This is a genomic window from Paenibacillus sp. J22P90, assembly GCF_059692195.1.
The window spans coordinates 1-57,671 of record NZ_JCAUAY010000010.1 but is presented as its reverse complement, the minus strand read 5'-3'; the positions used below and the strand labels follow the sequence as shown (position 1 = coordinate 57,671).

The following is a 57,671-nucleotide window of genomic DNA, read 5'->3' as shown; positions in this document are numbered from 1 at the left end:
CATAACTCCTACTGTACGCGATCTGATTTATATTTTAAATAGAGTTTTGTTTAACAGAGAGGTGGATATTTGTTCATTTCCTCCGTAAATGAAGCAAAAATCCAGCATCCTCGAGGGGTGCTGGATTTTGAATCATTGTGCTCTTTATTTGTTATGCAAACCATCCCTGTATTGCCCCGGTGTCTTTCCTTCGTACTTTTTGAAGATACGAATGAAGTAGGGCGGTTGATAGCCAATCTGCTCGGCAATATCATTAATTTTATCATCCGTTTGGTATAACAGCTCTTTGGCCTTATCCAGACGTACTTTCGTTAAATAATCAATAAAATTCATCCCTGTAATCTGCTTAAAGCCTAGACTGAGTTTCTTCGCATAGGTAGCGTTCTGCTCGGCGCATGATTCTAGCGAAATATCCGTCATATACGCATTGTGGATCCTAGCGACCACCTGCTCAACCAGTTGCTTCAGCTTCATATCCTGGTTATCGCCAATCCATTGCACATACGGTTCAATTACACTTGAACGGAACCAAACCAGCATATCACTAGGCTCATGTAGTTGTGTCAGCTCTACATGCAGCTGTTTACCGCCATAAATCGCATGTAAATTGTACCCAGACTGAATGATTAGATGATGTATGCTTCCGAGCAGCTGCAGCATGCCTTGCAGGACGTAGAACTCCTTGGCGGAATTGCGGGTCAGCTCAGTGATGAACGTTTCAGTTAGCCCGATGGCTTCCTCGGCTTCTCCCATGCGTACCGCTTGCAGCAACTCCTTCTCCACCGTGAGAGGATAGGTAAATGGTTCATAGTCATTTTCGGACCAGCTGCCCATATCCAATACTTGATTACCTTCTTCTAAATCACGGAAACGAAGTGCCTGACGCGCCTGAACAATCAAATCGGGTATCGCTTTTAACTGAGGGGATACTTTCCCGATACTGATGGTTACCTTTACTTTCAACATTGTATGAAGGTTATGTATGATTTCGTCGCCTAAGTTCATAAGCTGTTGTTTGATGCGTTCGATGTCCTCTTCTTCAGGAAACATCATAAAGAGACCAATGGATAAATCCTGAAAATTGATGACGCTTGCCCCTTGCATCCGGCTATTTACGAGTTCCTCGACGATATTCGCCGCAGCAAAGGTTACTAATTGCTCATCGCCTTTCTCAAACTTCCCTTCCACTTGAGAAATCCCAAGCAGTTCAATGACTGTAAATGAAAACTTCTTGTTCGTCACATCCCAACCGTACGTCTTCATTCGCGTGCTGATTTCATGCTCGGACATGTAATAATAATGCCCTTCCACAAATTTTAGCAAGAATCCGTCACGCAGCGCCGGCAAGCTCATCTCCAACCGCGTTTTAAACACTTCGCTCTCCTGAGTTACATGCAGCCAGCGATTCTCAATGAATGCTAACTCATCCTTGCTGTTGGTTAACCCATCATCGCTTCGCCCAGAACGAAAGATGCCTACTAGCCTGCCAACAGGCTGATAGAGCTTATTTGAAGCAAACCAAGACAGCACAATGGCAATTACTAAACCGAGAATACTCGCAACGATCATCAAATGCGACATAATGACAACCGGCTTGGTAAGAAGCGTTAATGGAATCGCCGTCACATACGTCAAGCCAATCTTAGGCATTTCAAGTTGTGCAACCGCGTATTTCTGACCTTCATAAACAAATTTAAACGAAGCATCCTTGTTACCGCCGACAATTTGCTCCCTTAATGCCGAAGTCAACGGACTGACTAGCTGTTTTTCCTTAACACCCGTTGTCACCCACGCCATATTTTTATCCAAAATAAAAGCGGCTCCTGTGCCATCAGGGTTCAGCCCGCGCAGCAAGTTGTTCATCTCATCTGGATTCAAATCAACAATGAATGCTCCATAGGGCTGACTGCTGATGACTGGCAGCTTATACACCAACGTCATCTTCGACAATTGCGTATCCTTGCCTGGAATTAATCCAAATTTCCAGAAAAAACCGCCGTCGGCTTTCAAGTTTTCCTTGTACTGTGCGATCTCGTCCTTTGAGGCGATCGGAACTACTCCCTTATCCGGTGAAATCAGCACATTTTTCTGTTCCATATACAGCTGAACCTGCTGAATCATACGATCGGCATGAGAATAAGTGGTCAACAACTCAAACATATTTTGTGCCAACCGAAAATTGTCTTCATAAGAATCAATCCGTAATTGATCGTTGAATACTTGATTTTGCGCCAATTGGTTGGTTATGATTTCTACCCGCTCAAATTGCGCGCTAAGCTGCTCTGCCGCTTGCTTCAGCCGCAATGAGTGCGTATGCTCTACCTCGCGCTCGATGTGTGCGGTGCTGATTACATAAGTGCTGACCGCGATCAGCGCTGTCGGTAAGCTAGAGATGAACAGTACAATAGCAAGGCTTTTGCGGAAAAAACGTCCTTTTTCTGTTCGCTTCCTTGCTAGGTTTCTGAAACGCCAAAGCCAAAGCTTCATGATGACTATCCCCCAAACTTCCGCTTGAAAGCGTATACGATTTTACTAAGTATACCAAGTTTGTTAGGCAGAAACCAGAGAAACGCCAAGCCGGATACATCGGGTGGCTTGGCGAAACTGAATGGGATACTATAACTGAGACTTCATAAATGCAATGGACTGCATAAACGTTTCATCGGTTTTCTCATACTGGAAGCATTCTAGAGAAAGCCAGCCTTCATATCCGATTTGCTGCAGAGCGGCAAATCCGCTTCGGAAATCAATATGTCCTTTCCCAGGAACATCCCGATTCGAATCAGCCAGATGCACGTATCCAAGCCATTTACGCGACTCGATCAACGCCTTATTCATGTCGGCCTCCTCCATATTCATATGGAAAAAGTCAGCGAGCATAACCATATGCTGTGAGTTGACTTGCTCGCATATCGCCACAGCTTGATCCACCCGCTTCAAATAATGCGTTTCATACCGGTTGATCGGCTCCAGAATAACTTTGGAACCAACGCTCCCAGCATACTCCGTTAATTCATGCAGCTGTTCGATCAATAGCTCATCTTCAGCTTGAAGCGCTGTTTTCCATGGTGATAAATCCGGCAGCTTCGTATCGCCGAACACAGGAACCAGAATTAACCCTGAAGCGCCTACTTCAGAGGCCAAGCCAAGTAAATTTTTGATTTCCTTCTTGGATTCCTCGCGAACAGCCTTCTCTGCATACAACAGTCGCGAGTTATAGCCTTCGCATACCCCAGCAGCTTGAACCCCATACTCCTTAAGCGCTGATTTGACTTCACTAGTTTGCTGAATTAATGTGCTTCCATGCAATTCCATACCTGTGTATCCGTAGCGTGCTGCATTTTGCACCTTTTCTCTAAATGAGTTTCCCGGGGTAATCGCTTCTTGAATCGAAAATTTCATCCGTCATTTCTCCTTTGTATGGGTATCTGCTTATTCAGCTTCAAATAGCTGTTTTATCCTCTGTAAGCTTGCTGCAATTTCCTCTGTATGGGCCTTATAGAAGCGATCACGCACTTCAGCAATCACTAAGCCTTCATAACCTTTAAATTGGCTTATAATTGTCTCATAGGGAATGCTGCCCCAGCCAATTGGCAAATGCAGGTCGCCTCGACCAAGAGCGGTCCAGTTTTTATTCCCGAACGCGTTATACGACGAACGATCTGTCAAACGAGTTTCCTCGAATTGTCCGAAGTTATCGTTAATATGGACATGAGCAGCCAATCGGGCGCAGCGCGCTGCCGCAGCCTCATAATCGTAGCCGTAATAACTTGCGGCCAAATGATCGTGTCCGATATCATACGTCATTCGGATGCCTGGATGGTTTAACCGCTCCACTAGCTCAGCGACCTTCAAGGAGCTTTCAATTTCGATGTTTTCCACCGCTAAAATGACACCCTCCGCCTGTTCCGCCGCAATTAACAGCATTTCGGCGAACTGCAGCTCCAAGTTTTCGTCATCGGATTGCTTCTCGAAGTGAACCACAAGAATGTCGCTGCCGATAAGTCGGCAAAAGGCCATACTGCTAAGCATGACTTCCAGTGTCTTCTCCGGCATGCTTCTTGTACGCAGATTCATGGCTCTTGACTGGTGGACGCTATATCGAAACGGATATTGTTTCAACATGTCGACTACCCACCGAGTTCGACCTAAGTGTAAGCTGCCATTGAAAATCAAATCCAAGCTCTCGGCATTCAGCTCTACCGCCTCGACGCCCATTCTCGCTGCCATATCCAGTGCTCTTGGTAAATCTTCCGCATCACAGTTTAAGGAGATGCCCATTTGAACCATGTTCATTCAGCTCCTTTCCTGTTTCATCTGCAACCATTTGCAGCTTTGCTATAACAGGATAATGGTCCGACGGATACTTCCCATCGATCATACGACGGTCAATCTCTACAGAGAGTACTTGCAAGCCCGAAGTCACGAAAATATAATCGATAGGCTCGCCCTCGGTCTCACCCGCGTATTTGGCATTCGCCGATAAACCGATCGGCCCTTCCAAGACGGAGTAAGCGTCCGACATGTCCACGAATCCCTCGCGAATCGCTACTTCCCCGCGCATGATACGAATGGTTGACTCCTCTGGATTCGCATTGAAGTCCCCCATCAACACAGCTGGGGCATTCTTTTGTTTGCGAATTTGCTGAATCCGTTCCCAGATCAGCTCGACGCCTTTCTCCCTTGCCTGCATCCCAAGATGATCCAGATGGGTGTTGAATACCAACAACTCTTCTCCGCTGTTCTTGTACTTCAAATGTGCCCAAGTACAAATGCGGGGCAACGAACTGTCCCAGCTTTTACTACCCTTCTTCTCAGGCTGCTCAGATAACCAGAATGTATCATGCTCCAGGAGCTCAAGCTCCTCCGTTTTATAAAAGATGGCACAATGCTCATCCTCTCGGCCACCGAGGCGCCCCTCGCCAACATAGCTGTATTCGTTCAGCTTCAAATCTTCCAACATATGAAAACGCATTTCCTGCGTACCAAATACGTCTGGATTATGCTCTCTAATCATCTGTGCCGCCTTATCACAGCGGTAGACCCAAGCATGATCACCGTCATTGCCTGTACTCGTTCTAAGGTTGAAAGTCAGAACTGTGATGCCCATAATTCCACCATTCCCTTCCTTCATATCAGTTGTCTTACCTCACACGAGCGATAGGCTTGCGTTCCAGTAGCATAAACGCACCAATCACCAACGTGAGCAATAGCAGCACACCTACGATGGATGAAACGCCGAAGGTTTGCATCCACAGTGGTGCACCATTCAACTGCTTATACACATAACCGCCTAAGATAGGCCCTAGAAATCCGGCAAGCCCCGTCATCGCATTAAACACAGCCAGGAACATCGCTCGTTCACTTCTAGGCGTTTCTCCAATGGTAAAATTAAAGATGAGCAGATTAAAACCGCCTAGCCCGATTCCAAGCAGCACATGGACGAGCAGTAGAACTGGAATCACAGGAAGTACCGTAATCAATCCCCAAACAAGGCAGCATAGGGATAAAAATGGCAATGTCCAGAATAGCAGTGTTCGGGTGGGATAACGCAAGGTCAATTTTCCCCATATGTAATAGCTCGCCATCATGACCAAATTCTGCACGATCACGACGTACGAAATCGTTTCGTAACGAATATGCATAATGTTCTGCATGACATAGTTAAAAAGTGGAATGGCGATGTTCATTACAAACAACCATGATGCAATAAAAAACATCGATCTCCGGAACATCCGATTCCGGAACGGGGCAAGCAGCATATCCCGCTTAAGGGCTTCTCCTGACTTCTCTAACGGTGGATTCGCATAACCAAACAGACATAGCAAGTTAGCTACCGTACATACACCGCAAATTATAAACAGGATTTCAAACCCATACCCGCCGGGATACTTCTCGAGCACATGTCCGCCCAACCATACGCATATACTGCCAACGCCCCATAGAATCATGTTGCGTATCCCGAAGTATCTTCCTCTGATAGGTGCTGGTACAATATCTCCTACAAGGGATGACCACGCAGGAGTGGAAAAATATTTGCTCAAAAACGAAATCGCGCAAAACACCAAATACATATTCGCTTGGTGAGACCCCGAAAACCAAAACGGAATAAACCCACAAGCCACCCAGAATGCTCGGTGCATAAAACCGAACAGGGTATGAACAAGCAGCCGATTTGACACCCCTTGAATGAATAGCGCACCCAATACCTGTGTCACATTCGCCAGAACGGGAATGGCGAGTGCAATGCCAATCTGCAATGGTGTGGCGCCTAAATAAAGCAAATAGCTCGTTTGGAAAGGTCCCCCCAAAATGAAAACGACGGAAACCGCAGGAATTCCTTCGAGTGTGATGATGTACAAATTTTTACGATGCGTACTAATCTTTCTTTTAAACAGCCTTCCTTTTCCGAACCGCTGCAGTGCAAGATTCATCGTGTGACTCCTTCCTCAGCAGCATCCTGGAACCGAGCGTTAGGGCAATAAGCAGCAGCAAGACGCCAATGGTCATGAAGATGCCGTACGTTTGCACCCAAAGGGACGCATGGGTCAGCTGTTTGTAAGCATATCCACCCAAGAACGCACCGAGAAACCCGGATATTCCAATTATTGCGTTGAATATACACACAAACATCGCTCTTTCGCTTTGCGGCGTATCGCCAATCGAAAAGTTGAAAACCAACAAATTAAATCCGCTTATCCCCATACCAAGCAGCACATGGACAATTAACAGCACGATCACCGCAGGCAGTATGGTCAGCGCCCCCCAAGCCATACAGCATAAGGAAAGAAGTGGCAGTGTCCAGAACAACAAGGTACGTGTTGTATACCGTGAGGTCCATCGGCCCCAAAGGTAAAAGCCAGCCATCATAGCCACATTTTGCACAATCGTAATGTACGAAATGATTTCAAAGCGGACATGCATTATGTTCTGCATGACATAGTTGAACATCGGAATCGAGACATTCATGACGAGCATGCATAGCGCAATAAACCACATCGATTTCCGAAAGGAAGCATGCCGAAATGGCGCCATCAGCATATCTTTTTTATAGGAATGATGGGACTTCTCAAACGGCGGATTGGTATAGCCAAAAAGGCTGATCAAGTGCGCCACTGTACAAATTGCACAGAGGATGAACAACAATCGGAAGCCTTCCCATCCTGGGTATGCATCCAATAGGCGACCGCCGATCCATAGGCACAGACTCGCGACACCCCAGAGAATCATATTGCGGATGCCAAAATACTTCCCTCGGATTTTGGACGGGATCAGATCTCCCACCATCGATGACCACGCAGGTGCCCCCACATATTTAGACATAAACGAGAGCATGCAGATCGCGATATACATGTTTGCCTGTACGGACTGCGCAAACAACAATGGAATGACTCCGCACGCAACCCATATACTGCGATGTCCGACCGTGAAAAACATGTAAAAATACTTGCGATTTGTAATCCGCTGTATGTACAGTGCGCCTATGATTTGCATAAAATTGGCCAAATGCGGAATGGAGAGCGCAATGCCAATCTGCAGGGGGCTAGCGCTTAAATAAAGTAAAAATGCGGTTTGTACCGGTCCGCTCAATAAAAAATTAACAGCATACGAAGGTATCGCTTCAATCGTCATGACATACAAGCTTTTGCGGTGTGTGCTAAATTTCTTTCTGAACCTAAGCTCCATCGATGGATAGCCCATCATAAGCCACCACTACTTTATGTCCAGACTGGTCAAACGCCATTTGCATCTCGTCGTGCAGCAAATGATGTGCGGTATTAATATGCGTCGCCCAAACTTGCGTATGTTCCTGAACGAGGCCAATTTCTTTCATGCGTTCCAGCATGAGCAAATAATTAGGTATATCAAGATGGGAGTCTACGTGCAGAGGACGCCCCTCCTTATTGCCAAAAGTACATTCCATAATTAGAAGATCTACTGACTTACCTGCTAGGAAATCCCAAACCTCTTGGGAATACCAGCCTGTATCCGACGCGTAGAGCATCTTTCTACCATCCGGTAATTGGATGAGATAATTGATCGCTTTTTCGTTCTGGCCGAACGCCTTATGATTCCCGCACAATGTCGTGATCTTTAATCGACCGACATCATAGCTTTCGAAATAACGAAGGGGATGCATGATGAATTTAGCTCCCAGTTTCTCTATGTTCGTAGCGCCGCTTGCGTTGTAGACAGCAAGCATCTTCTCGCACCATTCGGCTGCCGGTTCGCTCAAGTAAATATGGATCGCCTTGCCGTTATGCTCGAGTTGGCACATCTTGCTGAGCAATTCCCCAATATCAAAGTGATCGGTGTGAGTGTGTGTGATCAGCAGATGCTCCAAATCGTAAGCATCTAGCCCGAGCGTGACCATTTGGTAAAAAATGTCTGGACCAAAATCAATTTGATGCTGGGCATCAATTCGAAATGATGTACGGCTGCGAATATTTTTACCCCCTGCTGCTCGAATTCTTTGGCACAATTCGCAACGGCAAAAATAAGATGGTGAGCCTTCTGCAGCCCCTGTGCCTAGAAATGTCATGTTCATATACGATGTCCTCCTTCTAGGATCATGCTGTTATAAACGACCCGCTGCTGGATAGCAGCGGGTCGATTTTCTTACTTAGCAAATCGTTCTTTATATGCCGCATTCATCTCTGTGATAATCGCTTGGTACGTTTTATCGGCCTTCAATTCCACGATATATTTATCCCATGCGTCGATTGGTTGTTTACCCATAATCACTTGAATTTTCAAATCCTGAAGCTTTTTCATATACTCAGCGCCTAATTTATTGAACGTTTCGCTTTGTAGTCCGACAGCAGGATCACCGATGCTGATCGGTTCACGATCATCAATCAGCTTTTTAAACTTTTCAAATTGTTCGCAGGTGACTAGCGTACTCGCACCAGGCACACGTGCGTATTTGTTGTATGAACTGAAAATTTGACCGATATCGCCGAAGTTATCTTTATCTTTTTGCGGCAAGTTCTCATATCCACACGCTGTCTTCTTGTAGTGGACATTCTCGAAGCCGTAATTTTTCAGCATGTCGCCTTCTGGAGACGCGCCGTAGTCAAGCATAGCAAGAATCTTTTTCAGCTTAGCCTCATTAACGGATTTCTTCGGAATAACCAGTCCGCCAAAGAGACCTGTACCGCGGATGGACATTTTTTTGCCATTAGGGCTTGTCAAATAAAGCGGTGACATGAGAACGGACTTAGGTTCGACTTTAATCAAGTCTTTACCGATATTATTAATATTGTTTAATGTGTTGTTAAAGCTGCCGGCTTTATTCGCTTTCAATTGTTCTTCATGCTGCGTTGTTTTCAACAGGGCAAAATCTTTCGGAATGATGCCTTCGTTGAATGCTTTGTTCAAATAAACGAGCGAGTCACGCGTACCTTGAAGCAGATCAGTGTCGAGCAGCTTGCCGTCCTCCAGCTTCCATTTACCGTTTGCATTATTAAATAAATTTTGGAAAATAATAAAGTTACCCATTTTCTGCGATTCGACGCTTCCCGTGAATCCAAACGTATCCTTTTGCCCATTGCCGTCCGGATCTTTCTCTGCAAATGCCTTCATCATGGCGTACAAATCATCCAGCGTCTCTGGTACTTTCAAGCCGAGTTTATCCAGCCAATCCTGACGAATAATCGGGAAACTGTCGCCATCTAGTGGACGAACACGCGGAATCATATAATTTTTCCCTTTGACCTTCGTATTGTTCCAAATATCAGCTGGATATTTCGCTAGATTCGGGTAATCCTTGAGATATGGCGAGATATCCCAAAACGCTCCCTGCCCCATCATCGTCTGCACATTAGAGGCAAACGGGTCGGAGACGACCATTAGATCTGGAATATCACCGGAAGCCAGTGTAACATTCGCCTTGTCGTTGTAATTATTATTCGAAATTAATGTGATATTCATCTTCATGTTTGTTCGTTTTTCAATTTCTTTCTTAATCACATTGTCATCTGTAAACGGTTCACTTTGAAAGTATGGCGACATCACAGAAATTTCGGTCACGGTCTTATCATCTTTCCCTTGTGCCGCATCACCTGCGGCATTTTTAACCGCACCACCTCCACAACCTGTAGCTAACAACGTAAGTGCAAGTGGTGATAACAACCATTTTTTCCCCTTAAGTTTCATATAAATCCTCCTCTTGGATTAGCTATATCGTTAGCACAACATCTATTGATAAAAGGCATAACTAACACCTCTTATTCCTTCACAGAGCCCACCATAACACCTTTGGCAAAGTGTTTTTGAAGAAATGGATAAATGAGTAGAATCGGTATCGTTGCTACGATAACTGCCGCCATCTTCAACATCTCAGACGGCATTCGCTTCTGCAAGGCCATCTCAGACGCCGCTTCTACCCCCATAGCAGTAGACGAGTCAATCAGCATGTTCTGCAATAGTACCTGCAGAGGATACTTATTCGCGTCATTGATATACAGAATAGCATTGAAGAATGTGTTCCAGTAAGCTACCGCGTAAAATAAGCCAATTGCCGCCATGGATGGGAGAGAAAGTGGCAGGATGATTTTAAACCACACGCCGATATCGGAGCTGCCATCGATTTTCGCAGCATCTTCCAAGCTGGCTGGCACGCTGTCAAAAAAGCCTTTCATCAGGAAGATATACCAACCGCTTGTAAGCGACGGAATAATGAGTGACCACAAGCTGTTAATTAACCCCAAATCGCGGACGAGCAAATACTGCGGGATGATGCCTGGACTAAACAATGTGGTTAGCAGCACCATTAATAGCAGCGCTTTTCTGCCCAACATTTGCTTCCGAGAAAGCGTATAGGCAAACGAAGACGTTACAATTAGGCTGAGTATCGTCCCGACCGTGGTTAGAAACACGCTTACTCCGGACGCTTTCACAAAGGCACTGGTGGAAAGCAAGTACTGATAGGAGGCCAATGTCCATTTCTCTGGAAACAGGATGATGCCGCCTCGGAAATATTGCTCTGGTGTTACAAATGAAACAACGAATACATAGTAGATCGGGAACAAGGTAATTGCGGCCATTATCGTCAGCCCAATGAGATTGGCAATATTGAACACTTTGCTGCCTACGCTCTCTTTCATCCTAATACACCCCTTCCTCTCCGAAGCGTTTGGATAAGCGATTCGCAAGGATAACCAGAATCAGTCCGACAACAGATTTAAACATGCCGACTGCCGTCGTGAAGCTGAACTGTGCCTGCTGGATCCCAAGTCGGTATACAAAAGTATCAAATACATCAGCAACACTGGCTACAGCTCCATTGGACATCAAGTATACTTGTTCGAAGCCGACATCCATCATATGGCCCATTCGCAGAATAAATAAAATGACGATGACATTACGGATAGCAGGCAGCGTAATATGCCAGGCTTGCCGCAGGCGACTTGCGCCATCGATTTTAGAAGCTTCATACAGCTGGGGATCGACACCCGCGATTGCTGCGAGGAAAATAATCGTTCCCCATCCTGCTTCTTTCCATATGGATTGTGCCGTAAGCACACCCCAAAACAGCTTCGTATTCGTTAGAAAGTCAATAGGCTGCATATGGACTGCGATCAGCAGCTTATTGATAATCCCCTCTGAGCCCAGAAGCAGGAAACAAAGTCCTGCAATGATAACCCAAGATAGAAAGTGCGGCAGGTATACGATCGATTGTACGATGCGTTTGAACACTGCGTTTCTAACTTCATTCAGCAGTAACGATACCACAATGGGTAAAGGGAAAAAGAACACCAGGTTCAGCAAATTAATCGCTAGCGTATTACGAAATAATAAGAGAAATTCTGAATCGGAGAAGAAACGTTGGAAATGAGCTAAGCCAACCCAGTCACTGTGCATAACCCCCATGAATGGCGAGTAGTCCATAAATGCGATAATTAATCCCCACATCGGCACGTATTTAAATAAGATCATAAAGATGACTCCCGGTAGGGCCAATGCATACAAGTAGCGATCACGGATGATTCGGCTCCTAATAGCTTGCCATTTCGTCCGCTTAAGTGTAACCGCTTTCTCGGCTGTGTTTACTTTTAATTCTGAATACGTGTTCACCCTGCATCCCCTCCTCAACCCTCAGTTCGTTTACGGCTTCATCGTATCTAACTGCCCCATTTCCAGCAATGAGATAAATTTTCCGTGCCCATTTCATCCTATGAGACTTTTTTTCTGCCCCGTAGCAGCGCCGATTGTGACGCTTTAACTAGCTTCTTAAACCGTTCCGAAGGTGAAGAATATTTGTCTCATTGTTGGAAATAAAAGCTAGCGTTACCATGATGACAAACAAGTAATTACATCTTATTCATTGAAAGGGAGCGTACACTGTGAATCTAAGCAGCATTCTGAAAACTCCTCTAACTGAGGAACAGTTATACGATCGAGTAAAGAAACGTAATGCCACTTACAAGATGCACTCTCTAGAAAATATGAATTGCATTCGTGACGCAGATCCTCTTTGGGAAGGTGCGATCATTGCCCAGGCTAATTTAGCAATGGAAGGCAAACTTGTTTTACCCGGTACTTCTGGTAAACCATTCTTTGTCGGTCTTCCTCCAAAGTGGAATGACAATACCGTTGGCGATAACGAGTACACATGGTCGCTCAATCGCATGTCCCATTGGGAACATTTAATTCAAGCCTATCTATTGACCAATAAGGATGTCTATGCGAAGAAAGTGATTGACGAGCTGAGCAACTGGATTGCACAATGCCCTCCGCTCGCTTTTACCTCTGTCACACAGGAAACAGTTGATTTTTATAACGGACCTCGCGCATGGCGCACGCTTGAAGCAGGTATCCGGATGTTTAAAACGTGGCCGCTCATTCTCAAATATCTCATCGATTCCGAATGGCTGACACCCGAGTTGCTTGGTGAGATTGCCGTCTCTACCTACCAACATTGCGAAGTTTTATCTTCTATCTGTCCTGTGCTTTGGCCGGAAGCGGACCATAACCATTACTTGCATGAATGCTTGGGACTACTTCAAGCGGTTTGCCTATTCCCCGAGTTTGACAAGTCTGACACTTGGAAGGCCTTCGCCATCCAAGAAATCGAGCGCTGCATGGCGAAGCAAATTACAGAAGACGGCGGACAAATTGAAGGTTGTCCACACTACCACAATGATTGCCTCGTATTTCTATGCAAAGCCATTATGTTAGCGAATGCGCATGACTTTAGCTTTTCACAATCATATGTATCCCAGTTGGAAAAAGCCGCGTTTTATTCCGTCTATTCATACAGACCGAGCGGATCTATTGTCCCTTGGGGAGATTCGGATGCGACTAATAATGCGCTGGATGCAACCTTCTATTATTATGCGGCTACCGGTAACACGCTGCCCTTGCAAGTCATTTTAAAGCTGACCAAGGATATGAGCGGATATCTCCCATTAATATGGAACATCCCTCACGGCAAGCAGCTTGCGGAAAACCTAGCTGTACTACATCAGGCGTCTCCTATTGATCTTCCAGAGGCTTCGTGGCAGCGTCAATTGAAGCAGGCGATGTATAGAACTGGCTGGGACAAGGATGCCATCAGTTTATTCTTTGCTTGCTTGACCCCTGTCTTCCACAGCGGTCACGGTCATATCGATCCGATGAGCTTTGACCTGACAGCTTTCGGTAAACCGCTTGTTGTCGATCCTGGCCGGTACTGCTATCGCGAAGATGAAGATCGGAAGCAGTTTAAATCAGCCTCCTATCATAACATGCTGACTGTCAATCACCGCGATCCTTTTGACTACGTATCCAACTGGCGATATACAGAACAGAAGATTGGTAATATGGTTCAGTGTTACCAAACCGACGATATGATTGCTTTTGAAGCCTATCATGAAAATTACGATCCAATCATTCACAAACGACTTATCGGCATCATCGATCAGCAGTTTGTACTCATTCTCGATCATGTCACCAACCTAGAGGCTACATCCACGATTCAATTGTATTATCACATTGACTCTGAACATGTCGCGTTGTCGGAGGACGGCGTTAGCGCGCTAACGGTTGATGAAGGAGCGAACGTATGGCTACGCGTAACACCTGCTTTAAAAGGAGAACTGCTGCCCGGCCGGGTATCCGATTTTATTGACGTAAGCCGCCAGTCAACCCGTGTGCGCTTCAATGATACGGAATTACGCCAGGGTACCCGCGTTTATGCTACGCTCCTTATCCCTTTTAAGGAAAGCGTCATTGCACCTGTCATTTCTTCTTTTGAGGTATATGAACGTAACGCCTGCACCATCTGCGATTTGCATTTAAATGGCACTACCCATACATTCACTTGGTCAGAAGGCTCATTTGAACGAAATATAGAAGAAATCAGCGCTAAGAAGGAGTGTCGAGCCAATGAACTTGCCAGCTATTAAAAAAGCGTTAGACTACGGCAGTCGCCATGCACAGGGTCTCTTTATGGAAGGAAAGCATCCAGACCGCTGGGAGGAGATGCAAGCTTCTCCCTTTTATCAGCCGATCCTGGAAGAAGTACGGGTAAAAGCGCAGCAGCTTCTGAACGAACCGCTGGAAGCACTGCCTTTTTCAAAATATCGCATTTTTGATGAGAGCGGTGCGCGAGCGTCTTACGAGAAAGCCTATTTCCGCCGCCGCCTGCATTTGAACACGTTCGCCATTATGGCTATGATCGACGATGATCCGGCCTATATGCAAGCGTTAGAGGATACAATTTGGACCCTCTGTGACGATTACACTTGGTGTTTGCCAGCCCATCTGTTTGGCAATTCGCTGAAGGTAATTGAACGGTTGAATCACGAGAACGCTTGCCTCGATAAGTCCAAGTCCCGATACCGCGAGCATCGTCACATGGTCGACTTGTTCGCTGCCGAAACCGGATTTGCCCTAGCCGAAATCCTCCATCTGCTTGGGGACCGCATGGCCGAATTGGTCGCGTACAGAGCGCGCAAGGAAGTTATGGAACGCGTCGTAGAATCGTTTACGGATCAGAACCACATGTTTGAATTCGAGACAGCCACCCACAACTGGTCAGCTGTCTGTGCCGGCTCTGTTGGCGCTGCAGCTATATATCTCATTGAGGACAGCTTGGTCTTAGCGCCTATTCTGCACCGCCTGCTTGGGGCTGTAAGTTCCTACCTCAGCGGATTTGCAGAAGACGGCGCTTGTACGGAAGGCCTTGGCTACTGGGGCTACGGTTTCGGCTTCTTCACTTATTTCGCCGCATTAGTGGAACAGCGTACAGCAGGGCAAATCAATTTATTTGATCATCCAAAAGTGGAGCAAATCGCTATGTTCCATCAAAAATGTTACTTATATGAAAATAACATTGTCAGCTTTTCCGATTCATCGCATAAGGCTGCTTCCAGTCTCGGACTCACGCATTTCTTAAAAACGAAGTTCAGCGGGCTAGCCGTTCCAGACACTCGTTATCGCGCTCCTTATGCTTCTGACCACTGCTTCCGATGGGCCAGCACAATCCGCAGCATTGTATGGGCTAATCCAGCTTACAGCAGCTTGCCGCAACAGGATCAAGCCAGCTATCTTCCGGATGCGCAATGGATGATCAGTCGTAAAATGACACCCGACGGTGCCGTCAGCTTTGCGGCCAAAGGCGGTCATAATCAAGAACCGCATAATCACAATGATGTAGGCAACTTCATCTACCATATCAACGGGGAAACACTCCTTACTGATACAGGGGCAGGAGAGTATTCCAAGCAGTATTTCGGCGATGAACGGTATTCCTTTATCGCCAATCGGTCGATGGGACATTCCGTCCCCATCATCGAAGGTTGCGAGCAGCAAGCTGGCCCGTCGTTCAAAGCGGAAATTATTTCCCACGCGATTAGCGACGATGTAGATAGACTTAGTCTAGATATCGCCAAAGCGTACCCTAACGAAAACTTGCGTTCACTCATCCGTACCTTCCGCTTAAGCAAGGCGTATCCGCCTGTGCTAGAGCTGGAAGATACTTACCAGTTCAATCAACAGCCTGCTGCTCCGGTTGTAGAACGATTCGTCTCCTTCCAGAAACCTCAGTTGCTGGAAGCAAATACGGTGAGAATCACAGGTGAGCAGCAATACGTTGATATTCGATTTAGCGCTGCTCAGCTGGATTACGCATGCGAACGCGTCGATTTCGTGAATCACCACGGCGTTACTGTCGATCTATTTCTGTTGGATTTCACATTGAAATCCCCTACTTCAGAGGAGGCAGTTGCCTTCCGCTTCGAGGGAGCTCCATTGGCATTATTGAGATAGGACACTGGGTAACAACTAGGCAAAAATGTTCACTTAATCAAAATTCTGTCCACTGTTTATGTGATGGTAACACGTTAAAATCTCGGGTTCCATTCTCATACGACGAACAATGCCAAGAACATCATCCCAAATGAAAAAGAGGGCATCCTAGCCAAATATTTGGCTTAAGGAATACCCTCGTAGAATAGGTCCGTACCTGGGAGTTAGTCGATAAAACCGACTAACTCCTGTATAAAATGTCCTGCAGCTTGGGAATTATTCGATAAGACCGACTAACTCCTGCAAAAAGTGGCTAGGAATCCATTTAGCCCCTGACGTAATCATAAATTCCTTTAAACGTACTCGTAAGCGTATCTTGACTGATGACAACTTGTGTCCTTAAACCTTGTGATGCCAACTCCTTCTGAAACGCAGGAGCAAACAAAACGCCACTCTTGGAAATTTGACCACCAAGCACAATCCTGTCGGGGTTAAACACAGCTAATGCTGGATATAAAATAAAAGCCATTCGCTGACCAAACAGCTCAAAAAGTGCTCTTTCCCTCGGCTCACCAGCGATAGCGGAATTCGCCAACCCCCGTACATCACGATCATGCACATCTATTTCTAACTCTGTAGCCAGTTGAAAAACACCTCTTTTGGAGATGTAGTCATCTGCGACTCCGTTGCGATAGGGCACCTCATACAACCAACCATTTTGTGGGACATCTTCCCTATGTTGAACCAAGCTCCCCTGTTCGAGGAAGCAGGAGCCAAGGCCAGTTCCGATAGTTAGGCACACTACTCGATCTGCCGCTTGACCTGCCCCATAGACAGCTTCGCCAAGGCCGAACAATGCAGCATCATTTTCAAAAGTGATTCGGAACTCTGGAGCAAGCCTGCTTAACACAGAAGTATCAGCGCGAAGAGCTTCCTCTAGCAACGTTCCGACGGGGAGCCCGAGTAACGATTCAAATTTGCCTAAGCCCTGAATGTGACTTATCCCGTTCTTATAATCGAAAGGTCCAGGAAACGCCATACCGAGTCCGCAAATCGTCAAATGATCTTGACTAAGCTTGGAAATTATATCCTTCACAATCCAAACGAAATGACCGATGATCTCCTCTGCACGACAGTCAGATCGGGAATCATACTGTGCGATGGTTGAACTTATTATCATCCCACCGCATACGGCAGCGGCCTTTATTTGCGTTCCTCCGACATCAAAGACAAGAATAGTAGGATTCATTGTAGCCCCCTAAGCTCTGACATAAGCTTTAATCGTACCTATGGTTTTTCCTTCGCTGCTTCCACTTGGCTTTATGACATACGATGAGATGGATGCCGGGATAATGAATGTTTCTGCGTAACGAACAACGAACGGCTCAAACGAACCATCTGTACTTTCAACAGTCGCCTCATCGCCTTCAATGAGATTCAACATATGAACACTTCCATTGGACTCGTGAATGACGGGAACTGAGAACCAGTGCCGACGTGTCTCAATGAATTCAAGCTCATGAAGCCCCGTTCGCTCCTCTTTCCAACCTTTGCCTTCGGCTACAGTTTCAATCTGTCCTACACATTGCTCTGTCGTCCATTCCGTCGTCCGATTCCACTGAATAACATTGGCGCCATGCTCCACATGAACAGGTCTAGGCCGTCCGTCAAGACCTACCCTATCCCAGTCCCATAGTTTAAATGTAAAAATATACGGCGTAGCGCTAATCTCCAAAACCATACAACCTGATCCAGAGCAATGTACTGTCCCCGCTGGAATAAGAAAATGATCGTGCTTAGCTGCAGGATAAACATTCACGTATTCTTTTGCTGGAAAGGAACATTCCCCCGTCTGTGCCTTGCGCAATTCTTCTATCATGGCGGTAGGTTCAATGCAATTTTTAAGTCCTAAATACACTTCCGCCCCGGGCGCAGCTTCCAAAATATAATAGCTCTCATCCTGCGTATAGGTCATGCCGAACTGCTCACGAATATAGTCTGTAGTTGGATGCACCTGCAAGCTCAGATTCTGTCCGCCAATCGTATCGAGGAAATCGAACCGGATGGGGAACTCCGCACCAAAGCGCGAATAAACCCTCTCCCCCAATAGCTTAATCGATTCGAAAAAGACTAGATTAATCGCAGGTATCTCCACGCGCAGCGCTCCGTATTGAAAATAGAGACTGTTTTCTTCCGGCACCCCGTCGAAGCCCCAAGCGTAAGGATGATTTTTAGGTGGCAAATCAATGTTAGCCTCTAACCACGTACCGCCCCATACCCCCGGATCAAAATAGGGCACTAGTCGGAACGGTTGGCTTGCCGTCTGAGATAGCCCAGTAAACAAAGCTTTTTTGGATAATAGCTTAGGTTCGTTTCTAACATTTGAATCCAAATAGTAATCTATTTTGTCGATCAGAGATCTCTTAAGTCGGTCCGCCATCCGCCATTCAAAAAAATAGCCGCGTTTGTAGAGACGCAGTATATCCTCTTCTCTGTGAACTGTCCGCCAGTTACCTATCTCCTTAGTTCGATAACGAAGTTGAATTTCCCAACGTGCCAAGTCCGCATAGATAAGGACATCCCCCATCGTAATATGCGAAGCTCCGAAACCGATCACGACAATAACGCCATCTTCTAGCGACGCAATTTGACTACGCAGCTCCTCGACTTTGTCCTGCTCATAAAATTCATCTATGGTGAAAGGTGTCATGTAACCGAATACGCGATCATCCGACATATAGCGCTCAACTTTGCGATCAACCTCGCTCGGTGCCATCGCCGCTTCTTCAGCTCTAACGATCATTGATGGATTTAAGGAAACTGCCAATCCTTCCAGAATTTCATCCTGTCTAACGCCAGGGTAACATTCCACAACGACGATCGACTTCTTCAACCTCTTTTTCGCAATTGCCGCCATTACCGTATTCCTAATAGTCTCATAGCCCGACCAAGCTTCATGCTCCCAGTTTTGAATCGTGATAGATGGCTCCTTGTTGTAGGAAGATTTCATCAGTCCACAGCTCCTTCATATCAATTTATCATAATATATCATAAATTAACACAAACGAACATATTAAATTGTTAATCTAAATGATATGCAATTCAACGCCGCTTTCTTCAATAAGCTTTTTATCCTCAGCTTGTATGCCTTGATCTGTGATGAAAACATCAATGTCTGCAAGGTGCGCCACGGTTGAAAAAAATCGTTTTCCAATCTTGGACGAATCGAGAAGCATGACGACCTTCTTAGCAGAACGAATCATCGCTTTCTTTACTTGCGTATCCAGTAAATTAGGATCTGTAAATCCATCTTCACTTACATACCCCAAGGCTGATAAAAACAACGTATCTGCATAATAGCGCTCGAAAAACTCTTCTGCGACAGGTCCGACAAAGGTTCCAGATACATCCCTTAATATTCCGCCGCAGCATATAATGGTATTTCTCTCTGATATGAGGGAGCGATAACGGCTCAACGTTTCCATGCCGTTCGTCAGAAGGGTCAACTGGTCGTACCCGCCAAGAAGCTCTGCCATCCGAGAAACCGTCGTCCCGTTCTCTAAGATAAGCACGTCCCCATCACGCACGAATCGTTCCGCAGCATACGCGGCCAAGCGATCTTTGACATCCTGATTATGTGCCTGCTTAGAGGCCAAATCCGGCTCTCCTTCCCCACTGTGCGCATCACGAAACATGACGCCCCCGTGTGAGCGCAGAACGTGCTTTTCCTTCTCCAGCACGCTCAGATCTCGACGAATTGTCATCTCCGATACGCCGAAGTGATCGCTCAACTCTTTCATCGTAGCCACGCCGTGTTCGGATATATAGTTTAACAACGCTTGTTTTCTTTGTAATGGCAGCAAGATCGTCGCACCCCCAAGTGTTTTCACTTATTTTAACATAAATGAACAAGATTATTCGCGTTATTATTCCACTGTCAAAAGGCATCGAATCTAAATGGTGAATTCATCGGGGTTGTGGGATGTATTTTTGCATCTTTACATTAAAAAAAGACAAACTGCCGAAGAGTTCTCGACAGTTTGCCTTCAGTCCGTTTATTTCACTTGCTAATTAGTAAGTTATTTCTCCATTGCCGACGCGAACCTCGTCTACCTCCATATTGGCGGTCGGCGTATTGCTTCCGCCCAGCATCAGCGCGCTAGCTCCTGTTCCTGCACTCACTGCACCGCTCCAAGCCAATACGCCGTCTACATAAAGATCGTACGTATTGTTGGAATGAACAACCGCACGGTACGTGTGGAATACGGTTGTATCCAGTGTATACATCTTGGTTGGACTCGTGCGGTCGTTTTGCACAGAGCCGGAGGTACCATGTGTAAAATACACAGGAATTAAATAATTGGCACTGCGAACGATTACATCATTCATCGTATTAGCCGCTTTGGATTTAGCTATAAACTCCAGCGTAAATGCTCCCGTTGGCGGCGTGAAGCCCGATTTGGTCAAGTAAAAGTAGCTGCCGGTGGAGCCAGTTCCTGTATCAACGACTGTAACCGTGCCCGTGTTTTGAGTAATCGAGCCTGTTGTTCCCGTAGTCGTCCACCCAGTCGTATTGTTCATCGACTCGTTGACCACATCCCACTGGGAGGTTGGCGTTATCTCTCCTGTTCCCATACGAAACGTATCTACAGTGAGATTGGCCGTATTCACATTATTGCCGCCGAGTTTGAGATTGGCCGAACCAACCGTATCACTGGCTGCACCAGACCAAACCAGAGCACCATCTACATACAGATCATATGTGTAGTTGGCATGAACCACCACACGATACGTGTGATATACGGTTGTATCCAACGTGTACGTTTTTGTCGGAGACGCTTCGCGGTCTTTCACGACACCGGCGGTACCATGTGTGATGAAAATCGGAATTTGATAATTAGCGCTTCGGACCGCAATTTCATTCACGGCGTTAGCCGCATTCGATTTCAATCTAGTTTCGAAAGTGAATGCCCCGGTCGGTGGTACGAAACTGCTTTTGGTCAAATAATAGTAGCTGCCGGATGCGGCTGTTCCTGTATCCGTTACTGTGACGGTATCCAAATTTTGTGTAACTGAACCCGTGGTGCCAGTAACACTCCAGCCGCTTGTATAATTACTCATATTGTCATCGATCACATTCCACTCGCTGCCTGTACCCCCGCCAGTACCCGATTTACTAATCACGGCATGGAAGGTTTTCCCCTTAGAGCCACTTACATTAATACTTAAAATCAAGGTTGGCGAGCTTTGGATCACGCTGACCCCAGAATCCACCGAGACTGTACTCCCTAGTGGCTTGTGTACTTCGATTTGTATGGTTCCCGTATTGCTGAACGTCGGATCGGAAACGGATAGCTCCAACTCATCGTCTGTTTCACTTACTAACACCGACGCTTTTTTATTACTTGTCAGATAAGCGGAACCGCCCATGTTCACCGTCTTGGACGCATCTTTCCAAAAATTCGCCGCCACTAACTGGAGGCCTTCTTCTTTTACGGCTTGGACGTCTCCCGAATTTTCTAGGATCGTCACATCCGGATTACCTGCATACGTTGACAGCTGGCTGTTGGACTTGCCAGGCAAAAGAACATACGAATAGCTTCCGTTCGTTGGATTGTTGCCATGATCTAACCAGAGGCTCACATAATTATTCGTAATCGGCGTTGTCGGCGTGCTGGGACGGTCATTAATGCTCTTCCAAGTACCGGTACGCGCTTCTCTTTTACCTTTAACAGTAGACGCCGTCGGGAAGTAGTAGCCGATATCTGACCCTGCCACACTACCGGCCAAATGAATCGTATTGACGCCGCTCATCGTTTCCGACCAAGTAAGCGCCGTGCTTTTAGCGGTTCCATTCACCGTAAGTGCATTGCTGCCGGAGCTGTTCAGCTTGCGATTCTCAACAATCGACTCCACGACCGCATTATCCGATGCTGTGATGCCTGCACCGAGTGCAACAATCTCATCATCAAACATAAACCATGATTTGTTCACAGTAAGCGTCTTGCCATCCGGCTTCAGCTCCATTCCGGTAGCTCCATAAATGCCTTGATGTTCAGCACCTCCAACCCAGCTCTTCGTGCTCACTTTATTGCTGGCGGCGGTCGAATTCGCATTCACCGTAGTTCCTGGCAAGCGATACGGGTCCACAGTCGGCCAAAAGCCGTCAGAGAACTGACTCAAATCATTGTTATACAAATAAGTCATGCCATCACCGGTATGCCAGGCTTTTTTATTCTCATCGTTAATCGATTCATAGTTGTAAATTCGGTTGGAGTACATGCTGATTCCAAAGCCAAATCCAGGCCTCAACTGAACCGCGCGGTCCATTAAAGGATATTGCTTGTATTTGACTAATTCGCCACGTGAAGGAATGCTGGAATCATTCATGATCCCTTTGGCGAGCGACACGATTTCTAGCGGTGCATCTAAATAAAAGCTGCGATACGAATCACTTTGAATCCAATATTTAACCATCTTTTTAAAGGCAAGCGCATCGTTCGAAGGAGCGAATAAGGAGAGACGAATAAATGGAATGATCGCATCATGACCTGAAGTATGATCCTCTGAATAATCTCTGGAAATGTTGCGTCCCCGCACCATATCCATCATGGCTCCTTTGTAAATCAAGGGCTCAAAGGCATCATAAGCCCATTTATAAATATTTACTTTATCCGGATCGGTCACTTCCCAAGAGGACCCCGCAAGCAAATACATCATATTGGCAACATCTTTAAACATGTTCTTTCCATAGCCACCCGTATACGGGTGTTTGGTATGCTGGATGAAAGAGCCGTCTGCATAAAACCCGTCGCTTGAGGTAACATAGTCCAACTCTGAGCTGACGCCATCTCTTCCCAGCCCGATCTTCGTACCATTCTTAACAATGACCCCTCTAACCCCAACAACAGTTGCGGACCATACAAGATTAGCACCTGTTCCTTTGGTGGTTGGAGCAAATTGATTGACAGCGTTCATGTAGTTAGTAATTTGTGTGGAGGTCAGGTCCGCATACATAAGCACCACGGTATCATTTAAACGAAGCGGTGCGCCAATTTCCCAATCCCACCAATTGTCCTCCCCCACCGCATTGTAGGCATCGCGGTTGTAACGATTAGCATACATCCAATCGAGTCCGTTAATAATATCATCGCGAAGCTGGACATTCCCATTCAGACTTGAGCCCGTAACCGTATAGGCTAACGCCATTTCTTTTAGCCGATCATATGCTGTTGTTAAGTTGGCTGATACGGAGGCGCTGCTCAAATCCGACCATAACTTCGTTCTGCCGACAGACAGGTCCATCGTATCCCAATAGCCGGTTCCTGCTGAGCAGGGCGGTGCTCCGCAGCCATTCGTCACATTGGATTCAATTAAGTCGATTTTGGCAGCAATGTCAGGATCGGTCGTTGAAATCCCTGTCCCCCCTGTCCACACGTTCTTCCATTTATCCCGGAGCGTATCATATTCATCCGCATAAATGGTACTGCCACCAATCAACATACCTACAATCATTAAACCTAATACAACACTTTTCCTCATTTCACACCTCTCTCAAATTGGATATGTGTAAGCGCTTCCTTGTTGTGCTATTTTAAGTATAAGAGCCTCCCTTGGATTTATATAGAATAGTGCGATTACTACTTATAATCCTAAAATGACTATTTGGAGGATCCTATTCCCTTACGCTCTCATTTCACTTGGCAGCACACCCCAAATCTTGGCGAAAGTACGAGAGAAATAGCTGACATTGATGTAACCCACTTGACTTGCCACATCTTGAACCTTATCCCCCTTCAGCAGCAGTTCCTTGGCTTTCTCCATTTTCTTCGTAATGACATATTGGCTAAAAGGTTGCCCTGTTTGCATTTTAAACAGCCTGCTGAGGTAAGAAGAGTTGACGAAAAGCTTCTCGGCTATCGTATTTAAGCTCAAATTCTCCTGTAAATTCCCCTCAATCATCGCCACTACAGCCGAGGTGAGCTTATTCACTCCCTTGGTTCGTTGATGTTCAAGATAAGCCAGCACCGCAAACAAGGAACGAACTAGCCATTCTTTTATTTGGTGGCGAGATATTAATTCTTGATTGTTCTGAAAATAATGAAGATCCTCACCCAGCACTTCCTTGGATAAAAGTCCCTTTCCATGCATCCACTGCACCAACATACTGCTCAGCAGCAGGACTTGGAGCTGGATTTCCTCGATCGACTGCTCTGGTTGAATCATCTCCACAAGCAGTTCCTCTACAGCTTCAAGCACATGCTCTTTGCTGCACATATCTAGTGCTACCGTCAGCTTCTTGATCGCAGCAGCAGGAAGTTCCTTCACATCCGCGGATTCTTTTTCGTCTCTTGAATGAATAGCTACATAGTGGCCATAGATCACTCTTTCCTGTAGCGCAGCATTAGCTTGCGTATACGATCGGGAAACCTCCGCTAATCGGGTCGCCGTTTGACCGATGCCAGCGCTTGCCGTAACCTTCAGACATTCCTTCACAATCGACAATAGTCTAGTTAAGGAGTAGTTCACCCGATGGCAAAATCCTTCCTCATTTTCCAATTCCGTCTGACGAAAAATAACGGCTGTGTTCCCAGTCGAAACCTGGAATACGTAACAGGCATCCTTCCCCAGCACTTCTTTCGTTATACTTTGTATGGAGAACTGGAGCAGCGACTCATCACTTCTGCTGAATCGGGATTCTTCATCACTTAATGGATCCACCGCCAGAATACCAACCTGATATAATCCGTCTTCGGGCAGATGAATCTGCAGCTCTCCGCTTTTGTGAATAATTTCCCACTCCGCATATTGACCTGTCACCCAGTTGTTCCAAAAGATGCTTTGAAGCGCCGGAAGATGGTAACTCCACTTATCTTTTAACGAATTGCTGTTAAAACGTTCCTGTTGTTCCCTCTGTATTTTTTGTTTGGCTTGCAGCACAACTTCTAGAATCTCCTCGTTGCGCGCCGGCTTCAGGAGATAATGCATGACGCCAAGTTGAACTGCTTTTTGCGCATACTCGAATTGCTCGTAACCGCTCAAAATGATCATACACACCTGTGGGTGCTTCTTGTTTATTTCCGCTGCAAGCGTCAGTCCGTCCATTTCCGGCATCTGGATGTCAATCAGCATAATATCGACCTTCTTGATTTCTACGATCTGAAGAGCTTCAATGCCATTCTGAGCCATGCCGACGATTTCGATGCCATGCTGATCCCATGGGATGAATTCTGCGATTCGTGTGCGTATACCTACTTCATCCTCTACCAGCAACAAGTTCATGTTCCATGCCTCCTACACCATTAATCGTTTCGGTACTCGAATGAAAACCTTCGTTCCTTGGCTCCATATGCTCTCTATCCACATGTCTGCCTCCTCCCCGTAGGTTAACTTCAAGCGGGCCTTTACATTGCGTAAACCAAAGAGATCGGCGAAGCTTAGCTCATCATTTATGATTAACGGCATATTTTGAACCGTCACCTGATTTAACTGCTCTTGGATATACTGCAGCCTCTCGGGTGGAATGCCAACGCCGTTATCACTCACTTCGATCTGTACGTCACCATCTTCCGTCAAATCACACTTTACATGGATATCCGACTTTCCTGATTTGCACTCTACCCCGTGGACAATCGCATTCTCCACAAGAGGCTGCAGCAGCAGCTTGACTAGCTTCAACTGTGAACATGCAGGATGCATAAAGACATGTACGTGCAGATTGTCATTAAACCGGATTTGCTGAACCTTCACATAGTAGAGCATATGCTCGAAAGTCTCTTCGATCGTGAAGCGATCCTTTTTCCCTTTTCCTAGACTGATACGCATAAATTTCGAGAGATTATAAACCATTTCTCCAATATCATCCACACCGCTGATGACTGCAGATGAATAGATAGAATCCAATGTATTGTATAAAAAATGCGGATTAATCTGGGCTTGCATGAGACGCAGCTCCGCCTGACTGGCACGAAGTTGCTGCTCATAAATGCCTTGGATCAAATGTCTTTGTTCGGCTGTCAGTAAATTAAACGAATCCATTAAAAAGCCAAATTCATCCTTACGTTTGTGATCAATAACTGTATCGAGCTGTCCTTGACGAAACTGCTTCATTCCCAAGATTAGCTTAGTGAGAGGCGAAGAAATACCGCTATAGACGAACCAGGAAATCCAGACAGCTACAATTGCGCTGATGAAAATGGTTAGCAACGTATTCCGCTGTACCTGCCGGGTCCAGGCGAAAATTTCCGCTTCCGGTTGAATCATTACCAAGGACCAATGAGAGACGACGGATGTTGTTTTGACAAGAAGCTGCCGTTCTCCTTCCATCTGCCTTTTCGTCCAAATCTGAGGATTCTCCTCTTCGAGATCGGTTGCATTTAGTGGGCTGCTGGATCCTGTTCCTACAATGTACCGCTTCTGACTATCATAGAGATGTACCTGCGCATTGCCTTTGGGAAGCAAATGTTCAATTAGCTTTTTAAGATAATCACTGCTTACCGTCATGAGCACGATATTTTGTTTACTCTGCGGATCGCTGAAATTCATCAAACGCAACAGATGAATGTTATTCTGATCGACATCGTTTCCGAAAATTGACCGAATATCCACCTGCTCTTCACCAGGCCGGACGATGACAATATTGCCGTTCGATTCTACCACCCTTCGAAGTAAAGGTATCTGCCCAATGTTATTAATCTTGCGATAAGCCCCATTGCTGATGAGAAATCCAGACGGTTGATGAAGCACGGCTGCCTGATTAATTGCTTTATTGACAGACGTCATGCTTGAAATTTGAGAAGACGCCTTCTGAAATTGCAAAATATCCGTAGCTGTTGGTACAGCAGCCCCTTCCTCGAACGTTCGAATTAAGTACGGATCTGTAGCAATGGATGTCGACATATCATAAAATCCCTGCATGATCAGATCGATGTATTCCAAGGACGATTCCATTCCGTTGATCGTGCGCTCAGCAAACTGTTCTTCCATATTTCGCTTTGACTGCACATTCGAGAGCAAGCTGACTGTAACCAAGGGCAGCAAAATAATTAAAAAGTAAACCGTCAACCGAACTTGCACCGATTGTTTGAATCTCCTGTACATCCATGTCATCACCAAGCACTCCTCTTCCTGTAAAAAAGAAAACAGGGAAGAGGGCGCATGTTCTGGCTGCGCGCTCTTCCTGAGCTCTACTTCTTCTTATTTGATTTGTACCATTCATTCACTTCTTTGGTAAGCTCTTCGCCGCCATCCTTCAAAAATTGCGCCGTAAACTTATCAAAGTCATCTAATGGGAGTGCGCCCATAATAATTTTGGTTAACGTCTCTTCTGTCAATTGGTTCAATTTGACCCCATATTTAGCAAGAGCAGGCGTTGGCGAGCCTGTATACTTATTCGCAATCACATTTTTATTAATGATATTAATATTTTCGTTCATCTTAAAATCAAGACCCGTTGCATCTAAGCGTTCGCCCTCCAGCTCAGCATCCCAAATGCTTCCAAAATCCACTAAAACATTGCGATAAATATGCTTCTCGTGGGCTGCAATATCAATGGTTAGTTTGCCGTCTTTGCGATTCCAAATGTTATGCTCCGGTAAGCCGAGTTTAAGAGCCTCCCAATTTTCTTTCTTCGTAATAAAGTTCAATAGCTTAATTGAGCTTTCCGCATTTGTGCTCTTGGCTGGAATAACCATGTAGGCGGCAACTGGATTCTTAGAGCCAACGCCGAATTTCCCTTCGGGACCGACTGGATACGGTAAAGAAATCCATTCTGCCTTCGGATCGCTCTTTTTGCTGCCAAGAATGACAGTAGGTTCCTTTGTGTCAAACCAAGTGGCCGAGAAAATGCCGACCTTGCCTGATACAATTTTTTCACCGATATTTTTCGGCTTATTTAAAGCCCATTCTTGATCAAGGATTTTTTGTTGATATAAATCTGCCATATACTTCAGCGCTTGCTTCGTTTCTGGAAGCACCAGAGCATTTACCAGCTGGCCATTGCGATCGACCCAGTTATTTACTTTAATCGCTTCGTTAGTCGCAATTGGTACGCCAAAAGCTCCAAAATAAGGGCCAGAACGAACCAACTTCTCGCCAATCAACATGCCAATTGTATCGGCCTTGCCGTTTCCGTCAGGATCCTGCTCGGTAAAGGCTTTCATCACTTTCGAATATTCATCCAACGTTTTCGGCGGTTTCAAGCCCAGTTTATCCAGCCAATCCTTGCGAACATACATGATTTCATCACCAAGCTTGGTAGACACACTTGGGAGCGCATAAATTTTCCCATCAAAAGTTACCCGATCCCATATTTCCGCAGGAATACTTTTCTTAATATCCGGGGCGAATTTATCGATTAAATCGTTTAATGGTAAGATCGCTTTTTGTTTAGCCAGGTTGGAGACCCAGCTGACATCCCGTGAGTGAATGAGGTCGTATTGCTCGCCGGATGCAAGAAGTACATTCAATTTATCTTGATAGCCATCAGCTGCCAACTCGTTGAGCTTCAGGTTAAACCCGCTCTTTTCACGAATATATTTGATGTAATCGTTGTTATTGGCATCCGTTCCTTCCAAATACTTACGCCCATTGTTATTAACGACAAAATTAAGATTAACGGGCGGCTTCTTTGCCTCGGCCGTGCTGACACTGTCTGATCCCGCTGACTTCTCTCCTTGCGCACACCCAGATGCCAATCCAACCAGCAGCAGTGATGCGACGGTTACAGATACACTTTTCAATAGTTTGTTGTTCATATTGTAGCCTCCTCTAATAGTATAAAATGTGAAAGCCTTTTCATCCATAGAAATTATCCTTTTACGGAACCGATCATAATGCCCTTAACAAAATAACGTTGTAAGAACGGATAGACCAGTACAATGGGTAACGTACTAACGATCAGAGCTGCTGCCTTTAAAGACTCGATTGCTGCCGAATCCTTCTCCAGCGCTCGCGTCTCCAGATTCGTTTCATTGGAGAGAATCAAATCTCTCAAGTACATTTGCAATGGATGCAAATCACGTCCATTTAGATAAAGCACTGCATCGAAGAATGCATTCCAATGCGACACCCCGTGGAACAGCGCTATGGTCGCAATCACCGGCATAGATAGGGGAATTATGATTTTGAAAAAGATCCCCGTGTTGCTGCATCCGTCCATTCTAGCGGATTCCTCCAACTCGATGGGCACGCTTTGAAAGAAGCTGCGCATAATAATGACATTAAAAGCGCTAATCGCTCCGGGGATGATCAAGGCCCAAAATGAATTGATGAGGCCTACGCCTTTCACAACCAAATAAGTAGGAATGAGTCCTCCAGAGAACAGCATCGTGAACACAATCATGAATTGAATCCACTGACGTCCTAAAATGTAGGGCCTCGATAAAGGATAGGCTAGCAGACTTGTCAGACCCACACTGAGTATCGTTCCAAGCAGTGTCCGGTAGACACTGATACGAAAGGCATTACTAAAAGCCGTATCTTTAAAAACATTTTTATACGCATCGATATTCCAGCCTACAGGCCAGAAGCCAACGCTTCCTGTGATGACTGCTTGTTGACTGCTGAACGATTGGGCCACAATATGAACGAAAGGCGCTAATGCAAGCAATGAAAACAAAGCTAAGACCGAATAGTTGGTCGCTGAAAACCATTTTTCCCCTCTGGAGCCTAACATCCTATGAACACCTCCTTCCGCTGTTAGTACAAGCCGTCTTGTCCGAACTTCTTAACTAGTTTGTTGGCAACAAGTACAAATATGAGACTGACTACCGACTTAAATAGTCCTATTGCCGTGGTATAGCTGAATTCGGCTTGTGCAATGCCAGTTCGGTACACATAGGTCTCAAATACGTCCGCCACTTCATAAACCAGGGAATTGTATAGAATAAAGATTTGTTCGAATCCTACGTCAAGTACATGACCTAATCGCAGTAAGAACAATATGATAATCGTGCTCGTAAGCGAAGGCAGGGTAATATGCCAAAGTTGCTTCCACTTGTTTGCACCGTCCACAACAGCGGCCTCATACAATTGCGGATCGATCGAGGCTAATGCTGCCAAATAAATAATCGCTCCCCAGCCCACATCTTTCCAAATATCGCTCGCTACCAATACAGTACGAAACCAATCAGGATCAGCCAGGAAAAAGATCGGTTCAAATCCCATGAATACCAGCAGCTTGTTGATCGTGCCGCTTGTCGGCGATAAGAGGGTAATCAGGATACCTCCCAAAATGACCCAAGATAGAAAATGAGGCAAATAAGCCAAGGTCTGTACGGTTCGTTTGAAAAATACATGTTTGATTTCATTGAGCAGCAGGGCCAACACAATGGGTCCCGGGAATCCCCAAAGAATTTTATAGAAGCTGATCAATAACGTATTTCGAAAAATCGTAAAGAACTGCGGGTCTGTAAACATGTTGCGAAAGTGCTCCAGCCCGACCCAATCGCTTCCAGTAAACCCGGCAAAAACGCTGAAATCCTGAAAAGCAATAACAATTCCGGCCATTGGTACATACTTAAAAACAATAAAATAAATAATGCCAGGGATCATGAGCAGATATAAATCCCAATAGGAACGAAAATTTGCCAAGTAGCCACGGCGTATTTGGGATTTCTCTGCTTTCTGTGCTGTCTTTGCTCTTGCTTTTACAGTTACTGTATTGGATTGCATGCTCCACATCTCCTTGCTGTCAGTTTAGAGCACCAGGTAAGCGCCTTGTTTAATCAGCTCCTGCTGCAGCTCCTGCACATTGATTTCCGCAGCCTTTAGCCCGCGTTTGGCCGACATCATCGCTGCGATTCCTCCAGCATGTCCTATGGCGCCCATAGTCGGCGTCGTTCGGATGGCCGCATGCGCCTCGAAGGTGGCGGAGATACAGCGCCCTACGGTAATCAGGTTGCTTACCTTGTCATTGACAAGGCAACGGTAGGGGATGCTGTACATGTCTCCCCATTTCAAACGAAGATTGTTTTCCTCGGCATTTTTGCCATCTGGAGAATGAATATCAATCGGGTAGCCTGAATGGGCAATCACATCCGAAAAGGTTCTGCAGCTTAACACATCCAGATGATTAAGTGTGTACAGTCCTTCAATCTGGCGTGTTCCGCGAACCCCTACGCTTGGACCGGAATAGGCGGCTACCGCCTTACTAAAGCCGGGAACCCGGGTTTTTAGTGCTTTTTCAATCTGGCGAATTTGTTTTCTTCCTTCGGTTTCCGCTTCACTCAAGCTCATCGGATCCGTACCATCCTTGCCATGAATACGAGAAGTATTGATGATGACTTCTCCTGGATTGTTCGTTTCAAAGAAGAGGAAATTGCCTCTTTGGAATGTTATTTCGCCTTCCAGCAGCGCGTCGGCGAATATTTTCAAAAATCCGCTAATCGATAACCTCGACGAACGATCAATGATCCCAATGTCTCCCGCCAATTTCGGAAAATCCTCTGGATGTTCTCTGATGTAGCCTTTCACTTCATCCATATCGACGTTGTACATTTTTAAATTCATCGTCATAGGCTGGCATAAACCGTCAGATTCTCGCCCTTTCGTATACGCAACGCCTGCCCACACGGACAAATCGGCATCGCCGGAAGCGTCGACATAACATTTAGCTTTAAGTGCGGATAACCCCGCTTTATTGCAGACAATAATTTGTTGTATGCTACCATCGTTGCAGTCCACACTGGCTAGCATTGTATGATACAAGACTTGCCCACCGCTCTCGATTAACATCAACTCCAATTCATGCTTCATGGCTTCCGCATCAAATGGCGTTACGGTATAGGTGTATCCTGTCGTGTCAAAGATATGGCCGGTTGACTTCCCTTGCCGTTTTAACCGTTCGATCAACTCATCGGTAACCCCTTGGATCGCTTGTACATCACCAGCATGAAAGGTCATCATCGGACCTACACCAGAGGCGGTCAACGTGCCCCCAAGGAATCCATTTTGTTCAACAAGCAGCACATCTCCGCCATACCTGGCAGCAGCTATTGCGGCTATAGCTCCGGAAACGCCTCCCCCGACAACGATAACATCATATTCCTTTGCCGCTTCTTGGACCTTAACCTGAAACATATGAATTCTTCCCTTCTGACTCATTTGCTGATCTCCTTATTACTATAAAATATGGCGTTTCCGATGAGTATATAGGCACCATGACTTCTTATAGTTCATTTATGACCTATCCGCTTTTTATCGAATTAAACTGCAGCACATAAAAAAAGACTGTATGCACACTTCCTCGTGTGATTACAGTCTTGGATTTCTTTATATTTGAAAAATATTAATTTTGGATTTCAGTTGATCTGCCTGACATCGCAGCATTTCCGAGGAGGCAGAGAGCTCTTCCATAACGGCCATCTGTTCCTGAACAGACGTAGAAACTTGTTTCGTTTCCTTGGAAATCTGAGTAGCAATCTCGGCCACTTCGTTCGTTTGAATTAAGGCACTTTCAATCTTCTGAATCTGATCTGTCACACAGGCTGCAATCGTTTCAACCGTATGTACGGTATCCAATACAGCTCGGTTAATCTGATTCAGAGCTTTCTTGCCTTCCTCACCCTTGCCAACTTCACGGCTTGCGAGTTGTTCTTGATCGGTTATTTTCTCTACAACGCCCGCTACATCCAATTCAATCCGTGTCGTCAACTGGTTAATGTCTTTCACCGCTTTGGCGCTTTGTTCCGCCAGCTTCCGAATCTCGCCCGCTACGATCATGAAACCTGCACCGTGCTCCCCTGCTCTTGCTGCTTCAATGGAAGCATTTAAGGCAAGGAGATGCGTTTGCTCTGCAATATCTCCAACAACCCGCGTGATATGTCCGATTTCCTTCGCATTATCGTGTAACTCCCTGACGAAGCCAATGGATTCCAGATTGGAATTAGCCAGGTTCAGCAGACCCTGTACGAGCGAACGCACGATAACCTCGCTTTCCTTAATGGTTCTCAATGTTTCCTGAGAAATCGTCTGCGAATCTCCGGCTTTCGTCCCGATTTCATCCGCAGCTTGTTTAATCTGCTCGACCGCAGTTAACGTTCCTTGCGTAGATGCAGCTTGCTCCGATACACCGTTTGAAATCATTTCAACAACGCCGGCTGTGAGTTCAATCTGTTTGGCAGCCTGATCCATCCCGCTTCTTAAGATACCTGCATGGCTGTCCGTAAACGAAACACTAGCCGATATGTCCGTAATCATTTGCCGCAAATTGCCAATCATGGTCTCAAAAGATACACTAAGCAAGCGAATTTCATCATTCGAATGGTAAGCTGGAATTTCTACCTGCAAGTTGCCGGTAGCGGCTTCGTTAGCAGCATCAGTCAATCGGAGCAGTGGTTTTGTAAACCAGGTAGCGCCGAACCATCCCAATAAACCTGTCCAAAAAATGCCCAACAACATAATGATGGAGAGATATAACCATTCGGCCATGCTTGGGGCAATGATATTTTTTAAATAGAAAATAAAAAATGCGCTGCTGCCATACGTGACGATAGATACGATAACGATACCGATGACAATTTTTTTGACTAAACTCAAATTCATGATTGAGCACCACTAGTCCCTGACTTGTCATCGAATTCATAGCCCACTATCTTTTCTCTAACTATCGTAACTTTGCCCGATTTATTTATGAGGGTCGTTTTGACATCACCTATTTTGCAATCCCCACAGATCCAACTGTCGCCTAGCTTTCTTGACCCATTCGTCTTTCCACACTGTTCGCATGTAATCATGTATCTTCAGCTCCTCACCGTTTATCTATACTGTACTGCTTTTTTTAAAAGTTCTCTGTGACATATGTCACAGGCCTGCGGTAGTATGAGAAAACCTCTATCGAGGCCATTCAGGGATGAGCGACCGCGTTTAGAGGTAGGTTTTATCGCCAATAAGAAAGCGGTTTTCGGGAACCGAAAACTTATTCTTTCTTATGTGGTAAATAAACGGCTACGCCGTCCTTCAAGAACGAGAGCGTTAGTCCGATTTAGCCGAACTAATTCCACTCTCTGCAGCAACAATGGTCAATTAGTTCGATTTAGCCCACCTAAATCTCCCCTACCGACCTCTTCCCGCGAAAAGTGGGCATTTAGTTCGGTAGAATTCGACTAAACATGCCTTTCCGAACGAAATCCCCAATTTAGTTCGGCAATTCCCGACTAAATTGGGGATTTCTAAACAGTTTGCAAGAGAGCTGGGAGTGCGAGGGAATGTCAGCCGAGGGGGATGAAGTAACGTTGACCTATTTCACGGGAACCATCAATGTCACTGTCGTCCCTGCGCCAATTACTGAGTCGATCGTGAGTTTGCCGCCAATACTTTTTGCTCGCTCTTCCATGCTAAAAAGGCCTACCCCTTTGGCACTGCTATTTCTGGCAAAGCCTTTCCCACTGTCCGCTATTCGAACCTCGACAACGCCATTCATCTCTTTAACGTCAACGCTTGCCTCGGATACGCCGGCGTACTTGGCAATATTCGTAAGCGCCTCTTGGATCACGCGATAGATGGTGGTTTCCTCCAGTGCTCCGAGCCGTCTACGTAACTGACTATTCAGCTCTACCCGTATGCCATGGTGATCCGTGAAATTCTCCATATACGTACGAATCGCAGGTATAACGCCTAGATCGTCCAAAACAGAAGGACGTATTTGCCAAGCGAGGCTTCGCACCTCTTCGATGATCCCTGTCACATTGTGCCGAAGCCGCGTCAGCTCCGACTGATCGGTTTCTCCCTCGCCAATCAAGCGATCCATCTGGATCAACAAGGAAAACAAACTTTGACCGATCCCATCATGCAGCTCACGGGAAAACTTTCTCCGTTCTTCCTCTTGAATTTGCAACACCTGCGACATCATCAGTTGGAGCTCTTCTTCCACCCGCTTTAGCTGCGTGACTTCATTGCGAATAGCTAGGTATTGGTGGGTTTGGCCCTGGTTATCGATAAATGGCACGATGGTTGTGTCTACCCAATAAAAGCTGCCGTCTTTGGCTTTATTTTTAATTTCGCCACGCCATACTTTCCCGGAAGAAATCGTTCGCCAGAGGTCGGCCATGAAATCTTTTCCATGATAACCGGAATTAATAATCCGATGGTCTAAACCGAGAAGCTCACTGCGCGCATACTTGGAAATTTCGCAAAATTTATCATTCACATATTGAATTTTCCCTTTATGGTCCGTAACCGCTACGATCGAGGATTCATCGAGGGCAAATTTTATATTGGCTAATTGTTTAAGCGACTGCCTCAAATCCTGTTGAAACAACGAGTCCGTGATATGCTCATCAAGACGACTTAGCAAGTCCGTTACATTTTCGCCGATGACTTCCGGATATTCCCGGTCCAAATCCTTACTCAAAGTTCAACAGCCCTTTCTTCGCCGCATATTTCACTAACTCTGGTCTTGTCTTCAGGCCTAGCTTCTCCATGACGTTGCTTTTATGGGATTCCACGGTTTTGACGCTGATGATCAATTGTTCCGCGATTTCTTTATTGGAGAACCCCTTAGCGATTAAAGCAAGAACCTCCCGTTCACGTTCGGAAAGTGATTCAAAGGTGTCGACATTTTCGCCTTGGTTCAACCGTTCGATATATTCCTTCATGAGCCGCTTCGTCGCTGTCGGATATAGATAGGCATTCCCCGCTGCAACAGAGCGGATCGCTGTCAGTAACTCTTCGTGCGGTGCACTTTTTAAAATGTAACCCGAAGCGCCTACGTGAATGGCTCTAAATAAATATTCATCATCATCATGCATCGTTAATATGAGAATAGCCAAGTCGGGCATTAACCGCCGCAGCTCCGTCGTCGCAGTCAACCCATCCATACCAGCAGGCATGTTCAGGTCCATCAAGACCACATCCGGCTTCAGCAGTTGAGCCGCCTGAATCCCCTCTTCACCGTCAGCAGCTTCCCCGATGACTTCCATACCATGCTTGCCATGGAGCAGCATCATTAAACCGGATCTCACTACGGCGTGATCATCTACAACAAGAATTTTCAGCGTACTCTACCCCCTTATAGTCTCATCATAACAAAATAAATGGATCCCTGTAAGGGAGCGGTGGCTTCGGCGGGCTGTAAGTCGATTTTATCGACTTACGCGGGTGCGACAGCTGCTTCGGCAGGCTGTTAGTCGATTTTATCGACTTACGCAGGCGCGACGGCCGCTTCAGCGAGCTGTTAGTCGATTTTATCGACTTACGCGAGCGTGACGGCCGCTTCAGCGAGCTGTTAGTCGATTTTATCGACTAACGCATGTACCTCAGCGCCCTACACCCCGAAAAGATACGCCGCCAACGTGTCGAGGTTATATTGAACCGCCAACAATTCGTCGTGTTCAAATCTGGTTTGTTCACGTTTGCCGATGAAGAGCAAACCCTTGATCTGCGAGCTAGCGACAGGCATGAGTGGAAATACGGCTGCCGTCTGCAATTGCTCGGCGAGCATGAGCGGGCAATTAAGCCTTTCTTCATGACGCTGAGGATGGGTATCATCGAGCTTAACCCAGCGGCCTAAACGCAGAGCAGTGCCAGCTAATCCCTGGCCTTTTTGGATCACCATTTGTTGATATCGATCATTGCTGCTGCCGATTACATATGTCCAACGATTGCGGCCAGCATGCTCTTCGAGAAGGGCAAGTGCCATGAAATCGCATGACGTCAAGCTTCGCAATCGTTCTAGCTTTGCTAACATGGTTACCTCGTCTATCGCCATTTAGGCCACCTCCGTTTCGAAACAACAATGCAGAATCGCCTTACTTATTATTGTGGATATTTCCTTATTTTCATTGTTGATGTTTCCTTATTTCATTGTTGATATTTCCTTATTTTCATTGTGGATGTTTCCTTACTTTTATTGTAAATGCTTCTATCCGTCTTGTAAGTCAGGGAAAACCCTGATTTCCCTATCAGGAAAACAGGATTCAACCTGTGATTTTCCTCACAGAAGATGGGGAATATTTCCCTCAAAGATCAGTAGAACCCCCGATAACGAAAATACATCAAAAACGTTATGATGAGGATAATAACGAACCATCGAGGAGTTGACAGGTATGATGAATTTCTTTTCTGAAGAAAATTTCGCAAAACTGCAAGGCATCATGTATCGGAAACACGCTGCCAAGGGAGATTTCTTGTTCAGGGAAGGCGATCTCGCGGATCGCATGTATTACGTCATCCACGGCGGCGTGCGGATTACCAAGCTATCTGAAACGGGTAAAAACTTTATACTGTATCTGCATCAAACAGGTGATTTATTCGGTCAAATCGATCCTTTTCAAAACTCTTTGCAGAGCTTCAGCGCCGAAGTCACAGAGGATTGTGAATTCGGTGTGATTCAGCGAAAAGACCTCGAAGTCCTGCTATGGCAGCACGGAGACCTCGCCATTGAATTTATGAAATGGATGGGGCTTATGCACCGCATGACAGAAACGAAATTTCGCGATTTAATGATGTACGGCAAGCCCGGGGCGCTCTGTTCATTATTAATACGGTTAAGTAATTCGTACGGTGTACCCAAAGGTGAACATATCCACATTAACTATAAAATTAACAATTCCGAAATGGCGGATATGATCGGGGCAACGCGGGAAAGCGTCAATCGCATGTTAAGTGATATGAAGAAGGAAGATGCCGTTGAGTACGATCATGGTCAAATTGTCATTAAAAATGTGACGTACCTCCGCGAGATCTGCCACTGCGAGAATTGCCCCGTAGAAATTTGCCGCATGTAAGTTCAGTCGGTAACTCGATCAAGTTTTATGAAAAAAAGGATTCTAAATCTGTCAGCACTTTCTCAGTTAATGGAAAAACAAGCTGTTCCTCCATGGTCAAATGGTCATTAAGTATTAGGCATGCCTGCACCAGATGACCTGCGGCTTCCGTTAATTTCTTTTTGCCTGCCAGCAGGGGGACCACCTTACTCACTTCTAGAAAGGATTGGATAAATGACACACCCAATTCGTGATCCTTTTCCAATACCCAAAATGAGGGCAAGATCGAGGGTACAGATTCACGATGAAAGTACCCTGACAGGAACGGAAACAAATCATGCTTTTCCCATTCTGAGTGTCGTTTTAGCGCCTTTACAAATAACGAAGTCTGGTTTCTGAGGTCTCGAACCAACTCCATGCCCTCCACAGGGTTATCCAAAAGAATGACTTCCTTAGCCCCCGCTTCCATGATCCGGAGGATGCTCCTCAATTCTTCATGCTCTGCCCTTAACCGATCTGCCGCATATTCAAGCTCCACTGGGTTTAAAGATGCAATTCCTGCCATATACAGCCCCTCCTCTTCGTCTTGAGAACACACTTCTACTGGACATTCATGCGCTCCAAGGCCTGATAGTCCTCCATAGTTTTGATCTGAGAATCGAACCTCAAATCAATACCATTTTCAACCAGAAACCGATCCCCTACCTCACTCCAAAAAACACGCTGCATCAGGGCTGAAACCGAGCTTTGCCCTTGCTGTAAGAGAAGTCCGATGTGGGACGCGCAGGCTCGATCATAAATACCGTGCAAATGATGCAGCTGGCTATCCACCCTAGGGACAACCGCTTCGAATCCATCCCGCTTTCTATCCAGTAACAATTGAGCCGCTGAGCTGGATATGAAGGGCATGTCACACCCGACGATCCAGACGGAAGCGTGTTTTGCAAGCGATAATGCGGCATGCATGCCTCCAAGCAACCCGTATCCCATGAAAAAATCCGTAATAATCCGAACAGAACGCTCGACTGGCCTTCAGTTCTCCGTTCATTCGACGGTTTGCTCCACCAGCCAAAATAACTCCAGAAAGCATACCCATCACTTCTCCTTTTTCTATCTCTGTACATGTTACTTTAGTCCAAAAATGTTCAACTGTATGTGAAAAATGTCACACCTCCCAGAACTCCAATAATAAAAAAAAACCTGTTCTTCCTCTCAGCGACGGAGAAAAGAATAGGTTTATCAATGATTTAGACCTCATCATCTAAGTTTTGTTTTCAAATGACATACCTCTAAGAGCTTATCGAACCCTCTATGCAGGTAAGGAAGAATCAAATGGTCCACACCAAATTTTCCGGCATTAGCTCCAGCTACTAAAATCATGAATCCGAAGAGCACTAGCCATGGATTCGTGCTAACCGTGCCTGCAAACATATACATGAAATTCATCAGTAAGCCGAAGAACACAGCCGCCGTCGTCAATGCCCCGAGCAGTAGCCCCACCCCAACTAAGAGCTCCCCCCAAGGAACCAGAACATTAAACCAGCCTACATGCGGAAGTGCGATATTTTTTAAAAAGGCTACATAATTCGCATATAGCGGATCCGTCGTCCCGCTTTCGAGAACAGGCTTAGCAATGGCTCCTGTTAGATAGCCTGTAGCGTCGAACGCTTTGTCACCTGTGATTTTATGCCATCCCGCTATCATCCATTCCCAACCCACATACAAACGAATGATTGTCAAAAGTATTGCTGCGTAATTATTTTCTCTTACCCATTTCATCATTTCAACCATCTCCTTCGTCCTTTATGATTTCATTATAGGTCGAAGAAAATGGTGTGTATGTGAGATAAGTCACTCTGATTGGAATTATTTGCCCAAAATATCAAGCTGTTCAAATTGAAACGCGAATTGCAACCTTCGCTCCACATCGTCCGTTACGCGCACCCTCATATCCAACGCATAGAATAGCTTTTCTTGGCCAAAATGATTCAAGGAAGGCAGCGGCTCCACGACCGGCTCCATCAACGCTTCGTCATAGTTCAATACAAGTTTGAATGCAGCGCCCACAAGCTCGACCCGACCAGCTCCCGCAACCACAGGCTTCACCTGGCAAATGAAACGCTCGGTTAACGCAGCGCCAGCTCGTTCTGAGAACACATATTGATCCTCCAGCTCCAACCTAGGCAGTCCGTCGTTTTTTCGCCAAGTCCAGCTTCGCTCCAGCTTTAGCAGTCCCGGGATATCATAGGCATCCTGCAGCTCTACGACGAACCGGTCATAGTCGGCAGTAATCTCGGCCTGTCGTACGGTTGCTCTGTAAGCTGCACCAGCCTGTTGGCTAACGCCATCTATAATAGGGACAGAATGCCCCAGCGCACTGTTGCAAATGAAGGAATACCTCGTAGGTGGTGCGAAGTACGGCTTCGTATATAACCCAGCTCCGATATCAGCAAGGAACGTCTCTTGCCCAGCTAGGACGATGAAATGCCCAACATCATTATGATTATGGGGCTCATCATTGTAACCACCTTTGGCGGCAAAGCTGAACTTCCCAACCTTCTTCTCGACCCGCGACACCATCCACTGCGCATCCGCCAGATATATCGAATCCTCCTTCCATCCTTCCCCCTGCGTCCTCGGCTCGTACCAAATCAAATTGCGAAACGCAGGTGCCCATCGGCCGCAATGATCGGAAACCGCCTTATCCTGAAACGTATATTCGGGGAGCTGCACTTCCGGAAACCTCCGTGCCATTTCATGGGTCAGCCCGATGTACACATCCCATTCCTCGGGCGAATCGGAAAAATTAACGATCTTGCGACCGTGAAGGAAGCAGTTCTGCTGAAATAAGGCTACCTGCTTCACCTTAGGATCAGCGAGTAAATCTATTGCCCCGTTGGTTCTCCGGGAGAGAAGCTCTGCGAAATACGTATAGAAACCGAATCCATATCCCCAATACATATATCCTTCCAAGCAGGCTCCGTCTTCTCCATAGCCTTCTAGGAATAAATTGACCGTCGGCAGCGCTTTGTCCAATACGAGAGCCAATTCCTGCTTATCCTCTATTAAGTAGATGGCTGCTGCACCGATCGAACCGGCACACACCGCCGCCCAGTTATTGCGCACATGCTCCCAGAAGTAATCGTTCACTAGAAAAGGTGCAAACACGCGGCGGTAAACTTCTCTCTTTACACGATCGCGTACGGTCTCCGGCCAACTATGCCCCGTCAGCATCATCACCTCAGCGAGTGCGAAAGCAGTCTCCGCAACGAACAGCTCAATCCCGATTCCCGGATCCGGCACATATTGCTCATGTACGGAGTATCCCTCCGCTCTGAGTCCAGGCGGGCTGTCAAAACTGACCGGCACGCACCAGGAAAATTCTCCGCAAATGGCCCACACCGTGTCCAAAAGTCCGTCTAGGTAATCGGAGCGTTCAGGCATTAGCCAGCTCAACAAGCCAAATGTCGTCAGTCGTTGTCTCCTGGAGAAATAGACGGGCTCATATGTTTTGCGAAAGCCATCCTCCCAAACACGGCGGAATAGCGTCCATGGCAATTCAGTAATAGGCTGACTGAGAAATCGTTCTCCATCCGCAGCCAATCGTTCAAGAATCGGCTGGAATTCGGGCTCAGACATAATTCGACTACGTACGGCTTCCCGATCTTTCCGAAAGAGCCAATTGCCGATTCCGGGGCTGCCATCAGCCAACTGCTCGTATATTGAGGGGTGAATCATAGTCTCCAATACCTCCCTTTTTAGTAAAAAACGGTATTCACCCTCAAGTATAGTGCAGTAGTTAGAATCCCTCTATCGGGGGACGTGACACGATTATTGTTTTTATGACTTCTCTAGATTTAGCTTGAAATCACTGTTTCAAACGAGAGGGCTCAAACAGAGCCTGTTCTATTCGCATCGCGATCCTGAAATGGTGAAATGGCTAGGTAACCGTAAGCTTGATATTTAAATATGACTTTGTACCATATATTCCTTCCATTTGATCATAGCTCTCTTTGCACATTTGAACTAGAATGTAATCAAATTAGCAAAGGAGCTTCTGCTATGAAAATAAATCAATGGGCCCTGGTCACAGGGGCAGACCGCGGACTTGGCCTCGCCTTGGTCAAAGGACTGCTGACGCAAGGCTATTACGTCTGGGCAGGACAATATGCACAAGAATGTCATGCGCTAAAGGAGCTGGCGCTCTCCTACGGCAAGCGGCTGCGCCCGATTCGTTTGGACATATCTGACGAGAACAGTGTGCAGGAAGCGTTGCTTACGGTCGCGGCGGAGACTGAACAATTGGATTTGCTCATTAATAATGGTGCCATCCTAGGGAACATCACTACCACCGTTCAGGATCAGTTGGATTTTGAAGACATGGAGCGCGTATACCGCGTAAACACACTAGGCGCTTTGCGGATGACGAATGGGCTGATTGATCTTATTTTAAAAAGCAAAGATAAGCTCATCGTTAACATTTCGTCCGAGGCCGGCAGCATCGGAGCCAGCCAGCGAACTGGCTGGTTTGCTTACTGCATGTCCAAGGCTGCACTTAACATGCAATCCCAGCTCATTCATAATCAGATTTCGCCGCAAGGCGGCAAAGTAGTCGTCCTGCATCCAGGGCATGTCCAATCTTATATGCAGGGCAAGCTGGATTCATCCGGCAAATTGACCCCCGAGCAGTCTGCACAGCATATTCTCAACCTCATCGAGCAGCGGCTAGCCCCTGATTGGCCCCACCAAAAGCTATCTCTGATCGATTACCAAGGGGATCAGTTGCTGTGGTAAGTCTATTGCAAAAAAGCAATAATCCCATCAGTAACTGCTGTCGCTGCTTTATCTTGAAAAGCTTGCGTTTGAATTCTTTGTTCATCCTCACGATTGGATAAATAACCTAGCTCAAGTAAAAGGGAAGGGCTATTGTTTTCCCTAAGTACATGGTAGTCACCCTGAGCAACTCCTCGATCTTTTGTTTCTATTTTTTGCTTGAATAGCTGCTCGTGTATCATCTTGGCTACCTGCTTATCTTCCGATTTGTTGTAATAGGTTGTTATGCCTGTTACATCATGGCTTGTAAACGCATCAAAGTGAATACTAATAAACAAATCTGCTGAATGAATGTCGGTAAATTCAACCCGCTCTGGTAAAGCTAGAAATTCATCTTTATCACGTGTCAAAACGACATTAGCTCCCGTTTTCTCTACTAACTCTCGTTTGATACGAAGAGCTGTTTGGAGCGTAATGTCTTTCTCCAAAACGCCTGTCTGACCCGTAGCACCCACATCTTTACCACCATGTCCAGCATCAATGACAATCGTTTTCCCATCTAAAATGCGACTTTCTTTCTGCATAGCTTCGCTATTCACACTTTCATTTTTAATAATACTATTGGCTTGTACATTGAATGCATATAAGGCCGAAACAAATACCAGGATCGTAGATAAGGCCAGCAGTATATTCCTTTTCATGACACAATTCTCCTCTCAGTAATCAAACTCTATCTAGCGAAAATTCATTTGATAGAGTTAGTTTAATAGAGGCGGATGAAGGTCCAGCGGATTTAAAATAAAGATAAGATGAAGATTGGACGAAAAAAATAACCACAATTCATGACGTTAAACATTCACGACATGAATTGTGGTTATTACTTGTGAACCTTATTTATTTATTTAAACAGAAGAAAAACAAAACCCCGTCTTCCGTGTTCGCCGCGCCGTAGGGCACGCCATGTAGCTCCAAAATATTTTTCGATATGGCAAGACCTAATCCCGTTCCGCCTTGTGCGCGGTGGCGTGCTGCATCTCCGCGATAGAAGCGGTCCCATATTTTATCCAGTTGATCAGCTGGAATGTGAGCCCCTTTATTTTCGATACACACCTTAACCTGATCGGGTTCTTCATGCATGGAAATGAAAATATGCTCTTGTTCTGGCGTATAGCGAATCGCATTAGTTAAAAAATTCGTAAACACTTGCTCGATCCGATGTTGATTTGCCAGGACTGCAACAGTTGCAAGCTCGGTATGCACATGAAGTTGTTTACTGCTGAACTCCACGGATAGTTTTTCACAAATGTCCTCGATAAGCTTGTCGATGTTGAACGTTTCCATCTTCATGGTATAGGTGCCTGATTCAAACTTGGCCAACTCCAGCATATCCACAATCAACAGATTCATCTTATCTACTTCTTTATCCATAGCATCAAAATAATAATCTTTCTTATGCGTAGCAACGCCATCCTTCAGAATCGAAATACAGCTTTTCACAATACTTAGCGGCGTCTTTAGCTCGTGGGATACCCCTGAAATAAATTCTCTTCGTGTATTTTCCAACTGCTTTTCTTTCTCAATATCCTTCTGCAGCTGTTCAATATAGGAGTGCAGGGATTGGGATAACGAATTAATGCTTTGAGACAAGTCGCCGATTTCATCATTGGATCGAATGGCAATCTTTTCCGAAAAATCTAAACCTGCCATCCGCTTCGTCGTCCTATTAATTTGCAGCAAGGGATTTGCGATCTTTCTCGAATAATACCAAGCAGCAAGAACAATAAGAAGCATAACTAGCCCAATCAAGTACACATAATAATCTTCGAGCATCTGCACAGCTTCATCAACGGGTTGTAACGAGGCCATGGAGAAAATATATCGAATGGTTCCATCTTGATCTTTCATCGGGTCGATGAACAGTTTGTATTTCACGTCATTTTGCGTAAAATCAAGTATTTGCATGGACGTATCGCTGATTTTCGCACCATCGAAGAGTAAATTCGTTTGAAAATCCTTCAATCTCTCCATAAACAAACTGTTGGTGTAAATAAAACTGGAGGATTCGCTTCCAGTTGGGATAAGAACTTTGGTAATCGTACCGTTGAGTGAAATCTCGGGAATTGCTGGTTTCTCCGACTTATTAAATTTAATATCAACTTGCATATCATAGATCTTTTTAGAAATTTTCTCGTTCTCCCACATTGTGTTTCCATTCCCCACTAACTGTACGCGGTATGGAATTAATGCTAAATCCTTTTTATACGCCGCAATAGCAACACGTGCTTTCGCAATTAGAAGGGATTTCGCTTTACTTGGCGTGCTCGATAAAATCTCATTGATGTTCATGATATGATAAAGCGGAATTGTCATTGTTTTACCAGCGAATTCTGCGTTAGTTTTAGCTGTATCCATTTTAACTTCCACATAAAAATCATTCATATTTTTAAGGTTCCCAAAGCTATCTAATGTCGTAATCCAGGCATTATTTTCCCTATAAAAATCCTGTTCCAACTTTTGAATGGCAAGTACATCCCCGCCACTTTTCAAATAACTTTCTTTATACGATTGGATGTTCGTTTGAATGTCGTTCACTTTTCGGTTTGCGTAATATTGCTTAAAAAATATCGTTTGCCCCAGATAAATCGTAGTTAAGATGAATAGGCATAACAGCGTCGTCAGCGAAAATAGTTTAACTACAATACTCGCTCTCATGCGTTACCCTCGAATTTATAGCCCGTCCTCACAATCGTCGTAATCAGCTTCGCTTTATTCCCGAGCTTACTTCTTAAGTTACGGATATGCGTGTTCACTGTACGATCATCTCCCTCGTATTCATAGCCCCAAATTTTCGAAATAAGTTGATCTCTCGAAATGACAATGCCTTTATTTTGCATGAGGTAGGATAAAATTTGGAATTCTGTATAGGTGAGATGAACTTGTTCCCCTTCTACAGTCAAGGATCTAGAAGAAAGATTCATCTGAATCCCATTTGTAGATAAGGCATCGCTACTGGCGTGAGGGATAGGGGCGTCCGATTGTCGTTCTTCTCTGTTCCTGCTATCGATCAGTCGTTTGGCCCTGGCTAATAAGACAGCTGGACTGTATGGCTTCGTGACATAATCATCTGCACCAAGCTCAAATCCTAATAAGGTATCATCTTCGTCCACTCTTGCAGTCAACATAATGATCGGGACATTCGAAGATTTTCTTATTCGTCTGCACACAGCCCAACCATCCAGCTCTGGCAGCATAATGTCCAACATAATTAAATGAACGTCATGGGCTTGAAATAATAATAAAGCCTCTTTCCCATCGGCCGCCTCTAATACGTGATAGCCTTCATTTATGAGGTAATCTTTAATAATTTCACGTAAAATATCTTCATCTTCTACAATTAAAATCGTCTTTTGCATATGATTGCTCCTACGTTGTATATGGATACTATTCTTACCTACTTATTTGTAACATAGCCAGATGAAGATTGCGTAAAGAAAAAGGAACAGCTGCCACTCGGCAGAACTGTTCCTTTTTTTGTTGAACCGACTATTTAGTCCATTCGGTACCCGTTTTATGTTCGATGACTTGCTGCACTTTTCTTGAAACATCTTTTTCCATCGTGCTGCCGCTTTTCGGAACTTCGCCTTTATTTTCAGCCTTAATTTGTGCATCAACCTGTGTTTTTCCAATAACATCTAGCAATTGCTGTTTGGAAACATTTCTGGAAGCTGCAATCTCAACGACAGATTTACCTGTTGCTAATTCTTGTTTCAATTCTTGCGTGCTCATGTTTAATAGCGAGATTAATTTTTCATCGTTTAGAAAAAAATCTGCCGTATGATCAGGCTTACCATCTTTTGAAAATAAACCTTCTACTTTAATATTGGGAGGTGTTGGTTCACCTTTTAATACGGCTTCAACTTCTTGAGGTGTTGGTGTATTGGCTGGCATTTGAACTTGTGCTTGTACTGCCTCAGCTACAAGTTTTGGGGTTGCTGTTGCTGAATTTGATGCATTCGCTGCATATGCACTAGCAGCTCCTACTAATAGAATTGCTGATATACCAAGTGTAGTGAATAATTTTGTTTTGTTCTTTACCATGTTCAATACCTCTTTTCTTAGTTTTGTTTGCTGCTACAGGTATTAATATAAGGAGTGCATGTCAAGATGAGGTGAAGATGTGGTCAAGTTGACATTGAGATTTTGGACGAATGCTAAAACAGTTATCCATCTAGCCGAACTTCCAGCCAACTTCCGTCACTTGGAATCACCACTTCTACTTCCTCACCGTTTAGTTGATAGCGAAGAAAGCCCTGCCCTTCCGTTGCTCGTACGCGAATACGATCTTCATTCATATCGATCTCTACTTCCCCTTTGGCCGTTGGAACCGTTCCTTTCAACCACGCTAGTCCGCCGAGATGTGGCTCCACGACAAAGGTTTCATAGCCAGGACTTAATGGCTTAACCCCAAGGAAATACCTTCCGATCAAGTAAATCGGGCTGGCCCCCCAAGCATGACAAAGGCTCTTCCCGTAAGGCATCCCATACATGCCGTAATGCTCATCATCTGTCGCGGACGGGTCATACTCCTCCCAGAAGGACGTTGCTCCCCGTTCCATCATGCCGCCCCAGTAAGAAAGAATCTCTCTGCGCACATAATCATGCTCCCCGCTTTCACAGAGCACGGCCAGCTCATGAAATCGCATGTATGGCGTCCGAATACGAGGCACATCCGGATTTAGCAAAACATGACGGATCACACTAGACCGTTGCTCTGGGGTCAGATAGCCATAGGTCATCGCGAACATACTCGCATGCTTCGTCAGCATGGACTTCGTTTCACCTTCAACCCGGTGATGCAGCAATCCGCCCCTCGTGTCGTCCCAAAACAGACGGAGCGTAGTCTCTCTTATATTTTCAGATAATGATCCGTAGGTGGCCGCAGCCGCTTCTTCCCCCATATGCTTAGCGAACAAACTCATGGCCTCAAGTCCGCGTGCGAGCAGAATCTGTTCGGTACTAACTGCCCCGGTATTATCAAGATCAGCCCAATCTACAAAAACCCAATCCTGCTTTCTTCCTTCGACGAGTCCCTCTTCGTTAAGCTGTTGCAAACAAAACGCCATTAAGCTTACTGCACGGTCATAATACTGCTGGATGAAACCAAAATCACCCGTGTACAGATAATAGTCGTAAAGTGAAATAAACCAGTAGAACGAATAGTCCAAAATTGTATTGATGTGCATGGTAAGTGGATCCTTCCCCCGAAGGGCAACCAGCGTTCTGCGGGTAACGTCAAGGTCGAAGAAACTGTAATAGTTCATTAAGAACGCCTGATAGGCGTCCCCTGACCAAACCCAGCGATCCCGTTTGATTCCGTCGAGGAAAAACTCACGTGTGTTCAAATGCAGCGTATACAGAGATATGTTGTAGATTTCAGATAAGGTGGGATCCGAACATTCGAAGGCACTGCGGTAAGTCACTGGCACATATTCATATAGCATAGAAATTCGGTTCCAGCTCACACCTGGATCGGCATGAACCCATACATAACGGAATGCTTTAGCCTCCTCCAGGATGTAGATCCCCTCCCCAGCAGCACCCGCCGCGCTTTCAGCATCGAATTTATCGAGCGTTACGCATTCATTTGGTGAAAGTGCTTCCGCCATAGATTCCCCATAGTAAATGCGAACTTGTCCTGAGCCTGAGAGATTGTGAAAACGAAGGTAACCAAATGTTTCCCTGCCAAAATCCAGCAACAGATGACCATCTCTAATCTCCTTGGAGACAGGCTCCTGCGGTGAAAGAGATAATCTGAACATCGATGGCCGATCAGCCAGTGAATCGAACGTCCAGCTTCCAGCCTTCACCCAATCATTTTGATAAGAAGTGACTTCCCAGCTTGCATCCGTCCCAATATGCTCACCTTCAATGCGAAGGGCGGGAACTTCATAATCGTTGAAAACACTGATGCTGATCTCGTGGCGGCCAGCCGGCAATGTCATCACGGCATCATTCGAGCGATAATTATCTTTACCATCAATATATAGAGAGAATGTACCTTCAGCAGCAATCGTAATCTGCTCCTCTTGCGGCAGATCATATCTATATCGAAATTTGATGTTAGAATAGTGGCGGTCTAGTCGCCAAAAAGCCGGATACGCTACCCCGCGAGCGCTGCGTTTGACCGACATTTTTTCATGCAATCGAATCTCAAAATCGCCAGGATACCAGATCCAAGTTGCCTCTTGCTTCTTCTGCTTTTCCATGAATAGATAGCCCCTTTCGCTTCTTATAAGGTCGATTGTATAATAGGCTAACAGGATATAATGCAGGGAGAAGTGACATCTAGCATGGGTAATAGTGACAAAATAGAAAAAGCTCTTTCGGAAAAAGCACGGCGCGCGCCAGCCTTTCATTCAGCGATTTCAGAGCATTTTCAAGGGGACTTTCCCTTATTTCTGAACCGTTGGGAGGAAGGGTTTGAGCTGAGGGAGCATGATCATGCGTATATTGAAATGGTTTACGTGATGTCAGGCGAGGGATACCACTACGTGGGTGATCGCGTGGAGAGGACGAGCAAGGGCTATTTATATATTTTGCCTATCGGTACCTCACATATCATACGCCCCAGCGGTGCTTCCGCCAAAAACAGACCCCTCGTCTACAATCTCTGCATCCGTCCAGAATTCCTGACTGAGCTTGGCGACTGGCTGTCACGCTACGGCGTCGTTACCGAAATATTCACGGTGTTTACCAGCGATCCGGGAACGCATACGACTCTTTTTGATCAAGGTATGGAGCTGGGGGATTGGTTCGAGCATATGTATCGTGAATTTGTGGAAAAGAAAATCGGCTATGAAACAAGTTTATTTGCCAGCCTGATGCAGCTACTAGTGAGATTAGCCCGCCAATTGAACTCTGAAGACTACTCTCAGAAAGAGCCTAAGGGTTACACGGAGCTATCCACGATATTAGCGTACATCGATTCACATAGGACGGAAGCATTGACTGTTGAACAACTAGCCATTAAAGCGGGCATGAGCCGCAGACATTTTATCCGTGTGTTTCGGCGAGCTGCAGGTATGGGGTTCTCGGAATACTTACAACTCAAACGTATTGAATACGCCTGCCGCTTATTACTTGAGACAGATGACAAAATAGCTCATATCGCTAAAAGCGCAGGCTATCGTGATACTGCTCATTTCCGGGAGGTATTTCGGAAGTTGATGAAGGTCAGTCCGAGTGCATATAGATCAGCCAGCATAGCAGGTGACAAATAAAGCGCAAGAAGAGCTCGCATCCAGCGAGCTCCTAATGTCCGATATGGCTTATTTATCCCCGTATAACAGCAACACCCTCCGGGAAGCTCTCGCTCCACTCCCCATTCTCATAACGAAGCCGAATCGTGCCCGTCGGCACATTCAACTGCAGCGAAAACGACGTCCAAGTCGCCGGAAGCTTCGGACGAAAAGCAATCTCTTCCCAACCCGGCTTCGCAGGCTTTACTCCGATAATGTCTTCAATCAGTACGGGAACCGGCCCGCTTGCCCAAGGATGGCATAGGCTGGTGTTCCATTTCTGATCTTTCCCCCATGCCTCAAAGCACGTGGTTGCTCCTTCTTTCAGCATATTCCCCCAAGAATGCTCATCGTCGGATGAGAGCAAGTCATAGATCAACTCATACTCTCCGACCTCCGCTAGAGCTTTCATGACAAAATAGGAGAAATAAACCCCGCATGCGAATCGCTTGGTCCGGATCAAACCGACAATCGTACTGACAGCTTCCTCCGGAGCGATATGGAACAGCAGAGGGAGTACATTGGCATGCAAGGCATGATGCGTGCTCTGCTCCGAATCTTTAAATAACCCATTCTTCTCATCATAGAAAGCCTTTATGAAGCTCTTCTTTAATTGCGGCACCCGATTCTCGTAGGCAACACCGAGCAATTCCCGCATCTCATTTACGCTGCTTAGGCAACCGATATAAAAAGCATTGATGACGTTATGACAGCCAGGAGCGACCGGCCTGGAGAGTTCAAAATCATAGTTGTCACGCAAGTTTTGCGGCCAATCAACCAGATTCCATTTGTCCGTGACGCCCTCAAGCAATCCATCTTCACGCTCAAATTGCTCAAAATGCTGCAGCAAACCTTCCGCATACGGGTACATCTCCTGAAGAAATTCCGCATCCCCACTGTAACGGTAATATGTCATGACTTGCAGCGGCCACTGCAATGAGAAGTCAGCGATTTCCTGCATGAAATGTCCGGGTGCAACAGCCATGATCCCTTTACACACAAACGAACTACGACCGAATTGTTCAATCGCCTTGCGATACAGCCGTAAATCCCCGCTGAGCAGCATATGGGAGTGACCAATAACCGTATTGTCGCCCAAATATTGACCTTTCTCTCGGCTCGGACAATCCACATAATTCTCCTGAGAACCATAGCGGACACCGCTTTTGCAAATGTCAAAAATTTGATTCATCAGTTCATCTGAGCTGTGAAGCAGACAGCTTTGCTCATCCATTGGATAATGTCTGACTACGGCGTGGAAGGATTCCGGGCGCAGCGCTTCCTCGGGTCCCTGCACTTCCACATAGCGGAAAGCTTTGTAATCATACGTTTCGAAGTAATCTACTTCACCCGATAATGTCCACTGATCATGATAAAGGCAATTACAGCGCATTTCGTAGCGAACGGCTTGATCTCCAGGCATCAATTCTTCCCCTGAAAAAATATGTACTTGTTCTCCCGCATTTCCATGGGCATTCATGGCGAATTGGCCTGTCAGCTCGGTCCCGAAGTCGATCAGATAATGACCTGGCGCAAGCAGTTCGACACGCGAAGGCTGCTTCTTATAGACAGCAAGCGGCGGAGTCGGCTGCTGCACAAACGTATAATCGGTACGCTCCGCTGATTCCGCATGTTCCCATTTTGAATCGTCGTAGCCAACTTCTGTCCAGCCCCGCTCCGATTGCCTGGCATCCAAAAGCTCTGTGAATTGCGTCTCATAGCCGAATTTCACACCGGGCTGATTATCATGAACTCGTTTCGCTTTCCAAGTACGATCAGACTTAACTAGTAAATTCTCGCCTGCCCACAGCTCCGCTACGAAACCTTGCCGGTAGTCAGCGCTGTTATAAACGCGATTTAACAACCCTTGATAATAGACATGAATAGCAATTGCATTTTCCCCGACTTTTAAATACGAACGTACATCTATCCGATTAAAATAGTAATGATTCGCATCACTCTGAGCAGGCCCTTGAGCAACGAACTCGCCATTGATGTACAGCTTATAATAATCATCTGCCGTCAGGTTAAGCCAGATCTCTTCTTCATTCAATACCTTTTCATCCAACGTAATTACGGTTCTTGCATACCAATGGTGATGTTGCAATTCTGGATCATGTGGTTCGACTTCAACCGTTTCGAGCTCTTTATGGAAGAGATAGGATTTTTTCAAATTTATAAAAGAACGATCTGTCAACCAACTTGCTTGCCACTCCTGCGTCAACCGAACCATCTCCACTTCGCTCGAATCTTGATTTTTGCACAAAATATACAAACTCTGGAGCCATCATATCGTGGGATTCCTCCCGATTCAATATACACTTTTTCGCTTAGATCACATTTCTTACATTCAAGGCGTAGCGGTGCAACAAAAAAAGTGATTATCAGGGCTTACGGCCCCAACAATCACTTGTAAAAGTCTATCCGTTTTTACGCTCCAGCTTCGTTAATCGTCCGACCGAAATCCACTCGGCTACGTATACATCGCCACGGGAATCTACACAAATCCCATGCGGCGAGCTAAATTTGTTAGCACGTAGATAGCCTTGATCTACATTGGGCCATCCTTGCTGTGATTTCGCTTGACGATCCTCACCCAAGTGGGCGACTAATCGGTCATGTTTATCAAATACCGTTACACGGCTATATAAGTCCGGGAAATACATCTCATCCTTGTGGAAATAGAAGCTGCAAGGCATATCCATATCATGGTCGAAGCTGCGCTTAAACTCACCGTCTAGCGTAAATACCTGGATACGATGGTTGCCGCGATCCGCTACATAAATCTCTGGTTCTCCTCGGCGCACATCAATGGAAATACCATGCGGACAACTGAATTGCCCCTCTTCATTGCCTTTTCCTCCCCAAGAGCGGATATAGTCGCCAAGTGCATTATATTGATGTACCCAGCTCTGTCCATACCCATCAGCGATATAAATATCGCCATTTGGCGCTACAGCCACATCCGTTGGTACAAATTTGCGCTCATCGTCATAGATATCCGGTAAATCTGGTGTGCCGATCGTTAACAAGTGTTCACCTGTTAATGTGGTCTTCACCGTTATTCTTTGGGCTGTGTCCGTTATGTATAGGAATTCGCCGCCCGCTTCTTTATGAAGATAAAAGCCGTGCGCGCCTCCCGCGAACTCTTCTCCCCATGCACTCAGGTACTCCCCATTACGATCAAATACGACGACCGATGGTGTCCCCGTGTGGAACAAGTAGAACCGATCCGCCTCATCTACGACAATACCGTGAGAATAACCCAAAGTCACATGCTCAGGTACTTTTGCCCAATTCGGAATGACTTCATAAGCGTGGGACGTATTACCAACTTGCAAACCATGCACAGCTACTTTTTCCAATCTACGTTCACTCCTTTATTTGGTATAAACAACGGGAAAATCTGCTCCAGTCAAAAGATCTCCTGGTTGAACATGAATATGTTTACTCATGGGGTGATTGCCAACGGGCTCGTAACGAATGTTACCCGGCATATAATGAACCGCAATCGCACGCCGTTTCATCTGTGAGTGGTTAGGCAAAGATCCGTGCCAGGTCATACAGTGATGGTAGCCTACTTGACCTTTCTTGATTTCGAACGGTACTGGCTTGATCTCGACACCTTCGGGAAGTAATTCAGGACGCTTATGCTGCGGCATATGGTCTGGGCCGTGAAGCAAGTGTCTTTGGTGATCTCCCCACGTATGACTTCCAGGCACCATCCACATGCAACCGTTCTCAATAACCGCATCGTCCAACGCCACCCAGGCGCTGATTAGCTCTGAAGGTTTAATGATCGGCCATAAGGGATGATCCTGATGCCATTTCGTAGGCCCACCTGTGACAGGCGGCTTGTATTGAATTTGATCATGCCAAATTCGCAATGTGTCCGTACCTGCAAGTTGTGCAACATCTTCACATAACGTGCGATTCGCTGCATGCTGCAAATAAAGATCACTGGCCATCCAAATGTTTACCACCTGAACGATGGTTTCATTCGCTTCCATACTCATACCATATTCGCTTTTGTCCAATAAATTACGATTCAAAACCGGTTTTTTCACCGTTTTGCCTTCCAGCACTAGATCCAACTCACGACGTAAAAGCTCAACCTCTTCGTCGTTAAGCACAACCTCACCTTTTACAAAACCATCACGCTCAAACGCTTCCACCTGTTCCACTGTCAGCATACTAATCCCCCATCCACGATTTGTTAATAGCCACTGTTATTGCTTACATAATGAAGTGTAACAGCGTACTGCTTACAAGTCGTTGCAGGAAAGATTAGAATTAGTTGTACTTTCCAAAGGTGTTTACCTACAGGCAGCGAACTACTTAAGAATAAAAGATGGATAAGGAGAACGTCAAATGGAACTTTCTCGCCCGCTTGGACCGATGGGCTTATTACTTCCTGCTGTGAACTATGCCAATATGCAAACCGTTCCCCCAGGTACTTTTTACGGACCTCGAACCATTCCAGACTATCAGCTTGTTTATGTAGTCTCTGGGCGCATGGATTTATTTATTGGCTCCGATGAATATGCGATTCTTCCAGGTGAATGCGCTTATTTAGGATCAGATACGCCGCACAAGCTATCCGTTCATCCTGATAAATCAGTCACATTTATCAGCCTCCACTTTGATTGGCATCGTCCATCTCCAGAGCCCATTCATCCGGGCCCTAAGCTAAAATACTTCACGGGGAGCCCACCGTATCAACCAGCGCAGCGTTACACGCTTGACGTTGAGGGTTATGGCAGCATCACCGTCCCTATTCATTTCAGACTCATGGAAGGGGAACGGATTCTTCATCAGATTGTTCAGGAATACAAAGAAGAGGAGCATGGCTACGCGTTCGCATTAAGAGGACTTATGGTGCAAATCTTAACCGAAATTATACGTCGTGAATTAGACGTTTCTTCCACACATAGCTCGAAACGAAGCATGATTAAAAATGCCCTGCAAATGATCGTGGAACACCCCGAGCGTGCATGGAGTATAACAGAACTAGCGGAGAGCTGCGGTTATCATCACATCTATTTTTCTCAGTTATTTAAGGAAGTCATGGATGTTTCACCGAAGCCATACATGATTCATAAACGAATCCAATTGGCTAAGAAGCTGCTTTTAAAAGAAGAAAAAGTTGAGGTTGTTGCAAGTAAACTGGGCTATACCTCTATTCATTACTTTAGTAGGCATTTTAAGTCGATTACTGGCATATCACCGTCTACGTTTAGACTTTATGGCGGGGAAGAGGATCAGAGGATTGAATAGCTGCTATTCAACTATTTTTTCCTTCTTAATACCCTCCCAGTATAAAAAACAAGTACGCCGAGCAGCATTATTCCCAAGCTCTCTATCGTTCTCCACATGGTGCTTGGGATAGTTCCAAATGTAACTTCATCCTGTAGATAATCAACTGACTCATATGTCTCAACAATATTTGGAGCATAGTTCATTGTAAGATACATCCCTTGAATAATCTGAAAAGCATAAAAAACGACTACAAATATGAATCCTACAACGAGAGCTCGAATAAATGGTTTTTTCATTGTTACCTCCTCGTTAGCCTTCGAAATAAAAAAGAAGCCCACCAACAAGCAAGCTCCTCCGCTATCGTACTCCTTCGTTTAATCTATTTAATCATCGATTAATAATTCCCCATAATATCCAATCCCAAAAGAAGAGTATAATCATAAGAACGATAAAAATTCCAACAGGATTCGGGCCAAGATCTAAAAAATAAAGAACAGCGCTGAGTATGATTGTCAAGATAGCAGCGATTACTACTTTTACAAGTATGGACTTAATCATTTTCCTCATTGTCATGATCTCGCTCCTGTGATTTCCTTTGGGTTCATTTTCTATTTCTTTAATGTGGTGTTGTATCCTTCATTATCAACTCAAGAACACTACCTTATACTGTCCGTTAACTTAACAAAAGCTGCCGATCAAACGTCCAGAAGTTTCACTCGACATTTTTCACTGTCTGTTGCTTTTCATAGGGTCTCTGTCTGCATCATGACAAGCACAAGTATTACTTTCCTTCACTCAGTTTCCAACTTAAAAATCAATTCGTTCGCCATTCGTTTATTTAAACGATATTTTTCTGTTTTACCTAGCTTAGCTGACAACTCTGTTATCTTTTTAATCTGTGTATCTGTAGGTGGTTGTAGCTCTATTAATCTTTCATAATTCTGAAAAGCAACTTTAAGTGCTGTTTCAGGGGAAAGTAAATCAATTGTTTCGTAAAGTGCCTTCGCTGCTTGTTCCCTTGTCAAACCATATCCCGAGTCTGTAGATAACATAAATCGATCAGGAAATTGCTCGATTAGCGGTATGAAATCCGCCAATTTGTTACTGCTGTCTCGGTTATATGAAGTAAATCCTGGAAAAAAATCAATAAATAAATTCGAATGCTTTTCCAATAGCTTTTTAATGTTTTCTGGAGCGTTGTAAGCATTGGCATGACCAAAGATGATATTCGTATTCGCGTGCTGATTAAGCGCTTCCTCTAGATGTACGATTGCTGACCCATTCGGTGGATCGATATGTAAAAGAATCGGTACACGGTATTCTGCAGCCAACTCATAGATTTGTGGAAAATATCCGTCATTAGGATGATTTGCTTTCCACTTTACTTTTGAAACAACTGGCGATGCGGTAGATGCCGCTGCGACCTCTCCAATATTTAAATAACCTTTCTCCAATTTATCTTTTATTATGGTTAAACCTTCTTTTTCATAAATTGGAAAGCCTGCGAAGGAAGGATAAACATGAGTGGGCTCCATTTGATACCTCCACCAAGACAATTGATCCGTATCCAGAGCACTGGGTTCTGATATATCCCCGAATAATACAATGCGGTCTATGCCATATAGCCACCCATGACTTCATCCGTGTTAATGTTGGAACAGAATTTGCTCTCTTCTTATGAGTTCTTTTTTCGAGCATATTACACCTATAATTAACGTAGCGTTAGTGCAAATTATCGGATTATTTCAATACGTTTAATTAAGCAATTTCAGCATAACTGCAAGGTACTAGATAAAGTTAGTACTGATAGATAACTCGGTTGTTATATATACTTGCTTTATAGAAAGCGAGGACTACACATGAAGATTCTTGAATATTTAACAACGTTAATACTCGGTGTACTTGCTGGTGCAATACTTGGTGTTGTATATCTCATCTTTGCTTATCTCGTTCTTATTTTTAGTTTAACTTCTCTAGGTGAATATGAAGAAATTCTCACAAGTATATATCTTTATTACCTGCCGATTATTATTCTTTTTACTGCGCTTATCCTAAGTCAATATAAGTTTTTTATTATTATACTAATCGCTTTTCTTACAGAAACTTATCTATGGCATCTTTGGACAGAAAGCTGGGAACAGGCACCGTTATTCTTTTAAGAATCAATTCCAAACCCTCCTTTAAGCTCCATTCAACATTTCCATAATTAGAATAATTTAAATCGATGTGGTTTCAACGCAATACTGCCTATTAGCGCAATGACGGCTGCCGTTTTGTGTTGAACTATTGTGTCCCGTTAGAATTCCTGTGAAACGAATAATTTGGAATTTGAATAAAAAAGAGCGCCTCTGTACGATGGGAGTACGTAACGGGTCTACAGCCCTTAAAATCCCACATCAGGAGG

Annotated in this window: 44 protein-coding genes and 1 pseudogene; 7 read left to right on the top strand and 38 right to left on the bottom strand. The window is 45.4% G+C overall.

All coding sequences use genetic code 11. The features are described 5' to 3' along the window. Nucleotides 1-144 precede the first annotated feature (144 nt). The 10 genes from AC58UX_RS26785 to AC58UX_RS26740 all read right to left on the bottom strand — a co-directional run bounded on the left by AC58UX_RS26785 (nt 145) and on the right by AC58UX_RS26740 (nt 12,003). On the bottom strand, nt 145-2,487 hold the full coding sequence (locus AC58UX_RS26785) for a helix-turn-helix domain-containing protein (protein ID WP_497258420.1): 2,343 nt from the start codon (nt 2,485-2,487) through the stop codon (nt 145-147). 129 nt (nt 2,488-2,616) lie between these two features. After that, nucleotides 2,617-3,402: a sugar phosphate isomerase/epimerase family protein gene (locus tag AC58UX_RS26780; RefSeq protein ID WP_497258418.1), complete on the bottom strand. Its 786-nt coding sequence runs from the start codon at nt 3,400-3,402 to the stop codon at nt 2,617-2,619. A 30-nt stretch (nt 3,403-3,432) separates the two neighbouring features. Further along, on the bottom strand, nt 3,433-4,296 hold the full coding sequence (locus AC58UX_RS26775; RefSeq protein ID WP_497258416.1) for a sugar phosphate isomerase/epimerase family protein: 864 nt from the start codon (nt 4,294-4,296) through the stop codon (nt 3,433-3,435). Continuing rightward, on the bottom strand, nt 4,259-5,110 hold the full coding sequence (locus AC58UX_RS26770; RefSeq protein WP_497258414.1) for an endonuclease/exonuclease/phosphatase family protein: 852 nt from the start codon (nt 5,108-5,110) through the stop codon (nt 4,259-4,261). The genes AC58UX_RS26775 and AC58UX_RS26770 overlap by 38 nt, the downstream gene beginning before the upstream one ends. 34 nt (nt 5,111-5,144) lie before the next feature. Beyond that, nucleotides 5,145-6,434, bottom strand: a complete 1,290-nt coding sequence (locus AC58UX_RS26765; protein WP_497258412.1) for an MFS transporter — start codon at nt 6,432-6,434, stop codon at nt 5,145-5,147. Beyond that, complete coding sequence (locus AC58UX_RS26760) at nt 6,391-7,632, bottom strand: MFS transporter (protein ID WP_497258410.1); 1,242 nt, start codon at nt 7,630-7,632, stop codon at nt 6,391-6,393. Before AC58UX_RS26760 ends, AC58UX_RS26765 begins: the two co-directional genes overlap by 44 nt. Nucleotides 7,633-7,675: 43 nt before the next feature. Next, nucleotides 7,676-8,548 (bottom strand): MBL fold metallo-hydrolase, encoded by an 873-nt coding sequence (locus tag AC58UX_RS26755; protein WP_497258408.1) that lies wholly within the window; start codon nt 8,546-8,548, stop codon nt 7,676-7,678. A 71-nt stretch (nt 8,549-8,619) separates the two neighbouring features. After that, nucleotides 8,620-10,158 carry an extracellular solute-binding protein gene (locus AC58UX_RS26750; protein ID WP_497258406.1) on the bottom strand — a complete coding sequence of 513 codons (1,539 nt, stop codon included), beginning with the start codon at nt 10,156-10,158 and terminating at the stop codon, nt 8,620-8,622. 71 nt (nt 10,159-10,229) lie between these two features. Next, complete coding sequence (locus AC58UX_RS26745) at nt 10,230-11,108, bottom strand: carbohydrate ABC transporter permease (protein ID WP_497258404.1); 879 nt, start codon at nt 11,106-11,108, stop codon at nt 10,230-10,232. A 1-nt stretch (nt 11,109) separates the two neighbouring features. After that, nucleotides 11,110-12,003 (bottom strand): ABC transporter permease, encoded by an 894-nt coding sequence (locus AC58UX_RS26740; protein ID WP_497258664.1) that lies wholly within the window; start codon nt 12,001-12,003, stop codon nt 11,110-11,112. Between the two features lie 446 nt (nt 12,004-12,449). On the opposite strand from AC58UX_RS26740, the gene AC58UX_RS26735 reads away from it, so the two are divergent. Together AC58UX_RS26735 and AC58UX_RS26730 are read left to right on the top strand one after the other, a co-directional pair. Continuing rightward, nucleotides 12,450-14,390 carry an alginate lyase family protein gene (locus AC58UX_RS26735; protein ID WP_497258402.1) on the top strand — a complete coding sequence of 647 codons (1,941 nt, stop codon included), beginning with the start codon at nt 12,450-12,452 and terminating at the stop codon, nt 14,388-14,390. After that, nucleotides 14,371-16,254: a hypothetical protein gene (locus AC58UX_RS26730; protein ID WP_497258400.1), complete on the top strand. Its 1,884-nt coding sequence runs from the start codon at nt 14,371-14,373 to the stop codon at nt 16,252-16,254. Before AC58UX_RS26735 ends, AC58UX_RS26730 begins: the two co-directional genes overlap by 20 nt. A 304-nt stretch (nt 16,255-16,558) precedes the next feature. On the opposite strand, the gene AC58UX_RS26725 is transcribed toward AC58UX_RS26730, so the two are convergent. The 14 genes from AC58UX_RS26725 to AC58UX_RS26660 all read right to left on the bottom strand — a co-directional run bounded on the left by AC58UX_RS26725 (nt 16,559) and on the right by AC58UX_RS26660 (nt 36,940). After that, entirely contained in the window at nt 16,559-17,482 is a 924-nt protein-coding gene (locus AC58UX_RS26725; RefSeq protein WP_497258398.1) for an ROK family protein, read from the bottom strand. Between the two features lie 9 nt (nt 17,483-17,491). Beyond that, nucleotides 17,492-19,243 carry a class I mannose-6-phosphate isomerase gene (locus AC58UX_RS26720; protein WP_497258396.1) on the bottom strand — a complete coding sequence of 584 codons (1,752 nt, stop codon included), beginning with the start codon at nt 19,241-19,243 and terminating at the stop codon, nt 17,492-17,494. A gap of 76 nt (nt 19,244-19,319) precedes the next feature. Then, a complete protein-coding gene (locus AC58UX_RS26715; RefSeq protein ID WP_497258394.1) occupies nt 19,320-20,096 on the bottom strand; it encodes a DeoR/GlpR family DNA-binding transcription regulator in 777 nt (258 codons plus the stop codon). A 208-nt stretch (nt 20,097-20,304) separates the two neighbouring features. Further along, on the bottom strand, nt 20,305-23,775 hold the full coding sequence (locus AC58UX_RS26710) for a polysaccharide lyase family 8 super-sandwich domain-containing protein (protein ID WP_497258392.1): 3,471 nt from the start codon (nt 23,773-23,775) through the stop codon (nt 20,305-20,307). Nucleotides 23,776-23,916: 141 nt separating this feature from the next. Continuing rightward, nucleotides 23,917-25,515: a response regulator gene (locus AC58UX_RS26705; RefSeq protein WP_497258390.1), complete on the bottom strand. Its 1,599-nt coding sequence runs from the start codon at nt 25,513-25,515 to the stop codon at nt 23,917-23,919. Nucleotides 25,516-25,527: 12 nt separating this feature from the next. Then, complete coding sequence (locus tag AC58UX_RS26700) at nt 25,528-27,342, bottom strand: sensor histidine kinase (RefSeq protein WP_497258388.1); 1,815 nt, start codon at nt 27,340-27,342, stop codon at nt 25,528-25,530. A 77-nt stretch (nt 27,343-27,419) separates the two neighbouring features. Next, complete coding sequence (locus AC58UX_RS26695) at nt 27,420-28,988, bottom strand: extracellular solute-binding protein (protein ID WP_497258386.1); 1,569 nt, start codon at nt 28,986-28,988, stop codon at nt 27,420-27,422. Nucleotides 28,989-29,041: 53 nt separating this feature from the next. Next, complete coding sequence (locus tag AC58UX_RS26690; protein WP_497258384.1) at nt 29,042-29,908, bottom strand: carbohydrate ABC transporter permease; 867 nt, start codon at nt 29,906-29,908, stop codon at nt 29,042-29,044. 23 nt (nt 29,909-29,931) lie between these two features. Further along, on the bottom strand, nt 29,932-30,906 hold the full coding sequence (locus AC58UX_RS26685) for an ABC transporter permease (protein WP_497258383.1): 975 nt from the start codon (nt 30,904-30,906) through the stop codon (nt 29,932-29,934). 24 nt (nt 30,907-30,930) lie between these two features. Continuing rightward, on the bottom strand, nt 30,931-32,337 hold the full coding sequence (locus AC58UX_RS26680; RefSeq protein WP_497258382.1) for an FAD-dependent oxidoreductase: 1,407 nt from the start codon (nt 32,335-32,337) through the stop codon (nt 30,931-30,933). Between the two features lie 168 nt (nt 32,338-32,505). After that, a complete protein-coding gene (locus tag AC58UX_RS26675) occupies nt 32,506-33,777 on the bottom strand; it encodes a methyl-accepting chemotaxis protein (RefSeq protein WP_497258381.1) in 1,272 nt (423 codons plus the stop codon). Between the two features lie 694 nt (nt 33,778-34,471). Beyond that, a complete protein-coding gene (locus tag AC58UX_RS26670; protein ID WP_497258380.1) occupies nt 34,472-35,584 on the bottom strand; it encodes a PAS domain-containing sensor histidine kinase in 1,113 nt (370 codons plus the stop codon). Beyond that, entirely contained in the window at nt 35,577-36,227 is a 651-nt protein-coding gene (locus tag AC58UX_RS26665; protein ID WP_497258662.1) for a response regulator, read from the bottom strand. Before AC58UX_RS26665 ends, AC58UX_RS26670 begins: the two co-directional genes overlap by 8 nt. Before the next feature lie 269 nt (nt 36,228-36,496). Further along, on the bottom strand, nt 36,497-36,940 hold the full coding sequence (locus AC58UX_RS26660) for a GAF domain-containing protein (protein ID WP_497258378.1): 444 nt from the start codon (nt 36,938-36,940) through the stop codon (nt 36,497-36,499). A 337-nt stretch (nt 36,941-37,277) separates the two neighbouring features. Between AC58UX_RS26660 and AC58UX_RS26655 the strand changes: the two genes are divergently transcribed. Beyond that, nucleotides 37,278-37,958 carry a Crp/Fnr family transcriptional regulator gene (locus AC58UX_RS26655; protein ID WP_497258376.1) on the top strand — a complete coding sequence of 227 codons (681 nt, stop codon included), beginning with the start codon at nt 37,278-37,280 and terminating at the stop codon, nt 37,956-37,958. 25 nt (nt 37,959-37,983) lie between these two features. Here the strand turns inward: AC58UX_RS26655 and AC58UX_RS26650 are convergent, their stop codons facing one another. From AC58UX_RS26650 to AC58UX_RS26635, 4 genes are all read right to left on the bottom strand, one after another. Further along, nucleotides 37,984-38,502 carry a hemerythrin domain-containing protein gene (locus tag AC58UX_RS26650; RefSeq protein ID WP_497258374.1) on the bottom strand — a complete coding sequence of 173 codons (519 nt, stop codon included), beginning with the start codon at nt 38,500-38,502 and terminating at the stop codon, nt 37,984-37,986. 35 nt (nt 38,503-38,537) lie between these two features. Next, nucleotides 38,538-38,945, bottom strand: coding sequence for a molybdenum cofactor guanylyltransferase (gene mobA / locus AC58UX_RS26645; RefSeq protein WP_497258660.1), 408 nt, complete (start codon nt 38,943-38,945; stop codon nt 38,538-38,540). 249 nt (nt 38,946-39,194) lie between these two features. Then, on the bottom strand, nt 39,195-39,719 hold the full coding sequence (locus AC58UX_RS26640; protein ID WP_497258372.1) for a DoxX family membrane protein: 525 nt from the start codon (nt 39,717-39,719) through the stop codon (nt 39,195-39,197). A gap of 84 nt (nt 39,720-39,803) precedes the next feature. Further along, entirely contained in the window at nt 39,804-41,675 is a 1,872-nt protein-coding gene (locus tag AC58UX_RS26635; RefSeq protein WP_497258370.1) for a heparinase II/III family protein, read from the bottom strand. A 324-nt stretch (nt 41,676-41,999) separates the two neighbouring features. On the opposite strand from AC58UX_RS26635, the gene AC58UX_RS26630 reads away from it, so the two are divergent. Further along, complete coding sequence (locus AC58UX_RS26630) at nt 42,000-42,731, top strand: SDR family oxidoreductase (protein ID WP_497258368.1); 732 nt, start codon at nt 42,000-42,002, stop codon at nt 42,729-42,731. A gap of 2 nt (nt 42,732-42,733) precedes the next feature. Here AC58UX_RS26630 and AC58UX_RS26625 read toward each other — a convergent pair whose 3' ends face one another. The 5 genes and pseudogenes from AC58UX_RS26625 to AC58UX_RS26605 form a co-directional block, all read right to left on the bottom strand. Then, nucleotides 42,734-43,411, bottom strand: a complete 678-nt coding sequence (locus tag AC58UX_RS26625; protein ID WP_497258366.1) for an N-acetylmuramoyl-L-alanine amidase family protein — start codon at nt 43,409-43,411, stop codon at nt 42,734-42,736. A 193-nt stretch (nt 43,412-43,604) separates the two neighbouring features. Continuing rightward, entirely contained in the window at nt 43,605-45,422 is a 1,818-nt protein-coding gene (locus tag AC58UX_RS26620; protein WP_497258364.1) for a sensor histidine kinase, read from the bottom strand. Then, nucleotides 45,419-46,123 carry a response regulator transcription factor gene (locus tag AC58UX_RS26615; protein WP_497258362.1) on the bottom strand — a complete coding sequence of 235 codons (705 nt, stop codon included), beginning with the start codon at nt 46,121-46,123 and terminating at the stop codon, nt 45,419-45,421. Before AC58UX_RS26615 ends, AC58UX_RS26620 begins: the two co-directional genes overlap by 4 nt. A 130-nt stretch (nt 46,124-46,253) precedes the next feature. After that, nucleotides 46,254-46,601, bottom strand: a pseudogene (locus tag AC58UX_RS26610) (hypothetical protein); the annotation flags it as partial. Nucleotides 46,602-46,930: 329 nt separating this feature from the next. Then, nucleotides 46,931-48,976: an alpha-L-rhamnosidase-related protein gene (locus AC58UX_RS26605; RefSeq protein WP_497258360.1), complete on the bottom strand. Its 2,046-nt coding sequence runs from the start codon at nt 48,974-48,976 to the stop codon at nt 46,931-46,933. Nucleotides 48,977-49,060: 84 nt separating this feature from the next. Between AC58UX_RS26605 and AC58UX_RS26600 the strand changes: the two genes are divergently transcribed. Further along, the gene (locus tag AC58UX_RS26600) at nt 49,061-49,990 is read left to right on the top strand and encodes a helix-turn-helix domain-containing protein (RefSeq protein ID WP_497258358.1); all 930 of its coding nucleotides are present in this window, start codon (nt 49,061-49,063) and stop codon (nt 49,988-49,990) included. A 52-nt stretch (nt 49,991-50,042) separates the two neighbouring features. Here the strand turns inward: AC58UX_RS26600 and AC58UX_RS26595 are convergent, their stop codons facing one another. The 3 genes from AC58UX_RS26595 to AC58UX_RS26585 all read right to left on the bottom strand — a co-directional run bounded on the left by AC58UX_RS26595 (nt 50,043) and on the right by AC58UX_RS26585 (nt 54,201). Further along, nucleotides 50,043-52,274, bottom strand: a complete 2,232-nt coding sequence (locus AC58UX_RS26595) for a family 78 glycoside hydrolase catalytic domain (protein WP_497258356.1) — start codon at nt 52,272-52,274, stop codon at nt 50,043-50,045. Between the two features lie 154 nt (nt 52,275-52,428). Then, complete coding sequence (locus AC58UX_RS26590) at nt 52,429-53,373, bottom strand: 6-bladed beta-propeller (protein WP_497258354.1); 945 nt, start codon at nt 53,371-53,373, stop codon at nt 52,429-52,431. Between the two features lie 15 nt (nt 53,374-53,388). Next, complete coding sequence (locus tag AC58UX_RS26585; RefSeq protein ID WP_497258352.1) at nt 53,389-54,201, bottom strand: phytanoyl-CoA dioxygenase family protein; 813 nt, start codon at nt 54,199-54,201, stop codon at nt 53,389-53,391. Between the two features lie 178 nt (nt 54,202-54,379). Between AC58UX_RS26585 and AC58UX_RS26580 the strand changes: the two genes are divergently transcribed. Then, nucleotides 54,380-55,285: a helix-turn-helix transcriptional regulator gene (locus AC58UX_RS26580; protein ID WP_497258350.1), complete on the top strand. Its 906-nt coding sequence runs from the start codon at nt 54,380-54,382 to the stop codon at nt 55,283-55,285. Nucleotides 55,286-55,296: 11 nt separating this feature from the next. Here AC58UX_RS26580 and AC58UX_RS26575 read toward each other — a convergent pair whose 3' ends face one another. Both AC58UX_RS26575 and AC58UX_RS26570 read right to left on the bottom strand, forming a co-directional pair. Then, a complete protein-coding gene (locus AC58UX_RS26575) occupies nt 55,297-55,563 on the bottom strand; it encodes a hypothetical protein (protein WP_497258348.1) in 267 nt (88 codons plus the stop codon). 495 nt (nt 55,564-56,058) lie between these two features. Beyond that, on the bottom strand, nt 56,059-56,802 hold the full coding sequence (locus tag AC58UX_RS26570) for an amidohydrolase family protein (protein ID WP_497258346.1): 744 nt from the start codon (nt 56,800-56,802) through the stop codon (nt 56,059-56,061). A gap of 324 nt (nt 56,803-57,126) precedes the next feature. On the opposite strand from AC58UX_RS26570, the gene AC58UX_RS26565 reads away from it, so the two are divergent. Next, nucleotides 57,127-57,426, top strand: a complete 300-nt coding sequence (locus tag AC58UX_RS26565) for a hypothetical protein (protein WP_497258344.1) — start codon at nt 57,127-57,129, stop codon at nt 57,424-57,426. Nucleotides 57,427-57,671: the final 245 nt, after the last annotated feature.

Excerpts from the sequence above, each read along its gene's own strand:
- AC58UX_RS26640 (WP_497258372.1), bottom strand. The coding sequence starts at position 39,719 with ATGATGAAATGGGTAAGAGAAAATAATTACGCAGCAATACTTTTGACA.
- AC58UX_RS26735 (WP_497258402.1), top strand. The coding sequence starts at position 12,450 with ATGAATTGCATTCGTGACGCAGATCCTCTTTGGGAAGGTGCGATCATT.
- AC58UX_RS26775 (WP_497258416.1), bottom strand. The coding sequence starts at position 4,296 with ATGAACATGGTTCAAATGGGCATCTCCTTAAACTGTGATGCGGAAGAT.
- AC58UX_RS26765 (WP_497258412.1), bottom strand. The coding sequence starts at position 6,434 with ATGAATCTTGCACTGCAGCGGTTCGGAAAAGGAAGGCTGTTTAAAAGA.
- AC58UX_RS26760 (WP_497258410.1), bottom strand. The coding sequence starts at position 7,632 with ATGACGATTGAAGCGATACCTTCGTATGCTGTTAATTTTTTATTGAGC.
- AC58UX_RS26655 (WP_497258376.1), top strand. The coding sequence starts at position 37,278 with ATGATGAATTTCTTTTCTGAAGAAAATTTCGCAAAACTGCAAGGCATC.
- AC58UX_RS26710 (WP_497258392.1), bottom strand. The coding sequence starts at position 23,775 with ATGAGGAAAAGTGTTGTATTAGGTTTAATGATTGTAGGTATGTTGATT.
- AC58UX_RS26770 (WP_497258414.1), bottom strand. The coding sequence starts at position 5,110 with ATGGGCATCACAGTTCTGACTTTCAACCTTAGAACGAGTACAGGCAAT.
- AC58UX_RS26650 (WP_497258374.1), bottom strand. The coding sequence starts at position 38,502 with ATGGCAGGAATTGCATCTTTAAACCCAGTGGAGCTTGAATATGCGGCA.
- AC58UX_RS26780 (WP_497258418.1), bottom strand. The coding sequence starts at position 3,402 with ATGAAATTTTCGATTCAAGAAGCGATTACCCCGGGAAACTCATTTAGA.
- AC58UX_RS26695 (WP_497258386.1), bottom strand. The coding sequence starts at position 28,988 with ATGAACAACAAACTATTGAAAAGTGTATCTGTAACCGTCGCATCACTG.
- AC58UX_RS26680 (WP_497258382.1), bottom strand. The coding sequence starts at position 32,337 with ATGAGTCAGAAGGGAAGAATTCATATGTTTCAGGTTAAGGTCCAAGAA.
- AC58UX_RS26705 (WP_497258390.1), bottom strand. The coding sequence starts at position 25,515 with ATGAACTTGTTGCTGGTAGAGGATGAAGTAGGTATACGCACACGAATC.
- AC58UX_RS26615 (WP_497258362.1), bottom strand. The coding sequence starts at position 46,123 with ATGCAAAAGACGATTTTAATTGTAGAAGATGAAGATATTTTACGTGAA.
- AC58UX_RS26785 (WP_497258420.1), bottom strand. The coding sequence starts at position 2,487 with ATGAAGCTTTGGCTTTGGCGTTTCAGAAACCTAGCAAGGAAGCGAACA.
- AC58UX_RS26625 (WP_497258366.1), bottom strand. The coding sequence starts at position 43,411 with ATGAAAAGGAATATACTGCTGGCCTTATCTACGATCCTGGTATTTGTT.
- AC58UX_RS26620 (WP_497258364.1), bottom strand. The coding sequence starts at position 45,422 with ATGAGAGCGAGTATTGTAGTTAAACTATTTTCGCTGACGACGCTGTTA.
- AC58UX_RS26675 (WP_497258381.1), bottom strand. The coding sequence starts at position 33,777 with ATGAATTTGAGTTTAGTCAAAAAAATTGTCATCGGTATCGTTATCGTA.
- AC58UX_RS26605 (WP_497258360.1), bottom strand. The coding sequence starts at position 48,976 with ATGGAAAAGCAGAAGAAGCAAGAGGCAACTTGGATCTGGTATCCTGGC.
- AC58UX_RS26660 (WP_497258378.1), bottom strand. The coding sequence starts at position 36,940 with ATGGCGATAGACGAGGTAACCATGTTAGCAAAGCTAGAACGATTGCGA.
- AC58UX_RS26720 (WP_497258396.1), bottom strand. The coding sequence starts at position 19,243 with ATGAAATCTTCCTACAACAAGGAGCCATCTATCACGATTCAAAACTGG.
- AC58UX_RS26750 (WP_497258406.1), bottom strand. The coding sequence starts at position 10,158 with ATGAAACTTAAGGGGAAAAAATGGTTGTTATCACCACTTGCACTTACG.
- AC58UX_RS26575 (WP_497258348.1), bottom strand. The coding sequence starts at position 55,563 with ATGAAAAAACCATTTATTCGAGCTCTCGTTGTAGGATTCATATTTGTA.
- AC58UX_RS26580 (WP_497258350.1), top strand. The coding sequence starts at position 54,380 with ATGGAACTTTCTCGCCCGCTTGGACCGATGGGCTTATTACTTCCTGCT.
- AC58UX_RS26755 (WP_497258408.1), bottom strand. The coding sequence starts at position 8,548 with ATGAACATGACATTTCTAGGCACAGGGGCTGCAGAAGGCTCACCATCT.
- AC58UX_RS26730 (WP_497258400.1), top strand. The coding sequence starts at position 14,371 with ATGAACTTGCCAGCTATTAAAAAAGCGTTAGACTACGGCAGTCGCCAT.
- AC58UX_RS26565 (WP_497258344.1), top strand. The coding sequence starts at position 57,127 with ATGAAGATTCTTGAATATTTAACAACGTTAATACTCGGTGTACTTGCT.
- AC58UX_RS26635 (WP_497258370.1), bottom strand. The coding sequence starts at position 41,675 with ATGATTCACCCCTCAATATACGAGCAGTTGGCTGATGGCAGCCCCGGA.
- AC58UX_RS26725 (WP_497258398.1), bottom strand. The coding sequence starts at position 17,482 with ATGAATCCTACTATTCTTGTCTTTGATGTCGGAGGAACGCAAATAAAG.
- AC58UX_RS26745 (WP_497258404.1), bottom strand. The coding sequence starts at position 11,108 with ATGAAAGAGAGCGTAGGCAGCAAAGTGTTCAATATTGCCAATCTCATT.
- AC58UX_RS26600 (WP_497258358.1), top strand. The coding sequence starts at position 49,061 with ATGGGTAATAGTGACAAAATAGAAAAAGCTCTTTCGGAAAAAGCACGG.
- AC58UX_RS26630 (WP_497258368.1), top strand. The coding sequence starts at position 42,000 with ATGAAAATAAATCAATGGGCCCTGGTCACAGGGGCAGACCGCGGACTT.
- AC58UX_RS26570 (WP_497258346.1), bottom strand. The coding sequence starts at position 56,802 with ATGGAGCCCACTCATGTTTATCCTTCCTTCGCAGGCTTTCCAATTTAT.
- AC58UX_RS26585 (WP_497258352.1), bottom strand. The coding sequence starts at position 54,201 with ATGCTGACAGTGGAACAGGTGGAAGCGTTTGAGCGTGATGGTTTTGTA.
- AC58UX_RS26700 (WP_497258388.1), bottom strand. The coding sequence starts at position 27,342 with ATGACATGGATGTACAGGAGATTCAAACAATCGGTGCAAGTTCGGTTG.
- AC58UX_RS26685 (WP_497258383.1), bottom strand. The coding sequence starts at position 30,906 with ATGCAATCCAATACAGTAACTGTAAAAGCAAGAGCAAAGACAGCACAG.
- AC58UX_RS26690 (WP_497258384.1), bottom strand. The coding sequence starts at position 29,908 with ATGTTAGGCTCCAGAGGGGAAAAATGGTTTTCAGCGACCAACTATTCG.